The sequence below is a fragment of the Paenibacillus anseongensis genome, assembly GCF_009757995.1.
Classification (GTDB): Bacteria; Bacillota; Bacilli; order Paenibacillales; family NBRC-103111; genus Paenibacillus_E; species Paenibacillus_E chondroitinus.
Map to the genome: position 1 here is coordinate 57,672 of NZ_WSEM01000008.1, position 57,671 is coordinate 115,342.

The 57,671-nt window shown below is 47.5% G+C and carries 42 protein-coding genes (1 of these 42 only partly in view); 3 read left to right on the forward strand and 39 right to left on the reverse strand.

Annotated features, from left to right (window positions below; genetic code table 11):
• The 12 genes from GON05_RS08205 to GON05_RS08260 all read right to left on the reverse strand — a co-directional run.
• A protein-coding gene (locus GON05_RS08205) for a glycoside hydrolase family 88/105 protein (RefSeq protein WP_157318654.1) crosses the window boundary here: on the reverse strand, positions 1-733 show its 5' portion. It extends 410 nt beyond the left edge of the window; the window shows 733 of its 1,143 coding nt (coding positions 1-733); its start codon is at positions 731-733; the stop codon falls past the left edge of the window.
• Positions 734-760: 27 nt separating this feature from the next.
• Positions 761-1,903: an oligogalacturonate lyase family protein gene (locus tag GON05_RS08210; protein ID WP_157318655.1), complete on the reverse strand. Its 1,143-nt coding sequence runs from the start codon at positions 1,901-1,903 to the stop codon at positions 761-763.
• A 45-nt stretch (positions 1,904-1,948) separates the two neighbouring features.
• Positions 1,949-4,006 (reverse strand): glycoside hydrolase family 65, encoded by a 2,058-nt coding sequence (locus GON05_RS08215; protein ID WP_157318656.1) that lies wholly within the window; start codon positions 4,004-4,006, stop codon positions 1,949-1,951.
• Between the two features lie 45 nt (positions 4,007-4,051).
• Positions 4,052-6,334 carry a helix-turn-helix domain-containing protein gene (locus GON05_RS08220; RefSeq protein ID WP_181646219.1) on the reverse strand — a complete coding sequence of 761 codons (2,283 nt, stop codon included), beginning with the start codon at positions 6,332-6,334 and terminating at the stop codon, positions 4,052-4,054.
• A 106-nt stretch (positions 6,335-6,440) separates the two neighbouring features.
• Positions 6,441-8,630 carry a glycoside hydrolase family 88/105 protein gene (locus GON05_RS08225; RefSeq protein WP_157318657.1) on the reverse strand — a complete coding sequence of 730 codons (2,190 nt, stop codon included), beginning with the start codon at positions 8,628-8,630 and terminating at the stop codon, positions 6,441-6,443.
• The gene (locus tag GON05_RS08230; RefSeq protein ID WP_157318658.1) at positions 8,627-9,964 is read right to left on the reverse strand and encodes a Gfo/Idh/MocA family protein; all 1,338 of its coding nucleotides are present in this window, start codon (positions 9,962-9,964) and stop codon (positions 8,627-8,629) included. Before GON05_RS08230 ends, GON05_RS08225 begins: the two co-directional genes overlap by 4 nt.
• A 105-nt stretch (positions 9,965-10,069) precedes the next feature.
• Entirely contained in the window at positions 10,070-11,614 is a 1,545-nt protein-coding gene (locus GON05_RS08235; RefSeq protein WP_157318659.1) for an extracellular solute-binding protein, read from the reverse strand.
• Between the two features lie 58 nt (positions 11,615-11,672).
• A complete protein-coding gene (locus GON05_RS08240) occupies positions 11,673-12,542 on the reverse strand; it encodes a carbohydrate ABC transporter permease (protein WP_157318660.1) in 870 nt (289 codons plus the stop codon).
• Positions 12,542-13,501: an ABC transporter permease gene (locus GON05_RS08245; protein WP_157319262.1), complete on the reverse strand. Its 960-nt coding sequence runs from the start codon at positions 13,499-13,501 to the stop codon at positions 12,542-12,544. The genes GON05_RS08240 and GON05_RS08245 overlap by 1 nt, the downstream gene beginning before the upstream one ends.
• 794 nt (positions 13,502-14,295) lie before the next feature.
• Positions 14,296-15,861: a copper amine oxidase N-terminal domain-containing protein gene (locus tag GON05_RS08250; RefSeq protein ID WP_157318661.1), complete on the reverse strand. Its 1,566-nt coding sequence runs from the start codon at positions 15,859-15,861 to the stop codon at positions 14,296-14,298.
• A 91-nt stretch (positions 15,862-15,952) separates the two neighbouring features.
• On the reverse strand, positions 15,953-16,450 hold the full coding sequence (locus GON05_RS08255) for an NUDIX hydrolase (RefSeq protein ID WP_157318662.1): 498 nt from the start codon (positions 16,448-16,450) through the stop codon (positions 15,953-15,955).
• A 72-nt stretch (positions 16,451-16,522) separates the two neighbouring features.
• Positions 16,523-17,371, reverse strand: a complete 849-nt coding sequence (locus GON05_RS08260) for an NAD-dependent epimerase/dehydratase family protein (protein ID WP_157318663.1) — start codon at positions 17,369-17,371, stop codon at positions 16,523-16,525.
• A 117-nt stretch (positions 17,372-17,488) separates the two neighbouring features.
• Here GON05_RS08260 and GON05_RS08265 point away from each other — a divergent pair, with 117 nt between their 5' ends.
• Entirely contained in the window at positions 17,489-18,367 is an 879-nt protein-coding gene (locus GON05_RS08265; protein WP_157318664.1) for a helix-turn-helix transcriptional regulator, read from the forward strand.
• Positions 18,368-18,527: 160 nt separating this feature from the next.
• Here GON05_RS08265 and GON05_RS08270 read toward each other — a convergent pair whose 3' ends face one another.
• From GON05_RS08270 to GON05_RS08340, 15 genes are all read right to left on the reverse strand, one after another.
• Positions 18,528-20,216: a ribulokinase gene (locus GON05_RS08270; protein WP_157318665.1), complete on the reverse strand. Its 1,689-nt coding sequence runs from the start codon at positions 20,214-20,216 to the stop codon at positions 18,528-18,530.
• 68 nt (positions 20,217-20,284) lie between these two features.
• Positions 20,285-21,256 carry an ROK family protein gene (locus GON05_RS08275; RefSeq protein WP_157318666.1) on the reverse strand — a complete coding sequence of 324 codons (972 nt, stop codon included), beginning with the start codon at positions 21,254-21,256 and terminating at the stop codon, positions 20,285-20,287.
• Positions 21,253-21,888 (reverse strand): D-sedoheptulose-7-phosphate isomerase, encoded by a 636-nt coding sequence (locus GON05_RS08280; RefSeq protein WP_157318667.1) that lies wholly within the window; start codon positions 21,886-21,888, stop codon positions 21,253-21,255. The genes GON05_RS08275 and GON05_RS08280 overlap by 4 nt, the downstream gene beginning before the upstream one ends.
• 23 nt (positions 21,889-21,911) lie before the next feature.
• The gene (locus GON05_RS08285; protein ID WP_157318668.1) at positions 21,912-23,513 is read right to left on the reverse strand and encodes an extracellular solute-binding protein; all 1,602 of its coding nucleotides are present in this window, start codon (positions 23,511-23,513) and stop codon (positions 21,912-21,914) included.
• A gap of 158 nt (positions 23,514-23,671) precedes the next feature.
• Entirely contained in the window at positions 23,672-26,008 is a 2,337-nt protein-coding gene (locus GON05_RS08290; protein ID WP_157318670.1) for a helix-turn-helix transcriptional regulator, read from the reverse strand.
• Between the two features lie 145 nt (positions 26,009-26,153).
• A complete protein-coding gene (locus GON05_RS08295) occupies positions 26,154-27,083 on the reverse strand; it encodes a dihydrodipicolinate synthase family protein (RefSeq protein ID WP_157318672.1) in 930 nt (309 codons plus the stop codon).
• Positions 27,080-29,596 carry an alpha-mannosidase gene (locus GON05_RS08300; RefSeq protein WP_157318673.1) on the reverse strand — a complete coding sequence of 839 codons (2,517 nt, stop codon included), beginning with the start codon at positions 29,594-29,596 and terminating at the stop codon, positions 27,080-27,082. The genes GON05_RS08295 and GON05_RS08300 overlap by 4 nt, the downstream gene beginning before the upstream one ends.
• A gap of 24 nt (positions 29,597-29,620) precedes the next feature.
• Positions 29,621-30,496, reverse strand: a complete 876-nt coding sequence (locus GON05_RS08305) for a carbohydrate ABC transporter permease (RefSeq protein ID WP_157318675.1) — start codon at positions 30,494-30,496, stop codon at positions 29,621-29,623.
• Between the two features lie 14 nt (positions 30,497-30,510).
• Positions 30,511-31,422, reverse strand: coding sequence for an ABC transporter permease (locus GON05_RS08310; protein WP_246069256.1), 912 nt, complete (start codon positions 31,420-31,422; stop codon positions 30,511-30,513).
• Between the two features lie 90 nt (positions 31,423-31,512).
• Positions 31,513-33,147 carry an extracellular solute-binding protein gene (locus tag GON05_RS08315; RefSeq protein ID WP_157318677.1) on the reverse strand — a complete coding sequence of 545 codons (1,635 nt, stop codon included), beginning with the start codon at positions 33,145-33,147 and terminating at the stop codon, positions 31,513-31,515.
• Between the two features lie 616 nt (positions 33,148-33,763).
• A complete protein-coding gene (locus GON05_RS08320) occupies positions 33,764-36,895 on the reverse strand; it encodes an exo-alpha-sialidase (RefSeq protein WP_181646220.1) in 3,132 nt (1,043 codons plus the stop codon).
• Between the two features lie 14 nt (positions 36,896-36,909).
• Entirely contained in the window at positions 36,910-38,754 is a 1,845-nt protein-coding gene (locus GON05_RS08325) for an exo-alpha-sialidase (RefSeq protein ID WP_246238992.1), read from the reverse strand.
• Between the two features lie 359 nt (positions 38,755-39,113).
• Positions 39,114-39,344 carry a hypothetical protein gene (locus tag GON05_RS08330; RefSeq protein WP_127457010.1) on the reverse strand — a complete coding sequence of 77 codons (231 nt, stop codon included), beginning with the start codon at positions 39,342-39,344 and terminating at the stop codon, positions 39,114-39,116.
• Between the two features lie 107 nt (positions 39,345-39,451).
• Entirely contained in the window at positions 39,452-40,216 is a 765-nt protein-coding gene (locus GON05_RS08335) for an SDR family oxidoreductase (RefSeq protein WP_157318682.1), read from the reverse strand.
• Positions 40,217-40,368: 152 nt separating this feature from the next.
• Positions 40,369-41,046, reverse strand: a complete 678-nt coding sequence (locus GON05_RS08340; RefSeq protein WP_157318683.1) for a TetR/AcrR family transcriptional regulator — start codon at positions 41,044-41,046, stop codon at positions 40,369-40,371.
• A gap of 144 nt (positions 41,047-41,190) precedes the next feature.
• On the opposite strand from GON05_RS08340, the gene GON05_RS08345 reads away from it, so the two are divergent.
• Complete coding sequence (locus GON05_RS08345; RefSeq protein WP_157318685.1) at positions 41,191-42,543, forward strand: MATE family efflux transporter; 1,353 nt, start codon at positions 41,191-41,193, stop codon at positions 42,541-42,543.
• Here the strand turns inward: GON05_RS08345 and GON05_RS08350 are convergent.
• The 12 genes from GON05_RS08350 to GON05_RS08405 all read right to left on the reverse strand — a co-directional run bounded on the left by GON05_RS08350 (position 42,523) and on the right by GON05_RS08405 (position 56,770).
• Positions 42,523-43,029: a HEAT repeat domain-containing protein gene (locus GON05_RS08350; protein ID WP_157318686.1), complete on the reverse strand. Its 507-nt coding sequence runs from the start codon at positions 43,027-43,029 to the stop codon at positions 42,523-42,525. The genes GON05_RS08345 and GON05_RS08350 overlap by 21 nt on opposite strands.
• A 141-nt stretch (positions 43,030-43,170) precedes the next feature.
• Positions 43,171-43,905 carry an ABC transporter ATP-binding protein gene (locus GON05_RS08355; protein ID WP_157318688.1) on the reverse strand — a complete coding sequence of 245 codons (735 nt, stop codon included), beginning with the start codon at positions 43,903-43,905 and terminating at the stop codon, positions 43,171-43,173.
• Between the two features lie 23 nt (positions 43,906-43,928).
• Positions 43,929-45,557, reverse strand: a complete 1,629-nt coding sequence (locus GON05_RS08360; protein WP_157318689.1) for an ATP-binding cassette domain-containing protein — start codon at positions 45,555-45,557, stop codon at positions 43,929-43,931.
• Positions 45,554-46,546 carry an ABC transporter permease gene (locus GON05_RS08365; protein ID WP_157318691.1) on the reverse strand — a complete coding sequence of 331 codons (993 nt, stop codon included), beginning with the start codon at positions 46,544-46,546 and terminating at the stop codon, positions 45,554-45,556. Before GON05_RS08365 ends, GON05_RS08360 begins: the two co-directional genes overlap by 4 nt.
• Positions 46,533-48,173: an ABC transporter substrate-binding protein gene (locus GON05_RS08370; protein ID WP_246238927.1), complete on the reverse strand. Its 1,641-nt coding sequence runs from the start codon at positions 48,171-48,173 to the stop codon at positions 46,533-46,535. The genes GON05_RS08365 and GON05_RS08370 overlap by 14 nt, the downstream gene beginning before the upstream one ends.
• A gap of 23 nt (positions 48,174-48,196) precedes the next feature.
• Positions 48,197-48,802, reverse strand: a complete 606-nt coding sequence (locus GON05_RS08375; RefSeq protein ID WP_157318693.1) for a hypothetical protein — start codon at positions 48,800-48,802, stop codon at positions 48,197-48,199.
• Complete coding sequence (locus tag GON05_RS08380) at positions 48,799-49,458, reverse strand: phosphate starvation-inducible protein PhoH (protein ID WP_157318694.1); 660 nt, start codon at positions 49,456-49,458, stop codon at positions 48,799-48,801. The genes GON05_RS08375 and GON05_RS08380 overlap by 4 nt, the downstream gene beginning before the upstream one ends.
• Complete coding sequence (locus GON05_RS08385; RefSeq protein ID WP_157318696.1) at positions 49,455-49,979, reverse strand: FmdE family protein; 525 nt, start codon at positions 49,977-49,979, stop codon at positions 49,455-49,457. The genes GON05_RS08380 and GON05_RS08385 overlap by 4 nt, the downstream gene beginning before the upstream one ends.
• Before the next feature lie 888 nt (positions 49,980-50,867).
• Positions 50,868-53,165, reverse strand: coding sequence for an S-layer homology domain-containing protein (locus GON05_RS08390; protein ID WP_157318698.1), 2,298 nt, complete (start codon positions 53,163-53,165; stop codon positions 50,868-50,870).
• Positions 53,166-53,199: 34 nt separating this feature from the next.
• Positions 53,200-54,762, reverse strand: coding sequence for a DHA2 family efflux MFS transporter permease subunit (locus GON05_RS08395; protein ID WP_157318699.1), 1,563 nt, complete (start codon positions 54,760-54,762; stop codon positions 53,200-53,202).
• A gap of 11 nt (positions 54,763-54,773) precedes the next feature.
• Positions 54,774-56,090, reverse strand: coding sequence for an efflux RND transporter periplasmic adaptor subunit (locus GON05_RS08400; protein ID WP_157318701.1), 1,317 nt, complete (start codon positions 56,088-56,090; stop codon positions 54,774-54,776).
• A gap of 20 nt (positions 56,091-56,110) precedes the next feature.
• The gene (locus GON05_RS08405) at positions 56,111-56,770 is read right to left on the reverse strand and encodes an HlyD family secretion protein (RefSeq protein WP_157318703.1); all 660 of its coding nucleotides are present in this window, start codon (positions 56,768-56,770) and stop codon (positions 56,111-56,113) included.
• Positions 56,771-57,035: 265 nt separating this feature from the next.
• Between GON05_RS08405 and GON05_RS08410 the strand changes: the two genes are divergently transcribed.
• Positions 57,036-57,614 carry a TetR/AcrR family transcriptional regulator gene (locus GON05_RS08410; protein ID WP_157318704.1) on the forward strand — a complete coding sequence of 193 codons (579 nt, stop codon included), beginning with the start codon at positions 57,036-57,038 and terminating at the stop codon, positions 57,612-57,614.
• The last annotated feature ends 57 nt before the right edge of the window (positions 57,615-57,671 follow it).

Sequence of the window (57,671 nt, forward strand, 5' to 3'; positions counted from 1 at the left end):
CAAAAATGCCCATGAGCTGTCCGCGTTTCGGGTGCCCGATTGGAAAATACTCAAGCGCATCCACCAGCGCCATGGCATACCAGCCCATGGCCCGACCCCATACATGTCTCGATTGGCCTGTTCCATTAGCGCACCACCGCTGCTCTTGGGTTTCGTCCCAGGCATGATGCAGCAAACCCGTTTGCGGATTGCGCGTATGCCGCTCGACCAGCAGCAACTGATGAGCGACCTCATCGAACCAGCTGTTGTCTTGGAAGGTGTGGGCATATTCAGCCATAAAGGGCGAAGACATATATAAGCCGTCCAACCACATTTGGAAGGGATATATTTTTTTATGCCAAAATCCACCTTCACTCGTACGGGGTTGACCGACAAGCTGAGTAATCAGCAAACGCGCCGCAGCCTCATATTTTGCTTCGCCTGTTTCCCTCCATAAACGGAAAAGGTTTTTTCCTTTATTAATATGATCAAGGTTGTAATCGTTAAGCTTGTAACCACGTATCGAGCCATCTTCTTGAATAAACACGTCCATATGCCGCTTGACGAAATCATGATATTTCGCATCGCCAGTCCAATCCCCCAGCTTATCGATGGCTGCTAGCGCCATTCCTGCGACATATCCCCATTGGTTGGCCATTTTCGGGTGGTAACCGTCTTGACTGTGCGACAAAATCGCTTCGCCGACCTTGACGGACATTCGTTCGATTTTCGTATTCAGCATGGAAGCCTTCATGGCTTATGCCCCCTCTCGCTTCATTTGTTATGGCGTGAATAACGGCAATACGGTAAAATCTTCCGGAACATGAACCAAATACAAATTTCCATATCCGTTCTTGTCGCTCGTAAATAGCACACGCTTGCCTTGCGCATCAAAACGCGGATGAGCATGCACTTTCTGCGAATGAAAGCTGCAGCGCAGCTCGCACAGCATACGAGGTCCGTCGTAAACGCCGTCCTGTTTTCGCCAAATGCTCAGCGTCTTCACCGCACTTTTGCCGTCAACGATCGCTTGCCCCAAACCGTCTGCATAACCATGCCACGTATCAAAATGAAATTCCGTTTCTTCCAGCTCTGTATTGTCATACCGGATGCTGCCAAAGAAATTCGTTCCGTTTGTACGGAACCCATGGTAGCCAATCGTTACGCCGTCGGGATAAAAAAATTCATGGCCGACCTTCTCCTCCGGCTCAAAACGCTCACGAATTTTCCACGCTTCGCCAGTGCGTAAATCCAGTCCCCAAATGCGATGATCAACCAAGTGCCAAGGTCCCTCATGACAAAAGGTCATCAGCCAAGGCTCCTTGGGAGACGCATTGATATGCGTAATAAAGCGATGTGCTTCATAAATGGTTTCAGCGCCGCCATTCACTGCGTCAATGCGTATGATCATGCTGTGGGGAGCCGCTTCCATGAGTTCTCGATGCCCCACATAACCGTTGCCGAGATCCAGTCGAATCCGGTGCGACAAGTCTTCTTGGACACAAGTACAGACATGCTGTCCATCAGCGCTGGCGCTTACATTACCGAGGTGATATCCCTGTGGCGCTTCATAAACGACTTTTTCATCAAAATCTCCGAGTAAATCAAGGCGAATAATCCGCGTTCCGAGCTTAATATATACAGCGCTCCCATCCGGCAGCAAACAAGCATCGATATGATCATTTCCCGGGTAATTAGTCAGCTGGGTAATCTCTCCGCTCTCCACATGCATGCTGTACAAATTCGTACTGTTGCCACGATCCGAGACGAAAATAAGACGCTGTTCCTCGTCATACCAACCACTTTCCGTAAAATATAAATGATGGCTGTGTGACTTGTAATCCGTCAGCTGTATCACTTCAAGGCCAGTGAACCGGTCCGTTGCCGATTTGCGTTCCGAGGGCCATATTGTTCCTTTTCCCATGCGTTCTCCTCCTGATTATCCATTTCGTTCAACCTGCAAGTTGACCTACAACCAAGGTTTCAATCCTTCCCATTTCACGTTCCAGCTGCCATCTTGCGGAAAACCCGGGTTATTCAAGTTCGAGCCACCTTCCCAGCCGGCAGCCATCATTGCAACAGCTGTCAGTAGCCCTCCGTTACCTGGCAAATACGCTGATAAACCAGGCCTCTGATAGTTGTGGCCATTGGTTAAATACGTATTTTTGGCAGCATCCAGCAACAGGAAGTCGACTGCGAGATCCGGTTCACCAAGCCTTGCTGCCGTCATGGCGCACATCGGGAAGTCCCATCCCCAGGCGGAGCCCCATTTCCACACCTCTTTCACCTTCAACAGGGTGTTAAGCATCACTTCACGATCAATCATCGTACCAGGTAAAACGCCAAGCGCACCGAGCATGGATGGATGATCATGATTCTTAGCTGTAAAAGTATCCGGACACAGCTCATGGGCCAGATATACCCCCTCAGCCTGTGGAGGATTGGCCATCATTCCGGCAACCTGCACCCACTTCGCATGAGGCGTTTCCTGCAAAAGCTCCGCCCAACGAATCGCAATCTTCAGGCCATATTTCCAGTACTCGAGCTCGTACGGAGGATTTTTACTGCCTGCAAGCGAGTGACACTCCTGCGCCGGGATTAATGGCGGGCCTAGATCGTAAACTTGCTTTGCTTCGTCCCAATGCGCATAAGAGACCATAAAATCCGCCGATTCATAAACAATATCGCGGAAACGCTCCAGCAGCTCTCTTGTCGGCTGAGCTTTGTAACATAGCTCCGCGAGCGTCATCGGGTGCGGCTGCTGCCAGATCAACCCTGGCGCGACAGGCGAAGGGCACGGTTTTCCTTCAAAGTCCACCATTTTGGGCCAGCGGGCGCCTTCGTATCCTTGCGATTGAGCGAGCTCGCGAGCAACCGGTAAAATCCGGCTGTACCAATCCATGCTTTTCAGCAAAATATGTTCCCGTCCCCACAATGGAAAATGCGCGCCATGCCACCAATGCATCTCCAAGTGGGATTTGCCGAACCAGCTGTTGTACATAAGTCCCGTCTCTTGCGGTGGCAAGGAGCCGCCACTGTGCATAGCGCACAGAAACTGCGACAGAACAACGCGTCGTTCAAGCTCGTAGGCTCTGGGATCCGAGCTCCCAGAGAAATCGATTGCCGCCCCGCCGAGCCAAAATTGCTCCCAGTGGAGCTTGCTTGCTGCCATCGTCTCTTCGAATGACGGCGCAATTTGTGCCGATTCCGGAGCAAAAGTTGCAGAAAATTCAAAAAATTCAACTTGCTCTGATGGAGGGAGCAGTGTGAACTCATGCGCTCCTGTCCGCGTAAGGCTGCCGGCACTCCAAGCCCAGCGCACCTCGTATTTATCTTCGTCCATCGTACGTTCCAACAAGGCTTCGTTGCCGCTGCCTTCGCGCAGTTCCGTCCTGTGCCTATCATCGTTGTCCCAGTCGGCAAATACAGCCTTCGCCCAGCCTGTATTCGTCATATCAGGCGCCGGGAAACGCATGAACACCTGCAGCCGGCCTTGTGCAATTAAACCTGATTCCACTCGCACTGCAATCGCATCAATGGAAGGATGACAAGCCGTGGTAACATGAACTGGGACGCCTTGAATGGCATACACGCTAGTCAACACGCCCGACCAGAGATCGAGCTGCTGGCTGATCGGCGCCACATCTGCCGCTTCTGCCACTTCACCCGATTCCAGCAGGAAGCGAAAAGAAACTCGGCCTAATTGCAGGCGATGCGGGTTCATCCTCAGCCAGTGATAAGCCTCCGCTGTACTCCCGGGTTTCATCGGGTAACCGACCAGTCTGCCGTGCGTTTCGAACATTTGGTATTCAACATCCTGATCCGTAAATCGGTTTCGACCGCCCGTATAGTGCCATCCCCAATTGGACTGTGTGCCAAGCGGTACTTCATATTGATCCGGGAATGACTGTAGTCCAGTGATGTCCGCACTAAAGGCGAATTCACCGTTCCCCACGGAAAATGGGGACAAAGGGTCCCATTTGTTCAACTCGGGATTATGCCGTTGTACGATCTGTCGTCTGTCCATAGTTCCTCCTAGGTTCGCTTATCCAATCCGACTGACGCCGCTTATCTATTCCAGCATCGCGTCCGTACGGGTTCTCATCATATCCCGGTATTTGCCCGGGGTTATATTCTTGAATTTGCGGAAGCTTCGAATGAAGCTGTTCTCATGCTGGTAGCCAACCATGACCGCAATGTCCGAAATCTTGTTTTCGGTCTTCAGCAGCAGGTCCGCCGCACGTTCCAAACGTAAGCGCGTTAAATAGTTATAGATCGTTTCTCCCGTTTCTTGCTTGAAAATCTGACTTGCCAAGCTGCTGCTAATTCCCACATCGTCAGCAATCTCCGGGATCCCGATGGTCTCGCTCAAATGCTGCTTCATATACTCAATCATGCGGTGGCATGTAATAAAATCCTTGCTTTGAATAAGTTTGTGGAAGCGCTGAACCAACGGCTGAACCCGCTTACAGAGATCCTCTTGGATATCCCCTAGATGAAAGGTATAGTAACTCTCAAACGCGCTGCCCTCCGCACATTGGTCATCAGCCTGCCATAATTGCTCGATACGTTCAAGCACGGCCCGTAAAAACGTTAAAGCCGCTGATGGATACCCGTATTGGCTTCGAACATCGGAGATTAGACGTTCAATCGCTTCCAGCGATCCGGTTTCGTCTCCCGATTCTATCAATTGCGAAAGCTCTTCCAGCTTTCCTTCATCCACGACCGTCTCTCTAACTTCATGCCCCGATACTTCATGAAACGGGATGATCTGCCCATACCCTTGATACAGCCGGTAATTCAGCGCATTCTCCGCTTCCAGCATCGCCTGGCGCAGCCGGGCAACTTCCGTTTGAGGGGTACTTACCCCCACCGAAACGCTGAACTTGAGCAGTCTGGAAACAATCTCAGCAGCTTCCTCCAGCTTGCGCTCAAGCACGGTTCCCGCTTCAAGCGGTTGTAACAATATCGCCATCTTGTCTTTGCCAAAATCGGCGCAAACGACCCGCCACCTTTGCTCAAACAGCTCAGCGACGATATTCGCCATGGCGAACTTTAATAACGATTGATCGTCGCCCGTGTACTTCCGCGACCAATCCTCATATCGATCGATTGAAATGACCGCTACCGTCACTGGCTCTGATGACCATTCACCAAAGTAACGATGCCACTTTTCCTCAATATCCCGCTTGCCGGTCAAGTTCCCCGTGTACATATCGTAAAGCAGCTTGGACGACGCCTCCGACATTGTCTCTCTGACGAGCTGAGACAGATGGGCATGGTTGCTAAGCAATTCGCCGGCCAATTTCTCCAAATCGATGCCTTCGGGATTCATGGACTTGCGGTCGTAGTTACTGAACAGCTGCATCAGCCTGCGAGCCGGTCGGAAAGCAGCGGCATTAATATAAAAAATCGTCGCGCAACCGAGAGCCAGTGCAGCCACGGAAACGGTCAACACGACATTGCGTACTTTCTTGGACTTGGCCAGCAAACTGTCCTGAACGACAATGGATACGTATTTCCAGCCTGTTACTGGCGAAACAAGCTGATTAACCAGCAGTTTTCGGTTCTGATGGGTAATGTCACTGCTGCCATCTTCCCGCAGTTGAGCCAACGCCTGCCGAATTGACTCCTGATCGAACTCATAGTTGGAAACCGCGTACAGGATCTCATCGTGCTCGTCGATGATATAACGCATCCGATTTAAATTATTGAGGACGGGAGGATTCAGCTTAGCAAACAATTCCTCATCCTTGAGATTGACAGTGACAATCCCCTTAAACTGACCTGAAATCATAATTTTGCGAAACAGCGTAACTTCGGAGCCCTTTCTACCCGCGCCTTCCGGCACCTGCCGTTTTTTGATGACCGTCATCCCGTCACCGAACTCGTCCACCACGTTAATCCAATCCGAATCGTCAAAGTTCAGCTTGCTCGAGCTGTAGCCTTGCGGAATTGCAATGAAGCTCCCTTTTGTCATGTCATACACATAGATGCTCTTGATATATTTAGAATTGCCTATCAGAGTTGACAACAATTGATAAATGTCTGATACGTTGGCGTATGAATTCTGCACCTCACTGGTCAGGAACTTATAAATATTAGCGTTCAAAGCAACCTGAATAGCGGCTTTATCACTCTCTTTGATAGCGTCATCAATGACGTTCATATTTAACTGAAGCATTTGGCGCTGCGGCTCGCTGAGTTCTTCCTGCAGGACTGACTTTGACGTATAGTAGGATGTCAGGCTGACGGCCAGAATAATGAGAAACACCGATATGGTTAAAATTAGTACGAGCCGGGTCTGCGTATGGGCTAAATTGTATTTCAGCCACTTCTTCAAGGATTGCGTCACGTTAGGATTCCCACCTTATTAGGAGATCTTACTATTATAACGCGATCTGTTCCCTCGCGACACGATCCTTTCTGGCGGTTCCCTCCCATTCTCACTCTGGAACCCCTCAGCTTTTCATACCTAAGCTGTTCATCATGGCGTTCGCTTCAATGCCGGCCAAAAGCACAATGCCAATCCCGTGTGTGTCATTCAAGTTCCAGCCAAGCTCATGCTTATAATAAGCGTTCGAGTAGGACCAGCTGGAGCCTTTGCATACGCCGTACAAGTTCCCGTGCTTATCGATGACGCGAGCGCATAAGCCATTCCAGCCGGACATCACCGCCCGAGTGAATGCTTGCGGCTCCAGCAACCAACCGTGCCGCACGCCGAGTGCGAAACCGTACATGAACATGGATGTACACGATGCTTCCTCATATGACTCAGGATCTGTCAGTACCTGATGCCACAGGCCGTTTTTGCCCTGCAGACGGAGATACCCTTCCGCCAACTCCCGGTAAAAGCGGAGGATCTCCTTGTAGCTGGAATGCCCTTTCGGCAGCGCTTGCAATAGCACGGAGAGCGAGAAAAAGACCCAGCCGTTCCCCCGCCCCCAAGTCGTCAATGACGGCTTGCCGCTGCTTACGTCATACACATGAGACATGATTTGCTGCTCAGGCATATATAAATACTTTTTATACAAAAGCAGTTGGCGGGAAGCTTCCTCTACATATCGCAAATCCCCGGATAGCTCGCTATAACGGCATAGGAACGGCACACTCATGTACATATCATCGCACCACATCGTATTATGCATGCTCGGGGATACGCCGATACGGCGATAAAGGGTACCATCTTCCAGACGGTCCTGTACATTCATGATGTAATGGGCGATGTCATCTGAAACCGCACGCGCTCCCTTCAACTGCCGTAACCTGTTCGCTAGAATAGCAAGTGCTCCGAAGGACCCACAATCATCCAAGCTGTCTATATGCGATAACTGATTATTTAATCCTGCCGCTCCAAACTGCTTCCGATCCCAGAGGGAATACGCATAGGTTGACGTCGCAAATTCCACGTGACGAGTTACGTAATCCGTCATGTCGCTGCGCGCTAGCAAACGGCTTGTCTCTAGCAACCCGAACAAGGTTACGCCAAGCGGGTAGTTCCAACGGCCAAAGAGCTCGTTCTCCAGAAAGGGTCTAACGAAAGCTTCAGGCTCATTCGTTGTCCAGAACACCTCACCTGAAGAGCCGGCTGCAACCGTATCCATCTTCATATAGTCATTAGCTCGCAGCTCGACGTCAGCAGCGAAAGGCCCCAGATGCAGCCATTTGCCTGCATAGCCATGGACTTTGACCGGCGAGTGCAGTACGGCATTCGTCAAATTCTCATGCAGCTGAAACCCCCAACTCTCCTCACTGCACGTGCTGTATGCCACGAGGCTTCCGCTTCGCCGGCACGATTCTAAATTAAAACTGAACGAGCCTTCTCCAGCAGCTTCATAAACCTTATGTCCATTCCAAATGAAGGTGACAGGGCCATAGGCGATCCCCGATACAGTTACAGGACCGGTCATCGCCGGGTCGACTCGGACGGATGTCCAAGAGATAGCCTTTAAACCCGGAGACAAACCGTAGAGTTGTTCCAACCGGCCCTGCCAGTCACTGGTGTCTGCGCGCTTCGGCAGCCAAGACGCCGCACCACTTACTACCTGCTCACTCATCGTCGCAGCTGGTATTTGTGGAAGCGGACTATCCATCGGAGACGTATAGATCCAGCCCTCTTCCCCCTGACGCTCTAGTGAAGGTGCAAGAAAGGTATAAGGCTTATTCTTGCGATTGCCAGAGCCAAATTCCGCTCCGCATCGTCCATCTGCACGTTGGCCAAGCTCCAAAACAAAATGGTTCCAGCCCCGCACCAGCCCAATCTTCAGTTTCAGCGGAGGTGCCCCTTCCGCTTCCTCCTCAGGGGCAGAGCCAAAACGCTGCTCCCCATTGTGGTACAATCGGACAGGCCCGAGACATCGAAGCAGAAAGATAAACTCTTGCGGCTCCTCGATCCACAGTTTCGCCCAGGCATATACCCGCTGTCCCGCATGCATCTCCGGAAAAATACGTCCAATCGGAAACGAATACGTGTGATTTTCCAACTTGCGGATATCACTACCGCGAGTCACTCTGTACACCGGACCGTGGGGCGGATGCTCACCGATGTAACGCTGAGCCATGACAGTCAGAACATGGGGAATGTTGGTTCCGTCCGTTTGGGCGGCCATACTTTCCTCTGGATCTATATAGCGGGTTAAAGATGTCGTCATTGTCCTGCCACTCCTTTCCCGCTTAAACTGAGAGCCTTCTCAGAGAATCCACCGCTGAGCACTTCCTCGATGGTAACCGGACGGTGTTCCTTCACAGAGCGCCATACAGCTTCCCCAGTCGCCACGGAGAACGCGCCATCCACAGCTCCGGATAAAATCCGATAAGGCCTCCGGCGATCTTCACCCATAAATAAATCTTCAAGCAATAGCGGGTCCCCGCCTCCATGTCCGCCTTCTCGGTGCACGACATGGATCGTTTCCTTAGAGCCAAACAACGGGAAATAATCGATGGTCTGCACAGGTGTCGGAAATGGAGTGCGGCTCGGCATATGATACTCCACCGACTCAAGCCTCCCCTTCGTGCCGTTAATGGCCAATCGATACCCCTCGTACGGCAAAGAGAAGTTAACCGAATAACTGAGGAGTGCGCCACCGTTATATTTGACCGTTGCTGCATAGGTATCCTCAATATCAATTTGGGAATCGAAGATACATTGATCAGGCCGATAGTCCGAGTAAGGAAACTTGCTTTTCACTGCACCAAGCGAACCGAGATGATCGTCCTGCACTTGAATATTTTTGCTCCGAGTGTTCCAACGTGAGTAGTAGTCGCATTCCGACGTTAGCTCACAGGTCGTGCAGAAACGGCCATCCTCCTTCTTGGGGTTCGCTTCCCCTTCAGCTCCGTAATAATTCAAGGCGCCATATGCGAACACCTCGACAGGCTGCTGCCCAATCCACCAATTCACCAGATCGAAATGATGCGTGCATTTATGGATAGACAACCCTCCGGACAACTCTCTAACCCGATTCCAACGTTTAAAATAACTTGAACCATGATAGGTGTCGAGATACCAATTCAAGTCAATCGAGGTAATCCTGCCAAGCTTGCCTTCCAGTAGCATTTCCTTAATTTTCGTATGAATGGGCGCATATCGGTAATTGAAAGTGACGGTGACCGTCCCTTTACTTGTTGACTCCGCCTCCATTACACGCCTTGCGTCCTCTCCTGTTGTCACCATCGGCTTCTCCGTGATCACGTCTAAATCATGCTCCAGGGCCGCTATAATATATTTGGCATGTGTGTCGTCACGCCCAGCGACAATGATAACGTCCGGGCGCGTCTCTTCCACCATCCGGTCAAATTCATGCTCGCCGTAAGTACGGACTTCCTGCTGCTCTGGAAATCTCGTTCGAAACAGCTCAAAGCGAGCTTGGTCGCGATCCAGTAAGCCGACGAGCTCGCTTCTAGCGGAGAATGTCGACGTAATGGGCTTGGCGAACATGCCGAGCGCCCGACCGCTTACCCCGCAGATTGCATATCGCTTTTTCATGAGCTACATTCCCTTCTATGGCTGCTGTCATTTATCTTCTCAGCGCGTTCTGGCCCGCAGGAGGCTAAACCGTCTCTGCGGGCGCACCATACGCCGGATACGTTGTTACTTCTTCACTTTTGCGTACCATTCTTGGGCGCGCTGCGTGACCTTGTCGCCTCCCGATTTGTTCCAACGGTCCACAAACTCATCGAATTTCGCCATCGGCCACTCACCGATCACGATTTTGGTCAAATATTCTTGGAAAAGCTTATGTGATTGAATATCCGGGAAACCTTCGTATACCGTGTTTGGCAGTCCGTCTCCTGCGATTCGGCGGGCATCCGCTGTATTGACGGTGAAAATATCCTGCACCATCTTCTGCATGTTCTCTGGAATGGTTTCCTTGATCCGGATATCCATATCTTCTTTAGTCGTCAGGTTACGCATGCCGAGAGCAAGAGGGCGGCTGTCCTCCGGTGGCAGCAGGACCTTTTTGCCATTTACGACTTGATGCTGAAGTCCTTCAATCCCAAACCGGATGAACTCATCGTTGCTTGTATCATAGAAGAAGTCGAGCAGCTTCAGGGATGCTTCGGCTTTGTTTTTTGCTGCTGCAGGAATGATCCATTCCGGCTCCCCCATCGTTTTCATCGTAACAAAACCTTGGAAACCATCTACTTTAGGCACCGGCATGCCAACGATATAAGCATCAGGAGCTCCCTTCAGCATCGCTGTATAGCGATCGCGCACACTTGCCGGGAGGTGGTACCAGCTGCCAACCAGATTATTGTTGATTTTGGCTTGCCATACATCGCCTTTGTTAAGGAATGTCTCGTTATCGAGCAGTTTCTCTGCATACAACTCGCGGATATATCCGATGGCCGCCTTCATATTAGGGGTAACGCCCGCATACTGAATTTTACCGTCATACAGATCCCACTCCGGACTCCCTTCCCACATGGCGACGCCGTACATGCCAAACAGGTGATCCATCCATTTGCCGAATTCCCGGCCTGAGGTCGGCAGTTCGTCCTTTAAACCGTTGCCGTTTGGATCCTTATCACGGAAAGCCTTCAGTACTTCCTTATAATCAGCTGCTGTCTTCGGCATAGGCAATCCGACCTTATCCAGCCAATCCTTACGAATCATCGGTGCACGTTCAGGGACGAGAAACACCTTCGGCACATAATAAATATGGCCATCGGACGAGGCCGAACGAACGACATCCCACGCCTCCTTAGGAATGTTTTTCCATACATTAGGTGCATACTTCGGAAGAAGATCTTCCAACGGCAGCGCTCCGCCTTGTTTGATCAACGTCTGCTCAATGCCGCCAATCGGGCGAAGGATGTCCGGCAAATCGTTCGAAGCAATCATCAGATTGAGAAACTCTGTCGGTTCTGAGCCTGGAGGTGTGGTTGTCAGTTGATATTCTACACCTGTTTTCTCAGCTACATATTTGACGTGCGCGTTATTCGCATCCGGAATGGTACCTACGCCCATATGGCTTTTGAACACCTTTACCTGTACAAGCTTATCGTTCTGGGCGCCGCCTTCTGCGACAGGGGTTTTGTCACTGGTTTGCGCACAACCCGCAAGGACTGTAACCGCAAGCAGCGAAACCGCCGCCGTAATCGCTCCCTTTTTCCCGAATAAACGTTTCTTCATGCATGTATCCTCCCTTTTTATAGCACATCATATGATGCAGCCAGCCGTATTGCGGTACTTACTCCTTCAGCGAGCCTAGCATGGAACCCTTTACAAAATACTTCTGCAAGTACGGGTAAACTAAAATAATCGGCACTGTTGCGAACAGTATTGTTGCCGCTTTCAATGTTGTCGTATTGAAATCGTAATCGCCAAGGAACAGATTCACAGCAGCCAGTTCCTCCGGTGACTGCAAGTAAGCGCGCAGCTTCATTTGCAGCGGCCATTTGTTGGGATCACGGATAAACAGCACGGCCCTCTGGAAGGTATTCCAATACCCAACGGCATAAAATAAGCTGACCGTCGCGAGCACCGGCTTGGATAAAGGCAGGTAGATCCGGAACAAAATGCCTGCATCGGTGCAGCCGTCCATTCGCGCTGAATCATCGAGTTCCGCCGGAATCCCCATAAAAAACGTTCGAATAATAATCATGTTAAACGTTCCAATTAATCCTGGCAAAATAAGCGACCACAGGGAATTCATCATGCCCAGCTCACGAACGGTCAGGAAAAAGGGGATCATCGGCGCATTAAAAATCATCGTAATGATCACAGCCAGCATAAACGGCTTTCGAATAAGAAATTCCTTGCGGGACAGCGGAAACGCTGTCAATACGGAGAACAGCATGCTCAGCAGCGTCCCAACTACCGTGATGTATAGCGTTACGCCGAATGCGCTCCATAACCCCTTATTTTGCAGGATATGCCCCCACGATGCCCAGGTAAATTCTACCGGTAGTAAGAATACTGTTTTCGAATCAGCCGCAAGGGGTGAACTGAGCGACACCGCCAACAGATGAACAAGCGGCATCAACATCGTGCCTGCAGCGGCGGCCAGGAACAAATAGTTGACTACTTGAAAAACCTTTTCTCCATACGTCTGTTTCATCACCACAACCCCTGTTCTGTCTTTCTGGCCATTCGGTTAAAGATCCACAGCAGCGCGAAACCAATGACGGACTGGAATAATCCAATAGCTGTCGTAACGCTGTACTGGCCCTGCAAAACCCCTGCCCGGTACACATACGTCTCGATGATATCACCCACGGAATACGTCATAGGCGTCAACAGATTATAAATCTGGTCAAAACCGAGCTCAAGGAAATTGCCGATGTTCAGTAGGAATAACACCAGAATTGTAGGAAACAGGATCGGCAGCGTAATATGAAGCGTCTGCTTCCAGCGGTTCGCCCCATCCATCACAGCCGCCTCATACAAGTTCGGATTGATGCCGGTAATTGCGGCAAGGTAAATAATCGTGCCCCATCCGACTTCCTTCCAAATGCCCGACAAGACGACAATCGTGCGAAAATAACTCTGCTGCTGCATGAACAAGATCGGCTCGAAACCGAACCATCCCCGGACCATGTTCGCCACACCTTGCGTGGACAGTAGTTCAAAGACGATGCCTCCGACAACGACCCACGATAAGAAGTGCGGAAGATAGAACATGCTCTGTACGACCCGTTTGAACAGCATCAGCCTCACTTCATTGAATAGAAGCGCTAGAATAATTGGTGCAGGAAATCCGAACACGAGGTGATACGTGGCGATCGTCGCCGTGTTTCTTAAAACATGATAGAAATCTTGATACGTGAAGATGAATTTGAAATTATCCCATCCTACCCAAGAGCTCCCCAGCATGCCTTTGAAAATTTGATAATTCTGAAAGGCGATGACACTTCCCATGAGCGGCACGTATTTAAAAATAAGGTAATACACGAGCCCCGGGATGATCATGAGATAAAGCATCCAATGCTTTCGCATATTTAGGAGATATCGATTTTGCGCTAACCTCGCATGCTTCACATCGCTGTTTGTGATTCCGGGCTTAGCCTCCGTATACATCTTTGCCACTGTCGCAAGCCTCCTTCACGTCTAGTACCGCAATCTTACCTGCTAGGGAGATGCCATGACAATCGTTCAATCCTCTATGGGATGAACCGATCCGCGATTTTTACATTTTTCCAGGATTTGAGAGCGGGAACAAGAAAGTGTTAATGCAAGAATGTCTCAATTCGAGGAATTGTGCATGCTTTGGAGCATCGGTTCATTGCTAACGAATCCTGCTAACACGTGAAAAAGGAGCTATTTCTATGAAATAGTGCCCTGTAGGCTTGCTGCGGAGGAAGGGACCGTTGGAGGAGTTCACTTCTCCTCCGTCGTTTAGCTTGTTAAGAGCCTAGTAGGAGCGAATTTTGGGGGTGGAGAAAACCCAGCGCCGCTAAAAATTCAGCGTCACTGAGACATTTGGCGAAGGGGGGGGAGGAACCTCATACTAGCGTTAGGTTGGTCAACGATGCATCCTTGAGGAACTACAGGGCGCTAATCTAGCAAATTCAGCCCGTTTCCGCGTTTGAGCGGAACTACAGGGCGTTATTTGATCGCCTGATCCCGTTCTCTTTAAGAAAACGGACAAATAGAGGCCCACAGTTCCCTTCCGCGCGAAAATGAGCTTATTTCGATGAAATAACGCCCTGTAGTTCCCCCTCGCTGGGGGAATCGCCCGCGCGATGGCAGCAAATGTCATGGGTTGGTGTGCAGGTAAGCTTCACTTACCCTAGAACAAAGTCAATAAAGCCGCCGGATGATTCCGGCAGCTTTTGTTTTTGAGTATACGTTGATTCTATCTTCCTATCACCTTATTTAAACACATTAATTCTTCTAAGAATCTTATACATATCATCATAAATGATAATGTTACCTTTTGGATCGATGATAAATCTTTGCGGAGCAAGGCCAATTACGATCCGTTTGGGCTCAAATCTCTCCAAATCAACATCTTCAGGACGAGTAGGAAGAGAATAATAATACGGAGTTGGCGTAGGGTCAAACGTATCGGTCTTGAAGTTATACACACCCTTATGGAACACGGCCTCATCTAAATTAGCGTACACTTCCAGTTTCCCTTTCACATCAACACGGTAGAATTTATTACCCGCCACTAAGTAGAAATTACCTTCATGCGCTATTGCGGTTTTGATTTCGCCTACATTAAGGGTTGCCACACTGCTCGCTCCTACACCAGGAGTTACCAATTGGATCGTTTTGTTTTCCTGATCAAGCACATACAACTGACCTTTATCCATAAGTGAAGTTAGGTGGTGCGTACGTATACCATCAACACTAGTATGATTTGACAGAGCTTCTCCTTCATGTGCTGTATAGATACTACCTTTAAACGAGCTGCTAATATAATAGGTTTGTCCATCATCTGACGGCTGAATGAAATCAAACTTGCTTTTCAAGTTGATATACCTATCGTAGGCAATCATTTTTACATTAGGATAAACTTGATAAAATACTGTTATTTCCTGGAGAAGGTCGCTTCCCATAACAAAGATTTTATCCGAATTCCGATCGTAATATAAAGAGCTTGGAATGAACTCATTATAGCGAAAATTCTGTGAGAAACCCTGAGCATCCTTATATTTAAAATTGAAATCTTCTTTACTAAAAGTCAACAACAATTCTGTTTCTAATTCATTGCCTTTACTTAAGGACATTTTCTTAATGGTAAAATCTTGTGGGGAACTTTCAGCTAAAAAGTACAAATTGTTTTTACCATCTGTGGTCATAACTACGCCTTCAGAATAAGCCCCTCTAAATACATACTTGGAGTGATCAGCGAACTGAGGAATTTTTATCATGGTTTCGTTCGTCAAATTATCAACCGTCGGCTTTTCCAGACGCTCTGCAGCTGGCTTTACGTTATCCGGGATTGTTGTAACCGCGGGTACGTTCGTAATACTAATCTCATGTGTTTGATCATCGAAAGAAACGGACTGATGGAAATTTTCTGCAATAAACCGAATTGGCACTAATGTCGTATCATTTTCAATGACCGGCGGTTGTTCCAAATTGATAGAAGCATCATTAACTTTTGCTGATGTGCTTCCGATTTTCATGATAATGTGTTGTGAAGCAAGCGTTAATTGCACACTCTGCATGTTTCCATCCCATATAACCTCTGCGCCTAAAGCCTCCGTTACAATTCTCAGCGGAACCATTGTCGTGTTATTCAGCAAGTGAGGAGCCATTCCAAGTACAACCGACTTGCTGTTAACTGAAGCTTGGATGTCATCTAATTTAAGCTTGATGACGGTTTTGTCATTCGATACCGAAGCCATAGTCGTTAAAGTGCCATAGTTCCAAGCAACTACAGAAATTAAAGCAATCAAAATCATTTTTCGCAAGTAGATCAGCATGTTGTTCTTCCCCCAGATTCCACCATCCAATAAATTACCATAATTATCTATTGAATCTAGTAAAAAGACAATAGATTTACAAAGTCTTTTATTACGTCCGTCTCTGTTTCTCCAAATACTTCAAATAAAACATAACTCCCGCTCTGTCTATACTGGAAAATTGATGGGGATCATCCTTCATTAGTTGTCTTAATTCATCAACGGCAATCCATCTTGGGTTCTTAGTTTCATCACCTGATTTCACTAACTCCCCATGCACTTTACAACGGAAGTAGACGCCAACCGAATCAAAAGGTCCGTTAAGGGTCTGATAAACCCCGAAGGGTTTTACACACTCCACTTCAAAACTCGGATCGATACCAATGGTATCAATTTTTGTATCCTCACCTTCAATTTCTACAGCATCAAGGCCAGTCTCTTCCTTTACTTCTCTAATAAGCGCTGCTATTAACGATTCGTATTGCTCTATTCTCCCACCAGGTAGTTCGATCCGCTGAGGTTCACCAGGTTTATTTCGTGTCTGAACCACAATTTCGATTGTTCCATCTTGCATTCTTTCAATGATCGCACGAGAATTAACGAAGAACATTCGCCATCACAGCACCTTTCTTTACTTTTCCTCCATACTAATTTCTGGATTTCCCCTAATAATCCCTTCAATTCACAAAGCCCCAGCATCTCTTGCTGTATAAAACGAGGGGTAATTTGGACGATAATTTAATTCTTCCCTAATACGTGTTGTATCCACAATCATGTCCCATGGGTTAAAATGCTGCTGTGCAGCTTCTCCCTCTAATCGGTCAGACTGATGATAGAGTTGAAACAGCTCATATGCTGTAATCGGGGAATCATCGGCAACGTTATAGATGCGGCCATCTATGCCAGGAGTAGAAGCAGCAAGCAATAATGCCTGACTTACATCCGCATGATGAATCATATGAAGACGTTTCGCCGGTTGCCATTTACTCATCATCGGCATGTATTCGGTAATATGAGGATCATTTTCTCCATAGACAAAAGCAAACCGTAAAATACGAAGTCCCAGTCCTTTCTCGCGATGAAGCTGGAATAAAGCTTCTTCAGCTATTTTTTTGGTCTGAGGATATGTGAACGCAGGTTGCAAAAGATCATTTTCTTGGCTCGGTCCGCTAGTATTCCCGCTGCCATACACGAGATTCGTACTGGCAAACACAAACCGTGGAACATCCGCCCTCAAGGCAGCCTCTGCTAAAAGGATGCTTGCGTCGATGTTTGACTTTTGCGCAGTTTCTTGATTTACACCGCGAAATTGAGCCGCTAGATGGATAACAACATCATTACCTCTCAACGTAGAAGCAAAACTCTCCGGTTGCAAAAGGTCACCTTCAACAACCCTTGCACCATGCTGATCTAGCATACCCGCTTTCGCCCTGTTTCGTAACAAGACGCTAACGTTATGCCCCCGCTGTAGTAAGCGCGGTACGAAACGGCTTCCTATTTTTCCAGATGCTCCAGTTACAAATATATTCATGTTCGTTTACCTCCTGAGTTTTGTTGATGCTATACTTGCAGTATGACAAATACGGCAGTCTTTTGCCTTCCTGCTCTTATCGTAGGTTTGGCAGTGTCAGGATAAGGAGAATTGCTAATGAGAGAGATTTCTTCCAGCCTTACGCTGGGCGAATTTTTGCGAGCACGCCGAGAGCGTCTTACGCCGGAGGAAGTGGGGTTGCCGTCATATGGGCGGCGTCGAACGCCTGGACTGAGGCGTGAAGAAGTAGCTCATCTTGCTCATATTGGTACTTCTTGGTACACCTCCTTAGAGCAGGACAGAGAGGTGAACCCATCAACTCAGGTGCTCGATAGCATCGCCGAAGCGCTAAAATTATCCGTCGATGAGCAGCGTCATCTTCACATGCTAGCAAGGATAGGAGTAGCGAAGGAAACGGAACAAGCTCAAGAGGTAAGCCTGGGTTTGGAACGAATGTTAAAAGCTCTTGAACCGAATCCTGCTTTTATTTTGGGGCGAAACTGGGATATGCTGATGTGGAATCAAGCGGCGGAAATTGTGTTTCACCTGCCGGCGCTTACAATGGCACCAGGGCAGAGACCAAACTGGCTGCGAAGGTTTTTGACAGATGCGTCCCTTCAGACGAATAATCCGGATTGGGAAGCCAAAGCGCAGGTCATGATGGCACGTTTTCGTGCAGATTACGCACACTTTCCGCATGACGAAAGGTTTCGGCTATTAATAGAGGAGTTTATGGAAATCAGCGAATTGTTTCGTTCTTATTGGCCACTTCACGACGTTCAAATAGCTGTTGATTGTCACAAACGATGGATAGATCCTTCCATTGGCAAGATGGAATTCGAACATCTAACTTTAGAGACACCACAAAACCCTTATATGAAAACAATGATTTATATGGCTTCACCCGCTACCTGCGAGCGGCTAAAGTATTTACTGAGCGTAAACAGCTTACCCATGCATGAAGTGGCTGTTCCTCGGTCATTGGATGACTTTTAACAGCCTCTTTTTTATGTAGCCGCATCGGCTGCGCTCCTTCGTGGACTCAAACATGTCATGCCAAAAAAAATACGACCTGCCACCCGCAGTTCCAAAGGAACACGCAGATTCACAGGCCGTGCACTTTTTGGTGGTAGCCGTCAGGCCATTCCAAAACGTTCTAACCCCCAGTTCGCATGCGCTTCAACTCACGCATTACCTTCCCCACTGGGCCGGAAGGTACTCCAAACGCCTCATGCATCGCACGATACTGCGCGTATAACCTGTCGTAAGCAGCCTTGTGCTCACGATTCGGACGGATAGACTGCTCCTTCGTTTGCCCCATCGCCCGAATACCGTCGCTCAGGCTGTCGTAGCCGCTTGCTTGGCTGCCCGCTGCTGCCGCTCCGCAGATGGCTGCGCCAAGCGCGACAGGTTGGGTCGACTTCGCCACCTTGATGTCCATCCCCAGAACATCGGCAAAAATTTGCATCAGCAGCTTATTTTTTTGCGGCAGTCCGCCGCATGCATACAGAGAAACTATCTGCACTCCGCTCTCTTCGAAGGTTTCGATGATCCGTCTTGTACCGAAAGCTGCCGACTCCAGCAACGCGCGGTAGATCTCAGCGGGTGTTGTACTCAACGTCAGCCCGACAAGCAGTCCGGATAACGCTTCGTCCAGGATGGGCGAACGGCCTCCATTCCACCAATCGAGCGCGAGCAGACCAGACTGCCCGGGACTTAACTGGCCGGCTTCACGCTCCAACCAGTTATGAACGCCAATTCCCTCGGCGGCAGCCTGACGCGCTATCTCTTCGGATACCGATGTGTTGACGAACCATGCAAACATGTCACCAACGGCCGGCTGACCAGCTTCATAACCGAACATGCCGGGCACAATGCCGTCCTCTACCACACCGTTAACCCCTTGAATGAGATGTTCTTCATCCCCGAGAACCATGTGGCAGAGTGAAGTTCCCATAGCCAGAACCATACTGCCCGGCTCAGTTACACCGCAGCCGAGTACGGCGGCATGTGCATCAATGATGGCAGTGGAAACAGCTGTACCTGGGAGCAATCCGAGCTCTTTGGCCATCCGCGGTTCCAATCCCCCTGCACGGGAGCCAACGGGCACTACAGAACCAGCCAGCTTGGTTTGGTACAAACTTTCAAACCGCGGATCCAGTTGCTTCAGGAACTCCGTGGATGGGTAACCTTCCAGCTTGTGCCAGATTCCTTTGTAGCCCGCACAGCAGCTGCTCCTGGCCAGCTCACCGCAAAGCTGCCACACAACCCAGTCCGCCGCCTCCACGAAGCGATCCGCCGCTTCGAATACAGCCGGTGACTGTTCGGCTGTCTCCAGCAGCTTGGGCAGAAGCCATTCCGAAGAGATGCTGCCGCCGTAACGGGGAAGGAAATCTTCGCCCCTCTCTTTGGCCAAATGGTTTATACGTTCCGCTTGCGGAGCCGCCGCATGATGCTTCCAAAGCTTGGTCCAACTGTGTGGATCGTTCCGATACTCCTCGAAGAAGCATAATGGAACGCCATCCGCATTCACGGGCAGCACCGTGCAAGCGGTGAAGTCAATACCGATGCCGATCACAGACTCCGGCGGAATTCCTGCTTGCTGAAGCACTGCAGGGACCGATTGGCGAAGCACGTCCAGATAATCCCCTGGATGCTGCAGAGCCCAATCCATCGCAAGTGTCACTTCCGAACCCGGCAGCTGACGATCGATTACACCGTGTGCATAAACCGTTACATGTGCCGCTATTTCCTCACCGGTCTGCACATCCACCAACACTGCCCGGCCGCTTTCCGTACCATAATCAACGCCAATAGCATAGTTTTTGCCTCCAGTCTCCACCATGATTTCCCCCTCGTCCAATAAATACTTTTAAAGCATAATAAGTTAAATTATGGATTTATTATCAGTACTTAAACGTTTCTCAACATTTCCATTGCAACAGAAACACCTGCATAATCCCCAACCTGTTCCCCCAACCCGGCAGGCACGATCTCGCAAACATCTAAGGAGAACGATAGTGCCTCCTGCCTTAATGTTGCCATTACCAGGGGCTCGAGCAGCTTATGCTGCCGTCCATAGATACTGCCAATTACAATTTTCTCCGGATTAAGCACATCAATTAACATAGCAATTCCTTGCCCCAAGCGGCGGCCTACCGTCTTATACACTTCAATCGCCATGGAATCCCCTGCTTCCGCAGCTTTTCCTACCGTTTCCGCAGTCAAGCTGCTCAGATCGTTCATTGTTTGGCAATAAGAAGGTGGTTTGCCCTCCTGAATGGCTTGAAGCGACATCGTGCGAGCCAGCTTCGCGATACCGCCGCCACTGCAAAAGCCCTCAAATGAACCCGCCTTGCCATATCCCCAGGGGCCGTCGGCTTCCAAACGAACATGCCCTACTTCACCTGCCATATCATTCTTACCTATATATAGCTGGCCATTAAGGATCAGTCCCGCTCCCATTCCTGTACCGAATGTAAGGAAGACCATATGGCGACAGCCTTTTCCCGCTCCAAAACGCCATTCGGCTAAGGCACAAGCATTCGCATCATTCTGTAATCCGACTGGAACACCGTAACGTACATGCAGAGGAGATACGACATCAACATGATCCCAGCCGGGAAGATTCGGAGGCGAGAGAATAACGCCAGCTTGACTGTTAAGCGGACCTCCACAACTGATACCAATGGCTTCAGGTGTCCGATCTGGATGACGCATTAACATCGTATCAAGAGATGCGCAGATTTCATCCATTGCCATTTCCGGCCCAGATGGGGTCGAAAAGCTTATTTTATCCACGAATACGACGTTATCCTTTTCTACAATGGCCAAACTCACTGCGCACTTTGTTCCACCAATATCGACTGCAGCAACAAGGGTCATTTTGGGAAAAACGCCTCCTCCAACATCAGGCATAACGCATGATAGATAGGCAGATGCCTCTCTTGAATATCGAGGGTTTTCTCCCAAGGCACACATATCGTCACATCACATAAAGACTTCAATTTCCCGCCGCTATCCCCCGTAAAACCAATGGTTTTCAACCCTTGCACCTTAGCGACCTGCAAAGCCCGCAAGATATTCGTAGAGTTGCCTGATGTGCTGAATGCAATCAATACATCCCCTGAACGGCCGTAACCATACACTTGCTGGGCAAAAATCATTTCTGGATCAACATCATTGGCATAAGCACTTATCAAAGCTGAGTGACTTACGAGTGAAATCGCCGGCAGCGCCCCTTGGAGCTTAACAGCAAGATCCAACCCTTCTCCCGGAAATTCACGTTCAAAACGATCGCTTGCGGATGCGGACAAAGGCCTTTTCGAGATAAATCCCTTCATCAGTTCGCCTACAACATGATCACAATCTGCGGCACTTCCACCGTTACCACATAATAACAGCTTGTTTCCTTGATGAAACGAATGGTTTAGCAGCTCAAACCCCAATTCGATATCTGGTAAACAGCCTATTAATTCTGGATAACGTGTCGTCATTGAACTCAAAATAGCGTTCATTCCGTAGTACCCCCTTAATCAAGTTACTTTATTACTCGTGCAAGTGCTGTATTGTAAATCGTTTCAATCTCCGTTGCCCCTTTGTCTTTACATTGCTTGATAAAAGTATCCCAATCGTTCAATGCCCCTTCACTGACAATGAATTTGTCCATATTTTGAGTTAAATAGGCATCCAATTGTGTGCGGAGTTGTTTAAGCCGATCTCGTTCTTGTTTATTAAATGGAGGATCATTAATCTCCCGGTAATTAATCCCGTCAGCCAGATCCTGGGTTGCCTTCTCAGACCATTTAATTAGTTCCGGTGCAGAAGATAATAGGATCGGATGGTCGTCAGATTGAAACGCTAAGCCAAGATAGCCGGTACCAAGGGCAGATTGCATCGAGCGGAAGGGATCTTGTTTATCTTTGAACTTCAGCTTCGTTGCATCCGATATCTGATATTCGCCTCCAACCAGCGTGTAATCCACATTTTCTACTCCGAAACTGGTTAGATTCGTCCCCTCTTCCCCATACATCCAGTCTATGAGCTTAATCACTTCTTCAGGATTCTTAACCTTAGCGCTTATTGCGTACATTTCACCAAGGTGATCAAGTTGATAAATGGTATTGCGCTTAACTCCTTTATTACTCGCCAGAGCAGGTAACAATTCGAACTTGGCTTCCGGTTCTTTCGCCTGAAGTGCTTTATTAAAATTCGCTCCGAAACCATTGTTATCTTGAAAAAAGAATGATTTTCCTGAGCTTAATTTCTCCTGCCATATTTGGGAGGTTGCTACGGCATAATCTGGATCAAGCAGTTTTTCTTTGTAAAGTTTATGAAGATAGGCAATAGCCTCTTTGAATTCAGGGGCAAAAGGACCAAATTTATATTGCTGCGTCAGCGGTTCATAGTAAATTTTAGTACCCGTAATATTCGTATAGCCACTTCCAAAGCCGAAAGCAATAGGATTGATCAAATTTTCTGTTCCTGTTTTACCATTCGCCGCTCTACTCGTAAAAGGATAAGATGCCGGATAAGCTTCTTTAAACTTTTTGAGTACCTGATATAGCTCTTCGTACGTCGTTGGCGCTTTTAAATGAAGTTTCGCTAACATATCTGTGCGCATCATCGGCAGCAGACCAGATTGAACGCTCCATTTCGTTACTAAAGGGAAACCGTACAGCTTGCCATCCACTTTCGTTTTATTGATTTCCGGCTTTTGCGCAATGAGTTTATGGAAATTCGGCATTTTATCCAAATACGGAGTGAGATCCAGAAAAATGCGGGTATCCGCGAAATCCGTAAGATCATTTTGATTGACCATCATGACATCGGGAATCGAATTTGTAGCCATCAAGGTTTTCTTTTTGTCCTCATAGTTACTCTGTGGAACGCTTTGTAAGGCAATCTTGACGTTTTTTCTTTTTTGAATTTCTTGAACAACGACCGAATTAGCATCTAACGCTTGGGAAGAATGCTCGTATCTCATCCAAGAAAGCGTCATCGGATTGTCCGACGGTAAAGAGCTTACTCTCGCCGATGGCTTGACTGTACGATTTGGTATGTGATCACACCCCGCTACTAAACTCCCTACTACAACCAGCGAACAGCAGGCAGTTAACAATCTCCTGTTTCTGAAATCCATGGTGGTCCCCCTCCATAACCTGGATTTGTTCTGGCCATTTTTATTGTATAAGCGACTTGCCTCGCTTTAAAAGAACCAAATCAGCCTAAGATGAACCATTCTTCCACTTGGGTCTCCATGATTCATTCTTCTACCTGCCTGAATCGTCCATTTTCAAGCTATTTCTGCTTACCGCCGTGTATCTGCCGATATTCATTGGGTGAAATGCCTTCATGTTTTTTGAATAAACGCAAGAAGGTGGTGCGGCTGAAAATGCCGATCTGATCTGCAATATCACTAATCTTTATATCCGTATGGGCTAACAGTTCTTTCGCTTTTGCAATCCGAATCAGGCTGATGTAGTCCGAGATATTCGTCCCTGTCGTCTCTTTGAACATCCTGGACACATACTTGGCGGACAGACCGATCTCGTTTGCAATGACCTCCAGATATAAATCCTTTTCATAATGCTTCTCAATATAAGCCGTAATAAGCGATACGACCGTACCTGATTTGCTTTCGGGTTTATACAACGTTTCGGTGATCATCTTATCGTAAAACTCAAAAATCATTTTCAACCTTGCATCAAACTCTGTCGGTAAAAGCTCCTTTTGGCTTAAAAAATCATGCTCATTTGCCTCAAGAAAGTCATGCATACGAAGTCCTTTTTCCGTTAAATAACGGTTGCCTGTATGGAAAAACTCCACGAGCAAAGCCCCAAGAAAGTGATAAGAAACCCCTCTTGCTTTATTCAAAGCAATAATTCCTTCCAGCTCTCCTCGTAAGCCATCCCGATCGCCTGATTTCAGCTTATTGACGATTTTGGTCTCATCCAGGAAAGAATAATAGTAGTTCTGATCGATATCCAGATGCGCTGCATCGACGATGACCGTCTTGGATGAATCTGTCCGCTTATCTATAGCCGTAATAGCATCACTATAAGATTTGGAATAGTCCTCAATCTTGTCGTATCTTTTTCCTAAGCCAATAACTAATTCACAATACATGGTGTCGTAAGCAAAGGTCATTTTAATCATTTCCAAAGCTTGTTCCAGCTGTTCACGATCTGCCTCACTCTTCAAATTGACCATGCAAACATATAAGTAGGGCTCATATTCCACCAAATAACAATTCACGTATTTTTTCATAATGCCCCATAGCACATTCTTCATCTTCTCGAAAATCAATAAGCGGTCCGCTTCCAGAATGTCATGATAGAATTGATCCCTGAACATAAACACAAAACAGCAGCATAAATAGGTACCTGTATGAAAATCAATTTCTTTTAGAATCTGGTTAACCGCATACGGCTGTCCCCCACGAACCCCTTTAATTAAATTCGTGAAAAACTGCTCGAGAATTTCCTCTGAGAAGGTATGAATTTTCATATTCGCATCCTTATGCTGCTGGACCAATTGGCTGACGCTATTCCCAATCCGTTGAAGTTCGCCGCTCCGTGGGGTTTCTTGGTTGCCTTCTTCTATTCGTTCGGTTTTTTGTAAAATATCTCTGATATTTTTGATCGGGTTATACAGCCGAACGCTGAATATGGCAGAAAAGGCGATGCCAATGATGATTAAACTGATACAAATCCAGATGATCAAGCTAAAAATGCTCGAAGACTCCTGGTTAAAAGAGCTCACCGGTGTAATGGAATAATACTTCCATCCATATTCGGAGGTGGTTTGAACAATCCAATTCTGATCTTGACCGATTTTAAGCGCTCCGTTACTTGCTTTTTCCTTCGAAAAACCAGCAACAATTTGCTCCACGTCTTTGGCTTCTAAACCGCCGCTTTGCAAAATGATCTGATTATCTTTATCCATAACAATATAGTGGGTGGTCGAGAAAATGGAGTTGTTTTGCAGCGTAGCTGCGATTGTTGGGATAGAAATGGTCGTCACCATCGTTGCCAAATGACCATTCAAATATTGGGTCGTGACACTCGGAATGACATCACGATTCGTATTCATATTCGGGTTTGCCACTCTCGTTGGCGTTAGCAATTCGAACAGGCTGCTTTCGTGTAATTGTTGTCGCCAGAAATCTTTATTGTAACCATCAAATTTGTAGAAAGTGTCAAAGAAAACATCAAAGTCAACCATGCCATCACTAAAATAAACACGCTGATCATCCACAAATAGAAAGATATTGTCGACAAAGTGGCTTATCGTATTACGATTCCCCGCAATGGATCTCACAATCGAAGGCAACTTAATTTTCTCTTCATCCGTAAGTAATGGATACGGTCGTAAATATTGTTGAATGGTATCACTGAGCAGCAAGCTGTTGTTGGTTGACTGTGCCATACCTAAATAGATATCAATGGTTTTGGAGGATGCAACCAAATTGTCCGTAAGCTTTCCGGAGGCATCCTTCTTAATTAATTGATCCGCATTCAAATAGGCAATGACTCCGAGGATGACAATCGGGATCAGCAAAGAAAGGAAATAAAGCAGGATCTTAAAAAACAATCTATTTTTATTCAACGTTTGCTGCAAGTGTCTCCAATTCAAGTTTACTCCCCCATTATGAATGCTCTACCTTTAATAGTAAGCGGTTACAAATACTATTATTCTAATCTTTCTACATGAATCCTTCTTCTAAAAGGAAAATAAAAGGATAAGCAGGAAGCACGATAGTGTGCTTCCTGCTTATCTGTTAATGCTGGAATGAAAATTGCTGCGATAACTTCTTGGAGAGACGGTATAACTCATCCACTTCGAGTTTATTCGTGGCTGTGAACTCGTCATGATTTCTCGCGCGCGAGTGATAATTCGAACTGATGCCTTCCTTCATTTGATAATATTTCGCGTTAATCGGATATAACTGCCGCTCAATAAATGAAGCTACACTCAGCAAGTCGCTCAAATGCTGCGCTTCTTCAGGCTGCTCCTTCCAATGCTGCAGAAGCCATGCATATAGATCCGGATGAAAGTTGGCCATAACCCCGCTGTAACCGTCAACACCCAGCTTCAATGTTTCCAAAAGCGTAGCGGTGTTGGCATTGAATAGCTTTAATGAAGTTCCTTTGATCACTTCCAGCTTTTCTTTGATCATCTCCACATCGCAAGAAGTATCCTTTAAGAAGAAAAACCTTCCGGTATCCGCGCACCACTTCAATGTCGATGGCGTCAATAGCCGCTTATAAGGAAATGGACATTCATAGATCCCAAGCGCAATATGCTCCGGCAGTTGTTCGATCAGCTTCTGAGCATTAAGCTTCCACACTTCATCCGACTCATCTTCGTCCGCCAATCGGTTCGAGATCAAGATAACAGCCTCAACGCCTGTTTCTGACATCGCCGTCACTTCTCGAACTTGATCTTCAATCGAGTCAGCGGTGTGTCCCGACGCAATGACGGGAACCCTTCCCGCAGCCTTCTCCACGACAAAAGCGGCAAGCTTCACGCGCTCTTCCAAGCTCAAGAAAAACATTTCGCTGGACTGGCAGACAGCAAATAATCCGTCAACTTTGTTATGAATAAACCATTCAACCATACGTCCCATCGCATCAAAATCTATCTCGCCTGACTCCTTGTACAAAGTGATCATTGTCGGCCATACGCCGTTGGGGTTGTTAATCTTCATTGGATCTCGCTCTCCTCCGTATGTTTCATTTCTATAAAATTCACTTCCTCAATCGGCTCATGCGGCTTGGAAGGCAGGAAGAACGTTTTGATCTCACATTTTCCAAACGTGCTCCGCCAGCTGCGATTCAAGGAAGGTAAGCTCAGTTCCGTCTCTACTTCCCTTCCATAAATCTCTTGGCAGCGGAGAATCCATCCATTCCTGTCCTCGGCCGGTTTAAAGGCTACTGCAATCACATGCTCTGACGATATGGAAATTCCCTCCGAAATCTGCGGCAAATCCCCCTCGTGATACGTTTCCCACACTTGGAGAAGCGGATTATGCAATTCGTAGGCTTTACGTACAACTCCGCTATTTTGCCAAGAACCGCTATGAGCTGAAAGGACATACGAAAATTCCTGTACGCCTTGATCCATAAATTCCACTTCTTCGTCGCGTTCGCCGAAATGGTCGGCATAGATCGGACTTCGTACCACTGTCATCCTCAGCTCATTGCCTTGCACATCGTATCCGTATTTTGCATTATTGATCAGAGAAAGACCGAATGTAGCGGACTCCGTATTGTCCGATGTACCTGGCTTACTGCCGGAAAGATTCACCCACATTTGTCCAGGCACCTCATATCCATTAGCAGGACGTTCGATATATCCATACGGGATTTCAAACACGGCTTTAGGCTGCTCCACGTTAACAGGGAAAGCCAGCTTCAGCATCTTATGCTGTTCTCTCCAGTCCAGCCTTACCTTCACATGCACATCAGAGCTGTCAGGCTGTAAACTGATATCCTGGCGAAGTACGGAATTTCCATAATAGCTGGTTACTCTGATCGTCGCTCGCAGCGGTCCATGCTCCATCACCTTTAATTCAGCGCCTCCGAATTGTCCGAGCTCATCACGATAGTGTGTAAGACCATGTCCCCAGGTATCGCTGTGACTCTCATCCAAGACAATTGGCACCGCTCCGTCGCCGGCTAGTACTTCTCTGCCGCCATTCCGCTTGTCAATCCAACGACGGATATACCCCGTAGCCGGATCAAGCTCAAGGCATACTTGACTATTTTCCAGCAAACACCCCTCTGCCCTGACGGCATCCGCTCTCTGTACAACGTCAAAAGCTTTATCCCGATAGACCCAAAAGACTTGATAGCCAAAAGCCGGAACTTTCCCCTTAATGAAGGTATCCCATTTATCACTAGTATTAGTCCGAGAGGCCCTGACCGTTTGAAACGGCAGAGGAATGCCAGCAGCATCTGTCACACCGGCCACCTTCTTATTTATGACAATGGGTGCCTCCACCTCCCATGATAAGGGGTTAAACACCACAAGCGGCGACCCTAGATCATCTTGCTCCCAGAGCTGCCAGTCCTTCTCTTTGCTTAATGATTTTATACCCGGTTTCATCGTATGAATGGACCAAGATATCTTTTGAAAAGCGGCGTTTATTGCTTTTGCTCCTATACTGGATGCTTCACCGTAAAAATCCCGAACATCGTCAAAAGCTTCCTTAATACTGCAGCCGCCCATAATATCGTGAAAATGATTAAACATCACGTTTTCCCACGCGCGATTAAGCGCTTCCATTGGATACGGCAAACCTCGCATCAAAGTAGCCAAAGAAGATATTTTCTCAGCCGTAAGCATCTGGTGCTCGACTCTGCGGTTCGCGGCTTTGGATTCCGAGTGTGTGGAATAACAGCCGACGGCATGCATCTGCATTTCATCCTTAATGACGGGAATATCCGGATTCATCTGCTTCATTTCTGAGAAATATCGATTCGGAGAACTTAACTGAATGCCGTCCATGTCAGGCCGTTCTTGGAGCTGGTGGATGAGCTCGAGATTCTGGATGGTCGGTCCTCCCCCATGATTACCAACTCCGTAGAAGGACATGAACGCATGCCCTCCTGCAACTGCCATAGCTCTGTGGCTACGAATCTTATCTTCCATGCCATTGCTCGCCCAATTGCCGTAACTGTCGGCTAGCCTGAACGTCATCACGCGGCTGCCATCTTCCGATTCCCACCAAAATAAATCGTGCGGCAGCGTTTTCTCATGGGCACCTGGACGCATAAATACATAGGAATCCATTCCACCTAGCTTCAAAAGCTGCGGCATCATGCCGTGGTGACCGAATGAATCCACATTGTATCCGACTCGCGCCATCACGCCGAATTTCTCCATAAAATAGCGTTGTCCGTATAAACTGTGCCGCGCGAACGATTCGCCTGACGGTAAATTGCAGTCCGGTTGGATCCACCACCCGCCTGTAATGACCCATCTTCCTTCGGCAACACGCAGCTTAATTTCGGCAAACATCCCAGGGGCGTTCTCTTCCACCCATTTGTAGTACGCCGCGCAAGCACATGTAAATACAAAATCAGGATACTCATTCAATCGATCCAACGCAGAGCGAAAAGTCGCCTTGATTTCCGCATATCCCTCTTGCCAGCGCCATAGCCAAACCGGGTCCAAATGAGCGTTTCCTATTAAATGAAGCTTCGTTTCGGCAGCCATGTTATCCCCCTAAATGAGTAGACTTTAACCTTTTACAGAACCAAGCATTGCTCCTTGTACAAAGTATTTTTGCACAAACGGGTATATGACAAGCACAGGCAAAATCGCAACGAACACGCAGGCATACTTAATATTTTCCGTCATGACCGCCATCCCAGCCTCTGCTGCTCCAAGCTGTGCGGATTGTGTAGCCATATCTCCCGATATGACGATATTGCGCAAGATAATTTGCATCGGGTACAAACTTTTCTCATTTAAATAAATAAGGGCAGGAAAAAAGCTGTTCCAGTGCGCCACCGCGTAAAAAAGAAACATAGTGGCCATAACGGGCAAAGAAAGCGGAAGCACAATTTTGGTGAAAACTCGGAACTCTCCTGCGCCGTCCATGATGGCAGACTCGTGCAGCGCTTCTGGAATATCTTCAAAAAATGTTCTCATAAGAATCATATTGAAAACATTGATCGCAGTCGGAATTAATATCGCCCATACCGTATTGACCATTCCTAACGCATGAACCACCATATACCGCGGGATAAGTCCACCGTCGAAGAACATGGTGAATACCACGAACAAGGCAAGAACAGAACGTCCATACATATGCTTACGGGACAAAGGATAGGCGCAAAGAGCCGTCATCGCCAAATTAATAAGCACCCCGGCAGCCGTGTAAAAAATGGTATTTCCGTAGGAGCGCACAATCGCAGGATCATTAAAAATAACATTGTAGGCTTTGAAATTAATCTCTATAGGTCGCCAAAAAACTTCGCCGCTGCTAACAGATGACCCTGAACTAATGGAAATTATTCCCATGTAGTAAAGTGGATAAAGTGTAATAAAGATCATAGCCAACATAAAAGCTAAATTAATCGTATCAAAAACAGAAAAGTTACGAAGTCGCATCTCAATTCCTCCTGCTAGAACAACCGGGATCCATTCAATTTTTTGGATATTTGATTCGCTGATATGACAAGCGCAAAAGCCAATACCGATTGGAAAATACCTACGGCTGCAGCGAAGCTAAAGTCACTGTCGATTAACCCACGGCGATAAACAAATGTTTGGATAACGTCGGCCGTCTCATACGTGGGACCACTGTACAGTAATAAAATTTTCTCGAATCCGACGGAAAGCATTTTGCCCAACGTTAAAAGCAGCATGATCGTAACAACCGTTGAAATACCAGGCAGTGTAATGTGCAGCAATTTCCGCCATCGGTTTGCACCATCCATCGTTGCCGCCTCATAGAGTTGTGGATCGATTGTAGTCAATGCCGCCAAATAAATAATGGAGTTCCAGCCGATCCCTTGCCAGATTTCAGAGCCTACATAAATCGTTCGGAACCATTGCGGCATAGACATGTAGGTCTTCGCTTCCCCTCCAAAAAGCTTCACGACTTCATTAATAAGTCCGTCGATGGAGAGAAAGTTAACCAGCATACCTACGACTACGACAGTCGATAAAAAATGCGGAATATACGTGATGCTTTGAATAAACTTCTTGAAAACCTTTTGCTGCAGCTCGTTTAACAATAAAGCGAATATGAGCGATGACGGGAAATAAAAAATGAGAGAATACAAATTGATAAGCACGGTATTGCGCACCACTTGCCAAAAATACGGATCCGTCAGAAATTGGCGGAAATATTTCGTCCCTGCCCATGGGCTATGAAAGAAGCCTTTGACAATCGAATAATCTTCGAATGCCATGAGATTCCCAACCATCGGTGCATAATGAAAAATGACAAAATAGGCAAACGGTAATACAAACATGAGATATAATGGCATGCTCTTGCGGATATTCTTTTTAATCTCAACAGCTGGTGTCAATCATTTCACTCCTTCCTGAAAAAGAAAGGGACAGGCCGCCAGGTATGCCTTAGCAACCTGCCCTCTCACGATATGAATTGAACTTTGAGCTTATTTCACGCGTGCCAAGGCATCGTTGTAGATTTTGACAATATCGTCTGCACCCTTGGATTTGAGTTGTTTCACGAAGTTATCCCAATCCTTGAGCGCTCCATCTGTCACAATGAACTTATCCATGTTTTGAGCCAGGTAAGCGTCGAGCTGCGTACGGATTTGCTTCAGTTTCTCACGTTCATCTTTGGTAAATGGCGGGTCATTTACGAATTGCACATTTTCGCCTGCAGCCAAACCTTTGGATGCTTTGTTGTTCCAATCTACCCATTCCTTCGTATTGAACGGCAATCCGGCATGATCGTCATTGTTCAAACCAAGTCCCAGGTAGCCTGTGCCATACTCCGATTGCAGCGCATAGAATGCGCTCGGCTGTCTGTCCTTGTATTTATTCACGACAGCGTCCGTCAATTTGTAATCGCCATTTTCGCCGGTAAAATCTTCCCCTTTGACACCGAAGTTGGTAACTTCGATTCCCTCTTGGGAATAGAACCAATCCATGAATTGAACAACCTGTTCCGGATTCTTAACTTTCGCATTAATAACGTAGGATTCCGATAAGTGGCCAAGTGCGTAGATCAGGTTCCGTTTTGCACCGCTTGGCGTCGTCATAGTATCCAACATATCAAACTTCGCATTCGGATCCTTCTTCTGCAGATTGATGTTAAATGTGCTGGCGAAACCATTATTATCTTGGAAATAGAAGGATTTGCCCGAGTTTAGCTTTTCTTGCCAAATTTGTGATGTAGCCGTAGCATAATCCGGATCTAAAAGCTTTTCCTTGTACAATTTATTCAACCAGGTAATAGCCTCTTTGAACTCTGGCATCGCCGGACCGAATTTGTAAGTTTTATCTTTTGGCTCGTAGTATACCTTCGTACCGTTAAACGTTGTGTATCCGCTACCAAATGCGAACGAAATGGGATTGATTAAATTTTCTGTACCTGTAAGTCCATTGGCGGCACGAGCCGTGAACGGATAGGAATCCGGATTCGCTTCTTTCATTTTCTTCATCACTTGATACAATTCATCATAAGTTGTCGGCTTTTTTAGACCTAACTTGTCAAGCACATCCATACGGATCATCGAAAGCTGGCCGCCAACTCCCTGCCAATTGGCTACAAGAGGGAATCCATACAGCTTCCCGTCAATTTTGTTTTTATTAATTTCCGGCTGCTGGGAAATGACTTTCTTCAGATTAGGCATTTTGTCCAAATAAGGTGTCAAATCTAGGAAGGTTCCCGAATCGGCAAAGTTCTGAATATCGTCTTGCTTGACGAGCATGATATCAGGCAGGGTATTCGTTGCGATCAATGTTTTCTTTTTATCATCGTAGTTGCTCTGGGGAACACTTTGGAGATTGAGTTTGACATTTTTACGCTTGGCAATTTCCTGAACAGCTTTTGAATTCGCCACAATCGCTTGCGATGGGTGTTCGTACCTCATCCAGGTCAGCGATAGCGGTTGGGCCGCTGCCGGTGTGCTTGCCGCACCAGCTGTCGTTGCCGGAGCCGAAGTCGAAGCATTATTGGTTGAAGCTGGCGAAGTGGTTGAACTGCTTCCACAACCGCTAAGCACACTTGATAACAAAAGCAATGAGCCGGTTACTGTCATAATCCCCTTTTTTGCTTTCATCGAATATATCCTCCTATGTAATTGGATTGCCTTACACGAGGATCATAGCACACCATTTTTGCCCAAATGAACGTCCAATTCGGCGTTTAAAGTGCCGTTTTTCCGCTTATCCGGCAATGATTCATTTCTCCGCTATGATGCAAATAGTCAACATGTGGGGTGGGAAGGAACGGCGGGACAGAAAGAATCAGGAAGGACGGGCGAGCGGGTTGGACGGGAACGGGTCAGGCAAGATGAGACGGAACGGCGAAACTCCCCCCGTTCACCTAACGGACTCAGCTGCTCTTATTCAGCGAAATATAGCCGTTTTGAAAATCTAACGGACTCCAGCGCCGCTATTTGCTTGTTTCAACCATGATTTCGCCTCAAAATCGGCAAATAAGGACTCCTGTGTCCGTTAGAAATGAAACAGGGCGATATTTACGATAATAACGGCTGTGGAGTCCGTTAAAGTTGGCTGGTAAGTTCGCGCCCAAGGTAGTTCACCTTGGAACCGTACTTTGGCTACTTGAGCTACTTGGACTACTTGGACTACTCGCGCTACTTGAGCTACTGGGGGCTACTTGGGCCACACAAAAAGGATGTCCCCAACCAACTCGGGGACACCCTCTCGCCATTAGTTTAGCAATTTCAAAACACGATAAACTATAGTCGCCACTTCAGCTCTCGTTGCTTTACCTTCCGGATTGATCAGGTTGTCACTGCCCTCAATGATTCCAGCCTCCACAAGTAAAGCGACGCTTTCTTTGGCATAATCCGCAACGTTGGATGCATCCTTGAAGGAATTTAGTGCGTCAAGGTTGCCTTTAGGCAGCAACTTTCCTGCTTTTTGAAGGGCTCTGGAAACAAGCACCATCAAGTCTTGTCTGCTAATTTCCCCTTGAGGATTAAAGGTATTACCGCCTACCCCATCCGCAATCCCCAAAGCCTTACTTATTGCCAGCGCTTCATAATAATAATCGTTTTTGTTCACGTCATCGAAGTTACTGTTAATTTCCGCCTTCAGATTAAGCGCTCTGACAACCATGGTCATAAAGTCAGCTCTCGAAATATTTTTCTCAGGCGAGAACGTCGTCTCAGAGGTACCGTTAACGATTCCTTTGCTGGCCAAGGCTTCTATGGCTTCTTTTGCCCATAAGTAGTTGTCATTTACATCTGTAAATACTGGCTTTGGCGTTGTGTCCGGCTGCTTCGTCGGTGGATTCACAGGAGGCTGCCCCGTTACAGGCGGCACTAAAGGCGGAGTTGTTGAGTTACTGCTGCCAGTGCCACTGCCCCCAGTGTTACCATTGTTACCACCGTTACCGCTACCACCACCGCTGCTTCCCAGTACTTTAACGACCGCCGTTCCAGACGCTATGTTGGTTCCGTCAATGACTTTTGCAGTAATGATTGCTTGACCGACACTCTTGGCTGTAACTTCCCCTTTATCATTCACTACAACAACTTTCTCATCGCTTGAACTCCAGTTGATGGATTGAACCGTTGTGTCATCCGGCGTTATCGCTGCTGCCAAAACACTGGATTGTCCGCTATTTAGCGTAATTTCGCCCGGTGTGACTGTAACGCTTGCAGCAGGGATTCTTACTTCAACGTTAGCTGTCGCAGTAAAGTTTCCGTCAAGTGTTCTCGCCGTGATAACAGCCGCTCCTTTATTAACTGCCGTGACGATACCGTCCGTATCTACTGTAGCAACACTGGAATCGCTTGAACTCCACAGCACTGTCTTATTCGTGGTTTGACTTGGGAGTACTGTCGCAATTAATGCTTCAGACTGCCCCTTGAACAGAGCAAGGTCAGTTTTATTTAACGCCAAACTTTGAGCCGCAACCGCATTAGGATCATTGTAGAGATATACCCTCAAAGGTGCTTTGAAAAATGGCAGCATATCGCTCGTTATCCCCTGCGGCAACTTGCTCTCATCCACAACGCCGGTAAGGTTGCTAATCAAGGAATTAAGCTTATAGTTCGCTTTAATAGCAGCAACATCCCAAACCACCGGCAGATCAACGGAAGGAAGAACAGCATTTTCTGCACCAGATTTATAAGAGGTATAAGCTTTAATAGTAGATGGGAAAAGGGCCTTAATCGCACTATCGGATGCCTTACTGATATTGAAAGAAGCAGGTACGGCAACTTCGCGATCGATGCTTTCATATTCTCTAATAACGGTTACAGGGTCACCTTGCTTAATCCAGTCCTCTGTTATTCTGGAGAACGTAATGTTTTTATAGCTTCCCAAAGATTGATTGGCAGAGTCTGTATCAAGCGATGAGAAAAACCGGCTGAAGCTGATCAGCATATCTCCGTTATGCGCTTGCGTAATTGCAGGGTAATGGTAGCTTCCCGTGCTGCTTCTTGTATCCAGGGCAAGATGTCTCCTGTATTTCCACGTTTTTCCTTCGTCATCCGAAAGGGCGACAGCCAATGTGTTCCGGTTTGATTCCGTATCTACGTGAACGAATGCCCAATTACCGTCCTTAAGCTGCAAAAGATCATGTCCTACACCCGGATCCTGCAGTTCCGGCACATCCTTGACCGTTGACCAAGTCAATCCTTTGTCTCTGGACTCGGACGCTACCACACGATAAGGTCTTGGCCCGTTGTCACGCATATAAGCTACAATGGTGCCGTCTTTTCTTTGAGCCATTGTGGCCTGAATGTTGGCAATACCTACGATGGGCTCACTCATCTCCCACCGAAGCGAGTTGTCCGCAAGAGGTTTGGAAGGATCATACTCTGTAAAAGCCATAATGCTCATTTCCAACATGTCTGAATAGAGCGGAAGGAGCAGACGAACTTTGCCGTTGCCTAAATCGACGGCAAAAGGCTTATCTTTGGTTTGCCAGCCGAGTCGGCGGGCGTACGGATAACCGGAACGGGGTTCCGTAATGGTGTCCGCAACTGTAGGAGCATACAAATATTTGGTTGGATCGCCGCCAATTAACTGCATGGTTTCCGTGACTAGACCGTCAAATTCAGCTTCATTAATTTTCCGGCTCATCCCTGCTCCGCCATCTGCAATCGGTTTGAACAAATACTCTTTTTGGTCATCAAGCTTGGCCTTTACCGTATTGACGAAACCTTTGGCCAACTCTGGACGCGCGATAACAGGTGCTGTAGCCCAAGAAGGTCTTGATGTGGCTCCTGCTCTATCATCGAGCGACTGGCTAATATTATCGTCTGCGCTGCTCGGATTGACCACACCACCAATATTTTTGCCTAGTTTAATCCCTACATTTTCTGAAAATGTCCAATTCGGCGCTTTGTTGCCGACTTCTTCAAGCTCATAACTGCCTTTTTCCGCATACGCATAGCGAGGTTGGGAAGTTTGCCATCTGCCCGCCAAGACAGGATACCAGAAAAACCAGAGGCGGTCCCCGGCATCAACGTAGACGACAGGATTAATGTCAGCGATATCTTGAGCGTCGGTGACTACAAACGGCTTCAGCCATGTTTTTCCACCATCGGTTGAACGTGCTCCCATAATCCGTGTCGTAGTCGCATCCCGCTCGCCATTTCCTTGAAACCATACGCACAGCAACTCTCCGCTTGGTAATTCTACAATGCTGGAGCCATGTACGTGATCACCTGTAGCCCCATTATCCTTAATTGGTTTAAAAATACTTACCGTTTGATCGGAAATGGTGAATGTTCCCGGACTTGCAGCCAAGGCAGGAATTAGACTTGTTGCAGATATCGCGATACAAACCGTCATAGACATTAATAGCTTGAATTTCCTGTTCATCTGCATGACTCCTTTCATTGGGTAACCTTTACGATGAATTTATAGATAGTTCCGTATTTGTTGCTTACAGCCGTTACCATTGCCGTTCCTGCTTGAATGGCCGTGACGGTCCCGCTTGTGTTAATTGTAGCTACTGCAGGCAGATCAGATGTCAAAGTAAGTGTATCCGTTGTTGCATCGAACGATTGTCCGCTTATTGTTAGGTTGTAGGCCATTTGTGTACTTTGTCCTACGTTCAGTTCAATTGTCGGCAACATGACAACATTATCATAATTCAGCGAACTTCCAGCGCCATAAGTTGCAGTTATAACCGAGTTAAACAACGTCCCTATCTCGCTGCTTGCAATTTTGGAGAAGCCAATCGTAGCCCCAGCCGAAGGAATTTTGTACGTATAGTTCATCAAAGCGTTTCCAGCTCTATCCACGAGAACCGATGGGTATTCGTAGCTTTCGCCATTATTCATGCCATCTTTGATCATGATCGGCTTCCAGTTCATTCCTTCATCGGTAGAGAGCAATAAACTGAAAGAATTTCTATTTCCGTCTAGCGTTTTCTTAACTACACTGCGTGAAGTTTCTTGATTGGTAGCTATCAACCAGTCACCGTTAGGAAGCTTCGAAAGTTCAAAGCCGCCGTCATTTTTTAAATAAGGATCAACTTTCGGAACACTCCACGTTACGCCGAAATCCGTAGACTCCGAATAGGTCGTGTGCCAAGCCATGCGTCCATTACGGCCATCTAACTTACCGCTTCTAAAATATCCACGAAGGGTGCCATCCTTCTTTTGAATCAGCGAGCCTTGGATCGTTCCTGATCCTACAATCGGATCGCTAAACTTCCAGGTGATGCCGTGATCATCGGTGTACGCGCAAACGGAATTCGCCAATGAATCTGAATACAACGGCAAAATTAATCTTTTGGTGACGCCATCTGCAAGCGTTACTTCAATCGGCTTATTTTTAGTTTGCCAGCCAAGCCTGCGGTAAATCGGTCCCCAAGTATTGACATCATTGTCTGCGCCAGATGAACGCTCAATTGAATTTTTAATAATGGAAGGCTCTTTTACGGAGACTCCCGTAGTCAGCATCGTGATAATTTCATCTGTTCTGCCCGCATAGACATCATCGTATGGCTTAGCGGATTTTAAATAGGCAACGTACTGATCATATTTATTTCTCATCGAGACAACAAAGCTGTCTGTAATAAAACGGGTAGCGCCGCCAAACCTTGTCGTGACCGATACATATTGAGACGGGTCCAAGTAGGTTGCGGCTGTCACAGAACTTGGATTTACAAACTTGATTTCAGCACCCTTGATGCCATAATTCCACTGTCCATTGGAGTACTTCCCTTCGCCAAACATGCCTTCCCCTACGTTCGTGTACAAGGGCTGTGGATAGTGCCACTTTGCATTCCCGCCATTGCGAACGGCATACTCATAGTTGCCCATATCGGCATACATAAATTTAGTTTGCGTTGATACCCATTGGCCATTGTAGATAACGCCGTAGAACAACCATAATCTTTGTTGACTGTCGACGAAAAGAACCGGGTTATTATCGGGGAAATCCCATGTATCATAAACAACAAAGGGTTCAGTCCACGTTTTCCCGCCATCCTTCGAACGAGAACCGATGAGTTTGGTTAAATTCCCATCTCTTTCTCCAACTCCGTTAAACCATACCGAGAAAAGTGTGCCATCCGGCAGCTCTACCATGGTGGAACCGTGATTGGCGATGTTGTCGACGGGCATCATTCTAGCATGGCTAATGCCCTCTGGCGCTGCTGCATCCGCAACTACCGTATTAAACATGCTAAGAATTAACAATAAGGATACTAGCAGGGTTACTTGCTTCATCTTCTTCAAACAGGGTCACGTCCTTTCAATTGTTAATAAAACCTGCCCTTTAAGTCTTGTTTTTCGCAATTGTATACGTTTACAAATAATGAAAGTAAATCAACAACACCCGTTTTTATTTCATAGAATAAATCCTCCCATGTCATTGGTTTGTCTTACACGAGGAGCATAGCATACCGTTTTTGACCATTTGAATAGCCAAATTGGCGTTCAAAGTTCCGTTTCTCCGCTATTTGGACCATGATTCATTTCTCCGCTATGATGCAAAAAGTCATATTGCCCTATAAACCCACGATGAAATAAAAATAAAACAGCCTTCTGTGTTTACACACAGCCAGGCTGTTCAGGAATTAATTAATTTAAATCAAACTCTTCATACCGCGAAGCCAGTCATAAAACCCATCATCGAAAAAGAGATCCGGGATGTACGTCTGCATGTAGTTGCAATTTGGGCAGAGAAGCACCAACCCTTGGTCAAGCACCTTAGGATATAGTTTCTCGTGGCTGCTGTTGTTCCCGCAAGTAAGAGATTTCACCCCTTCTGCCTGCTGATAATCCTTAATACGCTGCTTAACGTCTTCTTCGTTCATTTCTATCTCCTTTAATGGCTGAGCTCATCACTCATGTAGATCATTTATGCATATTATTCTAGCAAAAATAATGAATTCCTTCCGAATAAAATCTTCAATTTCGCCACTTACAAATGAGAGCCTCCACTGGCGTCAATCAATTGCCCTGTTACCCAGCGGCTGTCGGAAGAAGCCAGAAAAGCTGCTATATCCGCGACATCCTCCGGTTGCCCCCATCTGCCAAAGATAGAAAAATCAGCGCCATATTGATGTGAAGCAGGATCTTGCAGCATGGCGGCATTCATATCCGTGGCAACGAATCCCGGTTGGATGGCATTGATCGTAATTCCACGTGAGCCGAGTTGATTGGATAAAGCAAGCGTTAGCGTGTTGATTGCCCCTTTGCTCATACTATACGCAGGAATAGCAGGGAGTGAAATTCTTGTTATAGAGGATGACAAATTAATAATTCGACCATCATTTCTCAAACGCGGCAAAGCATGTTGTGTTAGGAAAAATGGCATTTTTACATTTATGTTCATCATTTCTTCGTATGCATCTTCTGTTGTATCCTCAATTGGGGCTACTAGGGCAATCCCTGCGTTATTCACCAGAATATCAAAATGGGTGTCACCTGTCCGCTCCTTCAATACCTCATCCAATGTCTTAAAAAGGCTCTGGATGCTCTCGATCGTACCGAGTTTCGTGCCAATGGTGAATGCAGTCCCTCCATTTTGCTCAATACCCCGTACTACTTCTTCGGCTGCGGCCTGGTTCGTACCGTAATGAACAGCTACTAAGGCTCCTTCTTGTGCTAACCGTGTCGCAATGGCACGACCAATCCCCCGGCTTGCACCCGTAACCAATGCAACTTTCCCATTTAATCTACTCATCTTTTAATCTCCTCCTGTGTCAAATAAGTACACGATAGTTATAACACAAGGGGAATTATGAAATGTTGCTCTCCTATTCGTAGAACTCGAAAGCAAAAAGGCAGCCATTATTGGCCGCCTTATTATGCTCATCTATGCAGCATCGTTCCGAGCTAATTATGTTCCTTTATTACCTCTTCGATCCCCAACAGAACCAGCTTTAAGCCAAATTCAAACGACTTATCTGTCCCTATAAGCTCGAACAGCCCGCTTTTGTACATGCTCCGGAACAGCCCGGCATCCGTCTCACTCATGGAGTCCAGCAGGCGGAGCATCTCCCCGTCGAGTTGCTCTTCCTGCTCCTTAATGACCGTGGAGAAAAGGCGCTGGTGCTGATAATTATCCAGCACGAAGTAGAAGACATAGTTCACTAGCGTAAGAACCGCTTGTAATTTCTGCTCTTCTTCCAGGGGTGTCGACTCCACGCAGAGAAGCATACGGTTGCTAAACCGTACGATGTCCGGCTCAATAGGTATCGTTTGCATCATCAGCTGCGTAGAGCAAGGGTATCGACAGAGCACGCTCCGCACCGTAACCGCAAACGCGGTCAGCTGCGTTTTCCAGTCCCCTTCGGAATGGAACTCCTCCACGATCATTTTCGACACCTGATTAGCCAGACGCTGAAAAAGATTCTGCTTACTCTTGAAGTACCAGTACAATGAAGGAGCTTGAATCCCTAAACGGTCGGCTAATCGTCGCATGCTGAACTTCTCGATGCCATCCTCTCCAAGAAGCTCCCACGAGGTTTCCAAAATTTTATCCTCCGAAATCTGAGGCTGCTGCTTTTTCATCGGTATCCGCCCTTTATCTAACAGTGTAAGATTGTGCTTTACAGGTGCATACGCATATGATAACATCTAACACTGTAAGGTTCAATCTAACACTGTAAGATTGGATCAATCCCAACTAACAATTTTCAGAAAGTGGTGACGCATATGGAGACAGAAAACCTTCATTATTTTGAAAAAGCACCCATCGCAAAAGCCGTAGCTCACTTCGCAGTACCCATGATGCTGGGCATGTCAATGAGTGTCATATATTCCATCTTGAACGCCTTTTTCCTAGGCACACTCGACAATACAGCCATGTTAACCGCACTCGCACTAACATTGCCGTTATTCGCGGCTATTATGGCCTTAGGCAACTTGATTGGCATGGGCAGCAGTGCCTTCATTTCCCGTTTGCTGGGAGAGAAAAAATACGATGATGCCAAACATGTGTCCTCGTTCGCTTTTTATAGCAGTCTAGTGCTTGGCCTTATCTTGATGGCCGTCGGTCTCCCATTTATCGATTCCATCGTTCATGGACTAGGAGCGACACCTGACTCCTTCGGCTTCACCAAAGACTATGTCACACTTATGATTGCTGGCTCCCCATTTATCGTCTTATTCTTCACGCTTGAGAATATCGTGCGCGCGGAAGGCTCAGCAATCACGTCCATGGTCGGTATGATTCTCAGTGTAGTCGTCAATATTATTCTTGACGCGCTAGCTATCTTCGTCTTCCATTGGGGCGTGATCGGAGTAGCTTCTGCTACCGTCATTGCTAACTTGGTTGCGAGTGTATTCTATGCTTTCCATATCGGATATAAGAGCCAATTCCTAACTGTCTCCTTAAGATGGTTCAAGGCTTCCAAAGATATACTAAGCAATGTATTCAAAATCGGAGTTCCCGTCTTTATTATGAGTATCTTCTTGGGTGCAATGTCGCTGATCTTTAACCGTTATTTGGTCGAATATGGGGAGCAGGCCGTAGCGGCATTCGGAATTTCATCACGTTTATTGCAATTTCCTGAGGTTATTTTGATGGGCTTATGCGAGGGTGTCGTGCCGTTGATTGCCTTCTCTTTTGCAGCGAATAAATTACGCATGAAACATACCATTCAATTTACAATCAAAGCAATTGTGGCGTTAGCCGTCTTTTTCGGCATCATCGTTTTTCTAATTTCCGACCACTTGATTGGTCTTTTTACGAATGACCCGCAATTAATTCAGATGGGCAGTTATATTCTTCATGTGACGTTTTTGTCCTTGTTCATAACAGGAATAACCGCGTTGTTTACAGGAATCTTCCAAGCAACAGCGCAAGGAACAGCCGCATTTATTATGTCCATTATTCAAGGGGTTACGTTAATTCCTGTGTTATATATCGCCAATCAAATGAATGGTTTCCACGGAGTTGTCTGGTCGCTCGTCATCTCAGATGCCGCCGCGTTCCTTGTTGGTGCCGTCATGCTGTATATTCTGCGGAATAAATTACAGCCCGACTTAGAGAGTCTGGTCCAGTAAACGTGTTTTTTGTTGTTTCAAGGACCACGTAGCGTTGAATAATAGTTTCCTGTCTTTTTCCTTATTTAAAATGTTCTCAAGCGCTTCTAATGCTCTCATATCGTAGGGTTGATTGCCCAGCATATGAGCAGCGCTGCGTCTAACCGCAATACTTGTATCCTTCATTGCACGTTCGATTAATAACGCGATGATGTCCATGCACAACGATTCATCTTTGCAAGATTGACAACCAATGCTATGCACGGCATGCCTCCTGACATCCGCATAGGAATCAGTTAATCGGGTGACCAGGGGGTCTATGGAGCGTTGATCAGCATTGTGATCCAACAAAGCCGTGCACCATTTCCTTATTTTCCAGTTTTGATTTTCAAGACCTTCCAGAATATCATCTAAAGCTAATTTCCCGGCTTGGTCTAAAATGGCGTATGCTGCTTGCCAGCCTTCTTTTGTTGCTAATAGTGGAATGTACCGTTTGTAATCTCCCATAAGATCCCTCCACATAATAATCGTTAACCTTATTATATGTATAAGTTCTAACCCTTTATAAGGTGGGGTCTGTAGATTATTTCCCGTCATAGTGACCGCTAACGCAATGAAGCTGCCGATCATATCGGCAGCTTCATTGTTTTAGCCAAAAACCCCAGCTCGCAGCAGCGCTCGCGTATACGCCGTCTTTGGCTCATCGAGCAGCGACCGTGTGTCGCCTATCTCCTGAATGACGCCGTCCTTCATCACGGCGACCCGATCGGCGAAGCCGGCAATCGTCTCCAGCCGATGCGTAATATACAGAATCGTCATGCCTTCCGATTGCTTAAGCGACAACAACAGCTGCTGCAGCTCATGCTCGGTGGAAGGATCCAGCGCCGATGTAATTTCATCGGCCACCAGCAGCTGCGGCGACATGGAGAGCGCTCTCGCCACGGCGATTCGCTGCTTTTGCCCGCCGGAGCACTCGAACGGGTACCGTTCGAGAAACTCGGCGGGCAGCTTCACCTTGCCGAGCAGCGACTCCGCTCTGGCGTAGGCTTGCTTACGCGGCAATCCGCTCAAACGCAGCGGTTCGGTGACGATGTCTTTGACAGGCCAGTAAGGATTCATGGAGCGGTCCGGATTCTGAAAAACGATCTGCAAACGTGAGACCGGCGCGTTCTTCTGAACATTCGCCCATTTGATCGAGCCGCTAGTCGGCTGCTGCAGGCCCACGATGAGCTCGGCCAAAGTCGACTTGCCCGAGCCGCTTTCGCCGATCAAGGCGAAAATTTCGTTCTCCTGCAGGGTGAACGTTACGTCATCCACCGCCTTGACAACCTGCTCCTTCCGGCTGCCCCCATACTGTTTGGACACCTTTTCTAAGTGTAACAAGGCGCTCTCCTCCTGCCGGTTGATTAAACGGAAACAGCTTGTTGAAACAACTGCTTCCCGTTATGTAAATAGCGCTGCTTTTGTTCTCCATGAAGCTGGACACCGTCTTGCAGCACGATGATTTCATCCGAAATATGCAGAGCCGCAGGTAAATCGTGTGTGATGAGAAGCAGCGTCAACCGGTGTTCTTTCACTTTGCTCACCAGCAGGTCGAACACTTCCCTCTTCACAATCGGGTCCAAAGCACCCGTCGGCTCGTCGGCAATGAGCACCTTCGGTTTATTCACCAGCGCCAGCGCGATCAAAGCTCTGCTAAGCATTCCGCCGCTTAATTGATGCGGATATAAAGCCAAAACATGCTCGCCAAGCTGCACCTCCGCCAAAGCCGCAACAGCCGCTGCTTTCTTCTCCCTTAAGCTCGTTTGCAGCTGCATCGTTTCATAGAACTGCGCGCCCAGCGTCATAATCGGATTAAAGCTGCTTCGCGGATCCTGAAAAATATAAGCGGCGTCTCCCCATCGCTGCAGGGTACTTAGCCGCCCATCCGAAGGATAAACAGCATGCCCATTCACCACGATGCTTCCGCTCACGGATTCGACAGGCGTCAACCCATAGAGGGTGCGCGCCATCGTTGTTTTACCCGAGCCAGACTCCCCTACCAAGGAAGTGATCTGACCTCTTTTCACCTCAAAAGAGATGGGATAAATGATCGTTTTCACGCCATAAGCTACCTGCAAATCACGAACGGCCACCGCAGATGGCTGATCTCCCGCAGGCTGCTGCGGCAATGACGTCTTCCGCTTGGCCCGGCGCTCTTTGCCAGGAAGCTCTATACCGCCGCGATTCGCCGTTACGGCTTTTTCGCCAATCAGCGCAAGCGCAACAGTTACGAAAAGAATGACCAAAGCAGGCGGCACAATACTCCACTGCCAGGCATCGTTCAAAAAAGTTTGCGTACGCGAGAAAGCGTCCTGCAGCATTTTACCTAAAGAAACTGTGCTTGGATTCCCTATACCCAGAAATGACAGGCTCGCTTCCATCGCAACCGCTGTTTGGAAAGCGATAATGAATTTCGTACGCACCAGCGGCCAAATAAACGGCAGCAAATGATGGTACAGCACATACCAGGTCTTCCCCTGGTAAAGTTGGGCCGCTTTGACAAACTCCCGTTCTTTTAACGAAAGCACCGAAGCTCGAATCAGCTTCATATAACCCGGCCACGTAAGCAAACTTAGGGTTAAAATCAGCTGCCAAGTCCCTCCTCCTGTAAAAGAAGCGACTATGAGAATAAGCAGCAGCGACGGCAGTACTAGCATCATATTCGCCAAACCGTTGATCGCCAGTCCCAGTCTGTTGGAATAGCCGGATAACAAGCCCAAACTTGCACTCAAGAAGGTGCTGATCAAGGCCACCATGAGGCCAATATAGAGCGTTGTTCTTGACCCGTGCATGAGCTGGCTGAAAAGATCCTGTCCGATGGCATTCGTCCCGAGCCAATATTGTTCGGACGGCGGCAGCAGCCGCTCTGCGTCAATGGCAAAAGGAGAAGCCGTGTGGATCAGAGGCCCTGCAAGGGCAAACACGACAATCAAAACGAACAATAGCATGCCCACGCGCTGAGAAGCCGTAAGTTTTGCCAACCATGACTTCATCTCTGCACACCTCGATTCCCGGCAATTCGCGGATCCAGATAGGGATAAATCAGATCAGCGATCCAGTTCAGTAACAACACAATCAGCGTCATCATCAAAAATAAACCGTGCAGCAGCGGATAATCACGTCCCAAAATGGCTTCCTGCAGCAGCTTCCCAACACCCGGGTAGGCAAACACGGTTTCCACCAAAATAGAGCCTGCCATCAGCGCACCCATACGAATAATGATCAGTGTGACAAGCGGTAAAGCGGCGTTGCGGGCGATATGCCGGAACAGAATGCCGGAGGTCCTTATCCCTTTAGCCGATGCGAATTCAATGTAGGGTTCATGCCGCACACGGACAGCCTCATTGCGCATGAGCAAGTAGATGCTCGCTACGCTTCCGAGCGTCAAAGTAAACGCGGGCAGCACGGCATGACGAGCAATGTCCAGCGCATGATCAAGCCATAGATCCGAGCGCAGAAAGGCGGTTTTGGCTCCGCTCAGCGGGAACCATTTGACTTTAACGGCCATCGCGATCAGCAGCACCATCCCGATGAGAAACTCGGGAATTGTGCTTAGACCCAGCATCGACAAGAATAAGCTGCGGTCGGTTTTGCCTGGATAACGCCAGGCCGAATAGAGCCCGGCAAGCAGCCCGATGATGATCGAGCACAAGCTGGCGATCCCTAGAATGAACAACGTCCAAGGCAAACGTTCCAGAATAATGTCGTACACAGGAGCTTTATACAAAATGGAGGAGCCGAAATCAAATGTAAAAAGACCTTTCATATAAGCAACAAACTGTACGCCCAGGGAAGCGTCCAAATGATAATACTGCTGCATCGCCGTCTTTTGCGCTTCCGTCAAAAAGACAGCGCCGTCTTCGCCGCCGCCCGCAATAGACTCAATGGGCCCCCCAGGCAGCAACCGGGGGAGCCAGAAATTGAGTACAATCACAAATACCAGAACCAAGAGGTAGGAACGGTATTTGTTATTTTTTGGCATCGATCAAGAACGCCTTATTTTCCCACAGCGGCATGCCGTCTGCGATTCCGCCGTACGTATTTTTCCAACCGTCGAACTTATCGGCTTTATGAATCTCATAGAACGGGCGGTGGTACAGGACCAGCGTTGGCAGCTCTTCCGCTAAAATATCCTGCATTTGGTTCACGATTTCATGCCGTTTCGTTTCATTCATTTCTTGCATTTGTTGATCGGCAAGCTTATGGAACTCATCCAGCTTCAAGCTTTTCCCGCGCGAGGAATATGCATTAGCCGCTTTGCCGGAGAACCACAAGCGCAGATAATCTGGATCTCCACTTGCGCCGACATGACCCGTTATCGCAATATCATACTTATTCTCACCCATCGCAGTAGTGAATGCGGCGTTATCCAGCTGCACCAGCGTTAATTCAATGCCTACTTTCTTCAGCATCTCTTTCATCATCGTCGCATCCGGCATCGCTGAAGAAGTCATTAACTTCAGCTTCAGATCCTCGCGAATCCCGTTCGCATTTTTCTTGTAGCCAAGCTCGTCCAGAATTTTCTCCGCTTGGGCCGTGTCATAGCCGTATTGCTTCACTTTCGGGTTATACCAAGGGGAATCGGTCGGTACGACACCAGCGCTGCCTACCATCGGCTTTCCGCCTGTAACTTTGGCCGAAATTTCTTCACGGTTAAGCGCATAAGCCAGTGCTTGACGCAAGCGTTTGTCACCTAGCTGAGGATGCTCTAGATTGAACGAAATCCGCACGACGCTGCCGGTTGGCTCGCTCTTGATCGTCTTGAGTCCCGCTTTTTCCGCAGTCTGAACATCGGCATAGCTAACACTATAGGTCTCATCAATCTCACCGTTTTGCAGCGCTAGCAGTTTATTCGATGCGGTAACATAAGCGATTTCCTTCACAAGCACCTGGCCTTTGAAAAACTTATCGTTCGCCGTATACAAATACTGGCCGGAAGCGGAGTCGTACTTGGACAGCTTATACGGACCTGTTCCAATCAGTGCAGCCGGATCACGGTATTCTGCCGGTTTCGTCACCTTTTCCCAGATATGCTTCGGAATGATCGGCACAATACCGACTAAGTCACTGAGGAATGGAGCGTATTTATTATTCAGCGTAAATTTCACCGTCAAATCGTTTACTTTTTCAACGCTTTTAATTTGGCCGATGTCGCCGTTCCAGTTAAACGGATACGTTTTGTAGTAGTTGAAGCTGAATACGACATCGTCCGCTGTGAACGGCTGATCGTCATGCCACTTCACATTCTCCTCCAGCTTAAACGTGTACGTTAGGCCATCGCTGGACACCTCCCACGATTTGCCCAACCAAGGGATGACGCCTTTGTCATCTTTCCAAGTCAACGTATCGAAAATAAACGAGTTGCGCAGATAGCCGAAAGGACCCGATGAGCTGAAAGCAAACGGAGACGGGTAACCGTTATTGCTGCCTGCGATTTTGAGCAGATCCACCGTCTTTGTCGCAGGAGCCGCAGCGCTGGCCGCCGGTGTTGCTTGGGATGGGGAACTGCTCGGCGCAGCGCCATCCTGTTTGCCTGTCGAACATCCGGTCAGGAGTGCAAGTAAACTTGCCATTGTTAACGCCGTAAGTTTAATTTTTGTCTGTAACATCCTTCTTTTCTCCTCATCTATTATTAAATGCGACCCGTTGCCAGCCATGGCAAGAAACCGTCTAAAAACCGTTCCGTAGCCGGCATAAAATACGAACCGTAATGATACTCCGGATCCAACGTCGTCACCACAAGAGTTCCCGGCGTGCTTTGCTTATCCACATAAAAGATGGAGCCGTCCTGCTCGATATCGATCAAGGACTCAACTTTTTGCTCCGGGAAAAAGACGCCGTGATAATGCCAAGTGGCATCCTCCAGCTGAATATGGCTGAACAGATCGTGACTTGGACTGCTCATCACCAAACCGCTTTTGGCGCCGGGCTCCAGCCACCACCAGAAATTCGTCGGCCGATGTTCCCAGTTGTGGCCACTGAACCAATCGTTAGGCTGAGCGCCCAAAGCCACCACAACGTTGCCGCTGTTCAGGAACTCATGAATTTGCGGCAGATGACGCGTCACCAAACCTTGATGAATCTGCGAAGGAATGATCAGCACGTCGTACGCATGAAGATCAATTTCAGCCAGCTTCGGCAAATACAAGAGATCGGCAATATACTGGCGATATTTCGGTTCTGTAAAAGAACGATGCTGATGCGAGCTGCCTGTGTAGAGTACTGCGATCTTTCTCATACGTAGGCCCTCCTTTGCCTTTGCTGGAGCCTCTCATGCTCTTCATACAGGAAGCGATGGAACTGCTCCCCTATGCGGCCTGTACTCGTATCTGACTGGCGATAATTAAGCAGATTGCGGCCAGCATGGACGACGATGGTGCCTTCGCTGCTTTGGCGGTCGATATACGTAATCGGCTCTGCTCCGGCAAGCCTTAGCAGAATTTCCGCCCCTTCCGGCACCGGATGGTGACCACGGCTGAAAAAGCCCGCAACCCCTTTGTTATACGTAATGTCTTCGGATCGCACACCCTCAAAAATCGGATGATCCCCCACTGTAACCAGATAGTCATGGTGGCTATGTATTGTTTTCGGAATAAAAGCTGAGGCCCCCGGAATCCAGGAACGGAACAAGTGCCCGCCGAAGGACAAAATATTGCCCTGATCTAAAAAAGCGCGAATCCTAGCTCGTTGCTGGGCCATCAGCTCCTGATCGATAAACTCGTCGATGATGAGGAACTTATGCCCCGCTCCAAGCAAATCGTACGAAGGCAGGTCGTATTGGTCCAGCACCTTGGCACGAGGATTGCTTTCTCCTCCGCGAACCGTCTGCTCACTGAAGATGGCCCCCGAATCCAGCATTAAAAAGTCCAATGGCATGGCTGCAGGATTTGTCATGACAAACGTTTAACCTCGAACAGCTCATCTTGCGGCATTGCGAGGGCTTTCTCGCATAAGTCCGCTTTCAGCTTTTCATTGGCCGCTTTGTCCTCCGGCGTCATGGTGCCTTCTCTTCCTTTTTTCAAATAGTCATAGAAAACTCCTGGCAGAAAGTTCTCTTTCAGCGCCACTTCGACGGAAGCTCCTTGCGAATCGGAAATGACGAAAGCGTACGACTGTGCCCGGTGTGGATCATATTGAGCTACAGGATAATCCACATCGACGATGTAAGCTCCCCTAGTCACGGCACGTGTCGTATATTCGAACGCATCGCGAAACCCTGGTCCGGCATGACCGGAGCGGACAGTCAGCGAGCTTCGCTCCGCAGACTCTTCTCCGTATAATTCCTGCAATGCTGCCTTTACAGCGCGAAAGCCTACCCCAATCGCCATTAAGGCCAGATTCCCGTGATAGTTGCGAAGCTCTGCGAAGTTCAGGGTTAACGCTTCCCCGCGATCCATAATTACTAGTGATGACATGTTTTTGTCCACCTTTTCTTTGATATTAATGTTATTGGTGCTGGAGGTGCTGTGCTGCTGGTAGTGCTGTACTGATGGTGGTGCTGTGCTGATGGTGCCGATGATACTGGTAGTGCTTGATGGTACTGGTAATACTGGTGGTGCTGTATACGACGACATTTTCAATGATAATGATTATCATTATTACAATGTTTTTATTATACTACAGTGAAAATGATTATCAATGTCATTTAAAGGCAATTCACCTGATTTATATGTCGTTTCTATGAAGGCAATAATTGGGTTTTCTCCCACTGGTTTCACCCCAAGCGCGTCCAAGGGAACTGGCGTCCGCTATTTGGCGGAAAACATGCTTTTCCCCCTCCCAATGGGAACTACAGGGTCTTATTTGTCCGCAGTAGCGCGTCTTACAGATGAATTCAACAAAATAACGGCCCATAGTTCCGCTTCGACGTGGAGAGTGTGCCTTTTCAACTAAATAGCGGACGCCAGTTCCCTCCAAACCCATGAACCCTTTCGAGAGTAGAGGTGCTCCCCCGCAGCCTAAATGGATTGGATCTGAGCAGCTCTAATTGGGCAAGCCTTAAAAAGGGAAAAAGTACCGCTAATTCGCTCATTTCTGCCACTCTCAAGCTAATAGGTGGAAATTATGCAGCTAATTCCTCAAGTTTCTTCAGAATTGAGGCGAATCGTCTGCAATAGCTGCACAATTTCCAGTTATTTCATCAAAGCCCCACTCCGCGCCATTTGTAACAGTAGAAATTCCAGTTACTCCGCCAACGAACACCAATAAGGGGAAGCCAAGCTTGCCCCTAAGCCTTAACGCGAGCTACCTGCTTTCGTATATACAACAAAAGACGCCTCCAATTAGAAGACGTCTTCTTCAAGCTATTTCAATTCCGCAATAAGCCTATCCACATCACCAGACGGCGTAGGGATGGTTTCATAAACTTTAACGGATACATGGGACTGAATCTGGTCTTGCGTAAGGTTGCTGAAGGTCAGCATTTGAGAACCGTTGACCAAACGATTTGCCCCGGTGAAAGGAAATGAATTCGAGCCCAGCGAACGTCCTGATGCATCCACCAATTCAAACTTCAACTTGGAAAAGGCACTATCCAGGACCACTTCGGATTCCCGCTGCATGTCCATATCCAAACTCAATTTATAAGTGTATGCAAATCCAGTGGTCCCCATCGCAGTCAATTGCGATAACGTCCAACTCTTCAAGTTTAGCTTGAATGGAAACAACCAGATGTTGTTATGATCATTCTCACTCTGAACATTTACAGGATAGCTGGCAATTGTAGATTTGTAGGCAGAATTTGATAACACTTCTTGTACATTCAATTGAAACTGTTCACTTTGCTCCGTGGTTGGAAGGGTGAAGCCGTAGCTAACGACGATTCCTGTCCCTGGCGCGATATCTGCTGCGCTTACAGTCTGGCGCTTTCCTGCGTACGCGTTGCCATCTTTCCCAGCTAATTCCGCTCCAAAAGCCGGCACCGGAATAGGTTTATCGCTTTTATTGAAAAGCTTAAATTTAGCTACTCCCGTTTTATTTCCTGTTTCTTCGTTATCTGTGACATGCAGCTCTTCCAGTGAAATATTTAAATTCGGATTAATGAAATCATTCCTTGGCGTGAATGCGATCGGCGTGCCAAAAACATAGCTACCTGTTGCTGTTCCTGAAACGTTACCTTCGTTCGCAGGGAGTCTGAATCCTAGGCGCCCTGTGAAATATTGAACCGGAACAGTCTGACCTTGTTTCAAGAAACTCTCAGGCGAAAGCACATAGAAGGCTTCCAGTGTCGTATTCGTATCGGTTGTAATCGCAAAATGAATGGACTTCTTGGCTCCTGCATCAAGACGAATTGGTGTCTCTTCCACCCTTTTGCCGATGAAGGATTGCCCCTCCGATTTCCCGCTCAAGGTGAAATCCGGTATGGTTTCCGCATAGCTTCCCACATTTTCGGCTTGAATTTCCACGATATAGCTCGGTGTTTGGCCCGTAAACTGCTTAGACAGCTTCACCGCAGAATATTTCAAATCGGAATGGATGCCAGGAAGGGAGAATCTTGCGCCCCAAGAGCCTAACCGGGAGGGATCGTCTATTTTGGCATCCTGACCACGCCATATGATAGAGCTGATAGTAGCATTGGCTAGTACCCTTTCTACTTTAGGGTACACTTTTTGATCGACATCTACCCAAAGAAGATTCGTCAACTGGACATCCTTATTCACACCGATGTCTGCCATATAGCTTAAAGTCACATTCCCCTGCGGGGGTATGGAACGAGTATTGCTTGCGCTCGCTTGAAGGGTATAAACGGTCCCTTCCCCCGTTTGGATACGAAGCTCATAATCTGGAATTCGGTTTGTTGATCCGGAAGTGTTAGTTAATGTAAGGACCACTCCGACTCTCCAGCCATCTGCCGATTTTTCTTGGGTAACACTTTTCACTTGAGCCTGCGTATTTTCCGTCAGATTGTACGCTTTCATCTCTTCTACGGGAAGCTCAGCTACAGCCGGTGTCACAGGGACATACAGGCGCTTAGCTTCATAAGAAGAGGTAACTAACAGTTCCCGAATGGCTGGTGTCATTCCTCCGAACTTACCGTCCGTTTGATTCCCCATCAAATTCATTTGCACAGCCAGAGCGACATACCCCTTAGCCCAGCTGGATACCGTGCTATCATTCGTTGCTGCATCCGGTTTCACTTCAGCCTCTTTATTCAAACCCCGGATCAAGAATGCGGCTAATTGCTCTTTGGTTACCTCACCAGCGGGATTATAAGTGCCTTCACCAAACCCATCCGTCAGATTGGCTTTTTTCAATGCTTCAATATATGGAAGTGCATAGCCGTTAGCCGGATCCGCAGCGCTCACATCGCTAAAGCTGGAAGTGCTGCTTGAGGTGTCCACCTTCAAGTTGAAAATCATGGCAGCAGCTTTCGCGAACTGGGCACGGTTCATTTTATCATGGAGACCAAATACCCCCTCACTCACACCATCAAAAATCCCTGCGGCAATCATGGTATCAAATTTAGCTTTCGTACCTGCATCCAATTGGCCCAAATCATTGAAATCTACAGAGGATTTAGGCGAAGCGGCACCTTGCGCAGCCGCAGATAACAGGGTAGAGGCCATGCACGCGCTGATTATAACAGTTAAACTCTTTTTCATTGACTTGTGCCTCCCGATGAATTCTTTCATGCTGTTACTCTTTTATTTCAACTGGTGTTTTTCTCTTAATAAAAAATAAAACGAAAGGAATACATATAAAGGCCGGTATGGCTGAAATATAAAAGGTATCTGCGATAGACCTGACATAAGCTTCTTTCTGCATGAAACCGGCAAGGTAAGAACTCGCTGCACCGGCAGCCGTTGCCCTATCTACCGCCCAAGCATAAATCTCCCCGGTGAGTGCAGATACGGTGTTATTTGCCATAACGGAATCCACAGCTACACTTTCCGAAATGTGCTGATAATGCACGATTTGACGGTTGCCCATGATAGCGGTAAATATCGCAATGCCTAGCGAACCCGCTACCTGCCTTAGAACGTTGGAAAGCGGCGAAGCGTTACTAATTTGTTCCGGAGCTACTGCGTTCATTCCGGCAGAGGTTAGCGGCATCAGGCAAACACCAATGCCAATCCCTCGGATCGTTAATAGGGCATTCAGCCAATGATTCGGCGTATCAGCCGTCAACAGATGCAATTCCGCCGTCGTGATCCCGAGTACAGCCAGACCGGCAATACAGATGGGAACAACCCCGAATTTCTCAACCAGCTTCCCGCTAATCGCCATCATCACCGCCATGGCAATCGATTGCGGCATCAAGAGGATTCCCGTCTGCATGGCATTAAGCCCTTGAATACTTTGCAAATACACAGGGGCTAAAAATGTTCCGCCCATCATGGCCATCATGACCAAACTGCCTGAGATAACGCTAATCGTAAACTTAACATTTTTGAATAAATTCAAGTCCAGAACAGGCTGCTTGGCTCCTAGCTCCACCCAAATTAAGAGCATTAAACTGCAGATAGCAACAAATAGCAGGCTGACAATGAACAACGAAGTCCAACCTTCGGACTGCCCTTTGCTTAATGCCAGCAGCAAGCTCCCGAAGAACATCATGGACAAGATAGCCCCTGGCGTATCAAATTTTAATCCTGTTGTGCGAGGTGATTCCTTCATAAGTATCTTGCCCAGCACGACAGCCAGAATTCCGATCGGCACATTGATGAAGAACAGGAGCCTCCAGCTGAAATTCTGGATCAAATACCCGCCGAAAGTCGGCCCGAGCGCGGGTGCCACCATGGCTGCAATCCCCCATAGTCCCATGGCCGTACCTGTCTTTTCTTTCGGGAACGTGGTGAAAATAATCGACATCCCGACAGGCATGATGAAGCCGCCCGCGAACCCTTGAATAATTCGAAATATAATCATGGTATTGGCACTCCACGCCAAACCGCATAATACAGAAAATATCGTAAACCCAGCTACAGAGTAGATAAACAAATTCTTATTGCCGAATCTTCCGCCCAAATATCCACTCATCGGAATGACCATGGCGGAAGCCAGCGTATATCCCGTAATAATCCACTGCATGGTCGTGAGATCCGAGCCGAATACGGCAACGAATTTATTCATGGCTACGTTCATTAAGCTGCTGTTCAATACAGCGACAAACGTACCTGTGACGATTGCAACCAGCGACAGCCACATCTGGCCATTGCCTTCTGATTTATGTTGTGTAACCACCGATTCATCAGCCATTGTAGCGCCTCCTATTCGGCTTTGACCTTCGTGCCTTCAGCCAAATTATCGGCAGGCTTCACGATGATTTGTTGATTGGCTTTGATCTTATCGTTAGGCATCACGTAGAGCCAATCCTGGTTTTTCTCTTCTGTTTTCACTTCAACGAGATGCGCTGTGCTGCCCTCTGCAGTGAACAGATATTCTTTTTGGTCCTTTTTGACCACTGCGCTCTTCGGCACTTCCAGACGACTCATCTGTGCAGCATTCAGCTGGACTTCCGCCACCATGCCGGCAAATAACAAACCGTCTTTGTTATCGACTTTTACTTTAACAGGAAAGGTGTTGCTGTTGGTATTGGCTACCGGGCTGACGAATGAAATCACGCCTTGAAAACTTTTATCCGGCACATTCTGTACCTTCACTGCTACGGCCATGCCTTCTTTCACCTGAGTAATCTGGCTATCCATCACACTAAGCTCTACTTGGACTTGATCCATATTAACAAGTGAGAGGATCTGCACCCCGGCCTGTGCCAACTCGCCTGGCGAAATGCCTTTTTTCACAATGACTCCGTCGATGGGAGCCGTAATTGTCGCATTGCTCAGCCCGCTATTCGCAAGCTCAAGCGTAGCATTCAATCGCTCAACATCCGCTTGGAGCGCTTTAATCGTATTTTCTGTCGGGCCCACTTTGGCTAGCTCCAGCTTGGCTTCGGCCCCTCTCAATTGGGCTTCGGCAGATTTCTGTGCGCCTAAAGCCTGCTCGTAACCGGCTTTTGCCTTTTCATAGTCGAGCGTCCCTTTATCTAAATCATCTTGCGATACACTGGAACTGCTCTCGAACGCATTACGAAGACGATTATAACTGCTCGTAGCAAGATCCAAGCCTGCTTTAGCTTGCTCTACGGCCGCTGTTGTCTGTTGGTAAGCCCCACCCGCTGCAAGAATAGAACTCTGGAGTCCTGTAATTTCTTGTGTACGGGCACCCGCTTGCGTATCAGCCAGCTTAGCCTGAGCTGCGGTGGAAGAATATTCGGCTTGTTTAACCTGTTGGGTCAACTCGCTGGTCTCCAACTGAACAAGCACATCCCCCTTTTTCACCTTGCTGCCCTCTTGCACGCGAACTTCGGCTACTTTACCGGACGCCTTCGAAACGATATTAATGCTCTGATCAGGAATGATTTTGCCATTCAGGCCAGCCGTTGCTCCTTGCCCCAGCTTGATGACTTGAACAGGAACGCCTGACGCTCCAGATTCTTCGGCTTCAATCGCCCCACATGCAGGTAGAACAGTGAGGGTAGCAAGCACGAAAACAGCGGGAACTATTAGTTGATTTAGTCGATTCATTTGAACTGGCTCCTCTTTGTTTAATTGCTCTTCAAGTGAATTTTGATGGTTGTGCTGATTCCCGGCAATAGGTCAAGCCCTTGATTGTCTTCAATCGATATTTTGATAGGAATACGCTGAGTGACCTTAGTGAAATTCCCGCTTGTGTTCGTTGAAGGCAGCAGTGAGAAGGTCGATGCGGTAGCTTTGCTTATTTCTTTTACCTTCCCCGTTAAGACCTTGCCTGGGAAATTATCCAGTTTAATATCAACTTTCTGTCCTTCATGAATCTTATTGATGGCCGTTTCCTCTATATTGGCTGACACAAATAGCTTGGTAGGGTCTACAATCATCGCGACAGCCTGGCCGACTGACGCCACTTCGCCGGTCTTAATCAAAGTCTTGATCACCGTGCCTTCGATCGGAGATCTTAATGCCGCTTGATCCAGGCTGCTCGTGGCCAAATTGTTACTATCCTGTTGTCCGACAATCTGATCGGCCAGCACATGCGCACCTTCATCGACCTGCAGGGACGTCACTTTCCCCGTAATACGTGGCATCACTTTATAGACATCGCCGGCCAGTCGGGAATCCTCGGTCGAGATGAAGTTCTGTCCTTCATACCAGAAATACCCGGCAATACTGCCTCCGCCAAGAACGATAACGGTTAAAATGACATTAAGCATAATTTTTCGTTTCATGTTTTCTCCTCTTTCTTATTTTCCGTTTAACACTTGTTTTTAACATTCGTTTTTAACAAACGTTAAACTCTATGGTCGTTATTATATGACCTCGGGATTAGAGCCGTCAATGAAAATTTTTCCGACAATCGATTTCCCAAAAATGAAATAACCCGCACTCCTTTTTAGGGAACACAGGCGTTTGACTATTGTGATATTCTCCTATAAAATTCGTTAGAACAGGTGTTGCTAACAACTGTTATACGGAGGTGCAGTTGAATCCTACATGAACAAACAAGAAATCGATGTTAAACAAAAAATTATCATATCTGCCAAAAAGCTGTTCTCCGAACAAGGTTATGAAGGGACAAGCGTCAGAAAGATTTGTGACGAGGCCGGTGTATCATTGCCGTTGGTTTCGTATCATTTCGGAGGCAAGGAAAACGTATTTCTGGCTATTCTTGAACCGCTTGAGAAACTGCCCTTTTCTGCCGAAACCGGGGACCCCAAGCAAGATTTGCAGAAATATCTAGAGGTTATGATTGCTTTTTATCAACAAGATCGGGAAATTTCATTAATTGTTAGACAAGAACTAGCCATGAATAGCACAAGAGCGGACAAAATCATTACGTTTATTCAAAACTCTACAAATAAATTAAAGAGTATTCTTGAGAACGGACGGGATCAAGGCGTTTTTCAATTTGAATCCATATCGAATGCTTTGCGTTTCATCCTTGGATGCATGAGCATGATTTCGGTCTCCAATACGGGGATGCTCGAAGTGATTCTTGGAGAAAAAGAGCTCGGCGACTATCCGATTGAGAAAGAAGTCATTGAATTTATTTACAAGGGAATTCGAAGTTAATAGCTGAAACTACAACGAGGAGCCTCTCCCATCTGTCAGGGTAAGGGGCTTTTTGTG

What these genes read in the sequence shown, in the direction of transcription:
- GON05_RS08210 (WP_157318655.1), bottom strand. Translation starts at nt 1,903, where the DNA reads ATGGGAAAAGGAACAATATGGCCCTCGGAACGCAAATCGGCAACGGAC.
- GON05_RS08215 (WP_157318656.1), bottom strand. Translation starts at nt 4,006, where the DNA reads ATGGACAGACGACAGATCGTACAACGGCATAATCCCGAGTTGAACAAA.
- GON05_RS08225 (WP_157318657.1), bottom strand. Translation starts at nt 8,630, where the DNA reads ATGACGACATCTTTAACCCGCTATATAGATCCAGAGGAAAGTATGGCC.
- GON05_RS08230 (WP_157318658.1), bottom strand. Translation starts at nt 9,964, where the DNA reads ATGAAAAAGCGATATGCAATCTGCGGGGTAAGCGGTCGGGCGCTCGGC.
- GON05_RS08235 (WP_157318659.1), bottom strand. Translation starts at nt 11,614, where the DNA reads ATGAAGAAACGTTTATTCGGGAAAAAGGGAGCGATTACGGCGGCGGTT.
- GON05_RS08240 (WP_157318660.1), bottom strand. Translation starts at nt 12,542, where the DNA reads ATGAAACAGACGTATGGAGAAAAGGTTTTTCAAGTAGTCAACTATTTG.
- GON05_RS08245 (WP_157319262.1), bottom strand. Translation starts at nt 13,501, where the DNA reads ATGTATACGGAGGCTAAGCCCGGAATCACAAACAGCGATGTGAAGCAT.
- GON05_RS08250 (WP_157318661.1), bottom strand. Translation starts at nt 15,861, where the DNA reads ATGCTGATCTACTTGCGAAAAATGATTTTGATTGCTTTAATTTCTGTA.
- GON05_RS08255 (WP_157318662.1), bottom strand. Translation starts at nt 16,450, where the DNA reads ATGTTCTTCGTTAATTCTCGTGCGATCATTGAAAGAATGCAAGATGGA.
- GON05_RS08260 (WP_157318663.1), bottom strand. Translation starts at nt 17,371, where the DNA reads ATGAATATATTTGTAACTGGAGCATCTGGAAAAATAGGAAGCCGTTTC.
- GON05_RS08265 (WP_157318664.1), top strand. Translation starts at nt 17,489, where the DNA reads ATGAGAGAGATTTCTTCCAGCCTTACGCTGGGCGAATTTTTGCGAGCA.
- GON05_RS08270 (WP_157318665.1), bottom strand. Translation starts at nt 20,216, where the DNA reads ATGGTGGAGACTGGAGGCAAAAACTATGCTATTGGCGTTGATTATGGT.
- GON05_RS08275 (WP_157318666.1), bottom strand. Translation starts at nt 21,256, where the DNA reads ATGACCCTTGTTGCTGCAGTCGATATTGGTGGAACAAAGTGCGCAGTG.
- GON05_RS08280 (WP_157318667.1), bottom strand. Translation starts at nt 21,888, where the DNA reads ATGAACGCTATTTTGAGTTCAATGACGACACGTTATCCAGAATTAATA.
- GON05_RS08285 (WP_157318668.1), bottom strand. Translation starts at nt 23,513, where the DNA reads ATGGATTTCAGAAACAGGAGATTGTTAACTGCCTGCTGTTCGCTGGTT.
- GON05_RS08295 (WP_157318672.1), bottom strand. Translation starts at nt 27,083, where the DNA reads ATGAAGATTAACAACCCCAACGGCGTATGGCCGACAATGATCACTTTG.
- GON05_RS08300 (WP_157318673.1), bottom strand. Translation starts at nt 29,596, where the DNA reads ATGGCTGCCGAAACGAAGCTTCATTTAATAGGAAACGCTCATTTGGAC.
- GON05_RS08305 (WP_157318675.1), bottom strand. Translation starts at nt 30,496, where the DNA reads ATGCGACTTCGTAACTTTTCTGTTTTTGATACGATTAATTTAGCTTTT.
- GON05_RS08315 (WP_157318677.1), bottom strand. Translation starts at nt 33,147, where the DNA reads ATGAAAGCAAAAAAGGGGATTATGACAGTAACCGGCTCATTGCTTTTG.
- GON05_RS08320 (WP_181646220.1), bottom strand. Translation starts at nt 36,895, where the DNA reads ATGAACAGGAAATTCAAGCTATTAATGTCTATGACGGTTTGTATCGCG.
- GON05_RS08325 (WP_246238992.1), bottom strand. Translation starts at nt 38,754, where the DNA reads ATGAAGCAAGTAACCCTGCTAGTATCCTTATTGTTAATTCTTAGCATG.
- GON05_RS08330 (WP_127457010.1), bottom strand. Translation starts at nt 39,344, where the DNA reads ATGAACGAAGAAGACGTTAAGCAGCGTATTAAGGATTATCAGCAGGCA.
- GON05_RS08335 (WP_157318682.1), bottom strand. Translation starts at nt 40,216, where the DNA reads ATGAGTAGATTAAATGGGAAAGTTGCATTGGTTACGGGTGCAAGCCGG.
- GON05_RS08340 (WP_157318683.1), bottom strand. Translation starts at nt 41,046, where the DNA reads ATGAAAAAGCAGCAGCCTCAGATTTCGGAGGATAAAATTTTGGAAACC.
- GON05_RS08345 (WP_157318685.1), top strand. Translation starts at nt 41,191, where the DNA reads ATGGAGACAGAAAACCTTCATTATTTTGAAAAAGCACCCATCGCAAAA.
- GON05_RS08350 (WP_157318686.1), bottom strand. Translation starts at nt 43,029, where the DNA reads ATGGGAGATTACAAACGGTACATTCCACTATTAGCAACAAAAGAAGGC.
- GON05_RS08360 (WP_157318689.1), bottom strand. Translation starts at nt 45,557, where the DNA reads ATGAAGTCATGGTTGGCAAAACTTACGGCTTCTCAGCGCGTGGGCATG.
- GON05_RS08365 (WP_157318691.1), bottom strand. Translation starts at nt 46,546, where the DNA reads ATGCCAAAAAATAACAAATACCGTTCCTACCTCTTGGTTCTGGTATTT.
- GON05_RS08370 (WP_246238927.1), bottom strand. Translation starts at nt 48,173, where the DNA reads ATGTTACAGACAAAAATTAAACTTACGGCGTTAACAATGGCAAGTTTA.
- GON05_RS08375 (WP_157318693.1), bottom strand. Translation starts at nt 48,802, where the DNA reads ATGAGAAAGATCGCAGTACTCTACACAGGCAGCTCGCATCAGCATCGT.
- GON05_RS08380 (WP_157318694.1), bottom strand. Translation starts at nt 49,458, where the DNA reads ATGACAAATCCTGCAGCCATGCCATTGGACTTTTTAATGCTGGATTCG.
- GON05_RS08385 (WP_157318696.1), bottom strand. Translation starts at nt 49,979, where the DNA reads ATGTCATCACTAGTAATTATGGATCGCGGGGAAGCGTTAACCCTGAAC.
- GON05_RS08390 (WP_157318698.1), bottom strand. Translation starts at nt 53,165, where the DNA reads ATGAAAAAGAGTTTAACTGTTATAATCAGCGCGTGCATGGCCTCTACC.
- GON05_RS08395 (WP_157318699.1), bottom strand. Translation starts at nt 54,762, where the DNA reads ATGGCTGATGAATCGGTGGTTACACAACATAAATCAGAAGGCAATGGC.
- GON05_RS08400 (WP_157318701.1), bottom strand. Translation starts at nt 56,090, where the DNA reads ATGAATCGACTAAATCAACTAATAGTTCCCGCTGTTTTCGTGCTTGCT.
- GON05_RS08405 (WP_157318703.1), bottom strand. Translation starts at nt 56,770, where the DNA reads ATGAAACGAAAAATTATGCTTAATGTCATTTTAACCGTTATCGTTCTT.
- GON05_RS08410 (WP_157318704.1), top strand. Translation starts at nt 57,036, where the DNA reads ATGAACAAACAAGAAATCGATGTTAAACAAAAAATTATCATATCTGCC.